At 63.0% G+C, this 57,671-nt stretch carries 40 protein-coding genes and 1 pseudogene (1 of these 41 running past the window's edge); 16 read left to right on the top strand and 25 right to left on the bottom strand.

The features are described from left to right. Both ACJH7A_RS20135 and ACJH7A_RS20130 read right to left on the bottom strand, forming a co-directional pair. Positions 1–402: the 5' end (the start) of an aldo/keto reductase gene (locus ACJH7A_RS20135; RefSeq protein WP_064859158.1), read on the bottom strand. The gene continues 630 nt to the left of window position 1, outside the view; the window shows 402 of its 1,032 coding nt (coding positions 1–402); it begins with the start codon at positions 400–402; its stop codon lies beyond the left edge, outside the window. A gap of 114 nt (positions 403–516) precedes the next feature. Next, on the bottom strand, positions 517–1,653 hold the full coding sequence (locus tag ACJH7A_RS20130) for a YncE family protein (protein WP_064859157.1): 1,137 nt from the start codon (positions 1,651–1,653) through the stop codon (positions 517–519). Between the two features lie 177 nt (positions 1,654–1,830). On the opposite strand from ACJH7A_RS20130, the gene ACJH7A_RS20125 reads away from it, so the two are divergent. Next, on the top strand, positions 1,831–2,460 hold the full coding sequence (locus tag ACJH7A_RS20125) for a dihydrofolate reductase family protein (RefSeq protein WP_064859156.1): 630 nt from the start codon (positions 1,831–1,833) through the stop codon (positions 2,458–2,460). Between the two features lies 1 nt (position 2,461). Next, positions 2,462–2,674 carry a hypothetical protein gene (locus ACJH7A_RS20120; protein WP_064859155.1) on the top strand — a complete coding sequence of 71 codons (213 nt, stop codon included), beginning with the start codon at positions 2,462–2,464 and terminating at the stop codon, positions 2,672–2,674. Positions 2,675–2,907: 233 nt separating this feature from the next. Here ACJH7A_RS20120 and ACJH7A_RS20115 read toward each other — a convergent pair whose 3' ends face one another. The 8 genes from ACJH7A_RS20115 to ACJH7A_RS20080 all read right to left on the bottom strand — a co-directional run bounded on the left by ACJH7A_RS20115 (position 2,908) and on the right by ACJH7A_RS20080 (position 9,043). Next, entirely contained in the window at positions 2,908–3,768 is an 861-nt protein-coding gene (locus ACJH7A_RS20115) for an SDR family NAD(P)-dependent oxidoreductase (protein ID WP_064859154.1), read from the bottom strand. A gap of 31 nt (positions 3,769–3,799) precedes the next feature. Further along, positions 3,800–4,591, bottom strand: a complete 792-nt coding sequence (locus ACJH7A_RS20110) for an SDR family NAD(P)-dependent oxidoreductase (RefSeq protein WP_061010194.1) — start codon at positions 4,589–4,591, stop codon at positions 3,800–3,802. 80 nt (positions 4,592–4,671) lie between these two features. Beyond that, positions 4,672–5,250 (bottom strand): TetR/AcrR family transcriptional regulator, encoded by a 579-nt coding sequence (locus tag ACJH7A_RS20105; protein WP_064859153.1) that lies wholly within the window; start codon positions 5,248–5,250, stop codon positions 4,672–4,674. A 35-nt stretch (positions 5,251–5,285) separates the two neighbouring features. Continuing rightward, positions 5,286–5,597, bottom strand: coding sequence for an NIPSNAP family protein (locus tag ACJH7A_RS20100; RefSeq protein WP_064859152.1), 312 nt, complete (start codon positions 5,595–5,597; stop codon positions 5,286–5,288). 743 nt (positions 5,598–6,340) lie between these two features. Further along, positions 6,341–6,892, bottom strand: coding sequence for a DapH/DapD/GlmU-related protein (locus tag ACJH7A_RS20095; RefSeq protein WP_064859151.1), 552 nt, complete (start codon positions 6,890–6,892; stop codon positions 6,341–6,343). Between the two features lie 113 nt (positions 6,893–7,005). After that, complete coding sequence (locus ACJH7A_RS20090; RefSeq protein ID WP_064859150.1) at positions 7,006–7,557, bottom strand: YaeQ family protein; 552 nt, start codon at positions 7,555–7,557, stop codon at positions 7,006–7,008. A gap of 512 nt (positions 7,558–8,069) precedes the next feature. Further along, positions 8,070–8,645 (bottom strand): zeta toxin family protein, encoded by a 576-nt coding sequence (locus ACJH7A_RS20085; RefSeq protein WP_064859149.1) that lies wholly within the window; start codon positions 8,643–8,645, stop codon positions 8,070–8,072. Next, positions 8,642–9,043 (bottom strand): TA system antitoxin ParD family protein, encoded by a 402-nt coding sequence (locus tag ACJH7A_RS20080; RefSeq protein ID WP_064859148.1) that lies wholly within the window; start codon positions 9,041–9,043, stop codon positions 8,642–8,644. Before ACJH7A_RS20080 ends, ACJH7A_RS20085 begins: the two co-directional genes overlap by 4 nt. Positions 9,044–9,152: 109 nt before the next feature. On the opposite strand from ACJH7A_RS20080, the gene ACJH7A_RS20075 reads away from it, so the two are divergent. Further along, complete coding sequence (locus ACJH7A_RS20075; protein WP_212811430.1) at positions 9,153–9,299, top strand: hypothetical protein; 147 nt, start codon at positions 9,153–9,155, stop codon at positions 9,297–9,299. Between the two features lie 166 nt (positions 9,300–9,465). Here the strand turns inward: ACJH7A_RS20075 and ACJH7A_RS20070 are convergent, their stop codons facing one another. The 11 genes from ACJH7A_RS20070 to ACJH7A_RS20020 form a co-directional block, all read right to left on the bottom strand. Beyond that, complete coding sequence (locus tag ACJH7A_RS20070) at positions 9,466–12,075, bottom strand: TrlF family AAA-like ATPase (RefSeq protein WP_074304484.1); 2,610 nt, start codon at positions 12,073–12,075, stop codon at positions 9,466–9,468. Between the two features lie 49 nt (positions 12,076–12,124). Next, the gene (brxL, locus tag ACJH7A_RS20065) at positions 12,125–14,182 is read right to left on the bottom strand and encodes a protease Lon-related BREX system protein BrxL (protein ID WP_079676085.1); all 2,058 of its coding nucleotides are present in this window, start codon (positions 14,180–14,182) and stop codon (positions 12,125–12,127) included. Beyond that, entirely contained in the window at positions 14,179–16,512 is a 2,334-nt protein-coding gene (gene pglZ, locus ACJH7A_RS20060; protein WP_406774604.1) for a BREX-1 system phosphatase PglZ type B, read from the bottom strand. The genes brxL and pglZ overlap by 4 nt, the downstream gene beginning before the upstream one ends. Next, a complete protein-coding gene (locus ACJH7A_RS20055) occupies positions 16,509–19,694 on the bottom strand; it encodes a hypothetical protein (RefSeq protein ID WP_406774603.1) in 3,186 nt (1,061 codons plus the stop codon). The genes pglZ and ACJH7A_RS20055 overlap by 4 nt, the downstream gene beginning before the upstream one ends. A gap of 2 nt (positions 19,695–19,696) precedes the next feature. Next, the gene (brxC, locus tag ACJH7A_RS20050) at positions 19,697–23,155 is read right to left on the bottom strand and encodes a BREX system P-loop protein BrxC (protein ID WP_406774602.1); all 3,459 of its coding nucleotides are present in this window, start codon (positions 23,153–23,155) and stop codon (positions 19,697–19,699) included. Further along, positions 23,152–23,709 (bottom strand): BREX protein BrxB domain-containing protein, encoded by a 558-nt coding sequence (locus ACJH7A_RS20045; RefSeq protein WP_406774601.1) that lies wholly within the window; start codon positions 23,707–23,709, stop codon positions 23,152–23,154. The genes brxC and ACJH7A_RS20045 overlap by 4 nt, the downstream gene beginning before the upstream one ends. Next, positions 23,706–24,461: a hypothetical protein gene (locus ACJH7A_RS20040; protein ID WP_406774600.1), complete on the bottom strand. Its 756-nt coding sequence runs from the start codon at positions 24,459–24,461 to the stop codon at positions 23,706–23,708. Before ACJH7A_RS20040 ends, ACJH7A_RS20045 begins: the two co-directional genes overlap by 4 nt. Positions 24,462–24,587: 126 nt before the next feature. Then, positions 24,588–24,776: a helix-turn-helix domain-containing protein gene (locus ACJH7A_RS20035; protein WP_070917645.1), complete on the bottom strand. Its 189-nt coding sequence runs from the start codon at positions 24,774–24,776 to the stop codon at positions 24,588–24,590. A gap of 240 nt (positions 24,777–25,016) precedes the next feature. After that, positions 25,017–25,706: a hypothetical protein gene (locus tag ACJH7A_RS20030; protein WP_074304472.1), complete on the bottom strand. Its 690-nt coding sequence runs from the start codon at positions 25,704–25,706 to the stop codon at positions 25,017–25,019. Positions 25,707–25,816: 110 nt separating this feature from the next. Next, positions 25,817–26,821 (bottom strand): ATP-binding protein, encoded by a 1,005-nt coding sequence (locus ACJH7A_RS20025; protein WP_236741111.1) that lies wholly within the window; start codon positions 26,819–26,821, stop codon positions 25,817–25,819. Between the two features lie 13 nt (positions 26,822–26,834). Then, on the bottom strand, positions 26,835–28,850 hold the full coding sequence (locus ACJH7A_RS20020; protein WP_074362046.1) for a Mu transposase C-terminal domain-containing protein: 2,016 nt from the start codon (positions 28,848–28,850) through the stop codon (positions 26,835–26,837). A gap of 97 nt (positions 28,851–28,947) precedes the next feature. Between ACJH7A_RS20020 and ACJH7A_RS20015 the strand changes: the two genes are divergently transcribed. Beyond that, positions 28,948–30,095 (top strand): IS3 family transposase gene (locus ACJH7A_RS20015; protein WP_109557130.1). Its coding sequence is split into 2 segments (ribosomal slippage): positions 28,948–29,215 and positions 29,215–30,095, totalling 1,149 coding nucleotides; the frame shifts between segments, so codons are not numbered across the junction. A gap of 129 nt (positions 30,096–30,224) precedes the next feature. Here the strand turns inward: ACJH7A_RS20015 and ACJH7A_RS20010 are convergent. Further along, positions 30,225–30,905: pseudogene (locus tag ACJH7A_RS20010) on the bottom strand (TnsA-like heteromeric transposase endonuclease subunit); the annotation flags it as partial. 939 nt (positions 30,906–31,844) lie between these two features. Between ACJH7A_RS20010 and ACJH7A_RS20005 the strand changes: the two are divergent. The 6 genes from ACJH7A_RS20005 (at position 31,845) to ACJH7A_RS19980 (ending at position 38,214) form a co-directional block, all read left to right on the top strand. Continuing rightward, the gene (locus ACJH7A_RS20005) at positions 31,845–32,990 is read left to right on the top strand and encodes a hypothetical protein (RefSeq protein ID WP_131831928.1); all 1,146 of its coding nucleotides are present in this window, start codon (positions 31,845–31,847) and stop codon (positions 32,988–32,990) included. Positions 32,991–33,127: 137 nt separating this feature from the next. Further along, entirely contained in the window at positions 33,128–33,880 is a 753-nt protein-coding gene (locus ACJH7A_RS20000; protein WP_406802601.1) for a TnsA-like heteromeric transposase endonuclease subunit, read from the top strand. Beyond that, complete coding sequence (locus ACJH7A_RS19995) at positions 33,877–35,940, top strand: Mu transposase C-terminal domain-containing protein (RefSeq protein WP_236746063.1); 2,064 nt, start codon at positions 33,877–33,879, stop codon at positions 35,938–35,940. Before ACJH7A_RS20000 ends, ACJH7A_RS19995 begins: the two co-directional genes overlap by 4 nt. A gap of 7 nt (positions 35,941–35,947) precedes the next feature. Then, positions 35,948–36,979 carry a TniB family NTP-binding protein gene (locus ACJH7A_RS19990; RefSeq protein WP_406802600.1) on the top strand — a complete coding sequence of 344 codons (1,032 nt, stop codon included), beginning with the start codon at positions 35,948–35,950 and terminating at the stop codon, positions 36,977–36,979. A gap of 9 nt (positions 36,980–36,988) precedes the next feature. Continuing rightward, positions 36,989–37,897 carry a TniQ family protein gene (locus tag ACJH7A_RS19985; protein WP_079635260.1) on the top strand — a complete coding sequence of 303 codons (909 nt, stop codon included), beginning with the start codon at positions 36,989–36,991 and terminating at the stop codon, positions 37,895–37,897. A gap of 2 nt (positions 37,898–37,899) precedes the next feature. Next, positions 37,900–38,214, top strand: a complete 315-nt coding sequence (locus ACJH7A_RS19980; protein WP_074319862.1) for a hypothetical protein — start codon at positions 37,900–37,902, stop codon at positions 38,212–38,214. Positions 38,215–38,227: 13 nt separating this feature from the next. On the opposite strand, the gene ACJH7A_RS19975 is transcribed toward ACJH7A_RS19980, so the two are convergent. Then, positions 38,228–41,707 carry a DEAD/DEAH box helicase gene (locus ACJH7A_RS19975; protein WP_079635262.1) on the bottom strand — a complete coding sequence of 1,160 codons (3,480 nt, stop codon included), beginning with the start codon at positions 41,705–41,707 and terminating at the stop codon, positions 38,228–38,230. 126 nt (positions 41,708–41,833) lie between these two features. On the opposite strand from ACJH7A_RS19975, the gene ACJH7A_RS19970 reads away from it, so the two are divergent. Next, a complete protein-coding gene (locus ACJH7A_RS19970) occupies positions 41,834–45,244 on the top strand; it encodes a helicase-related protein (RefSeq protein ID WP_079635263.1) in 3,411 nt (1,136 codons plus the stop codon). Here ACJH7A_RS19970 and ACJH7A_RS19965 read toward each other — a convergent pair. Further along, complete coding sequence (locus tag ACJH7A_RS19965) at positions 45,232–46,188, bottom strand: DUF6615 family protein (RefSeq protein ID WP_406802599.1); 957 nt, start codon at positions 46,186–46,188, stop codon at positions 45,232–45,234. The genes ACJH7A_RS19970 and ACJH7A_RS19965 overlap by 13 nt on opposite strands. A 137-nt stretch (positions 46,189–46,325) precedes the next feature. Here ACJH7A_RS19965 and ACJH7A_RS19960 point away from each other — a divergent pair, with 137 nt between their 5' ends. The 5 genes from ACJH7A_RS19960 to ACJH7A_RS19940 are packed head-to-tail and all read left to right on the top strand — an operon-like array spanning position 46,326 to position 55,766. After that, the gene (locus ACJH7A_RS19960) at positions 46,326–49,121 is read left to right on the top strand and encodes a DUF1156 domain-containing protein (protein ID WP_207554209.1); all 2,796 of its coding nucleotides are present in this window, start codon (positions 46,326–46,328) and stop codon (positions 49,119–49,121) included. 1 nt (position 49,122) lies between these two features. Further along, a complete protein-coding gene (locus ACJH7A_RS19955) occupies positions 49,123–50,964 on the top strand; it encodes a DUF262 domain-containing protein (protein ID WP_079635264.1) in 1,842 nt (613 codons plus the stop codon). Position 50,965: 1 nt separating this feature from the next. After that, the gene (locus tag ACJH7A_RS19950; protein WP_207554378.1) at positions 50,966–54,307 is read left to right on the top strand and encodes a Swt1 family HEPN domain-containing protein; all 3,342 of its coding nucleotides are present in this window, start codon (positions 50,966–50,968) and stop codon (positions 54,305–54,307) included. A gap of 36 nt (positions 54,308–54,343) precedes the next feature. Continuing rightward, a complete protein-coding gene (locus ACJH7A_RS19945; protein ID WP_165693371.1) occupies positions 54,344–54,859 on the top strand; it encodes a YbjN domain-containing protein in 516 nt (171 codons plus the stop codon). Further along, entirely contained in the window at positions 54,852–55,766 is a 915-nt protein-coding gene (locus tag ACJH7A_RS19940; protein WP_079635266.1) for a S1C family serine protease, read from the top strand. Before ACJH7A_RS19945 ends, ACJH7A_RS19940 begins: the two co-directional genes overlap by 8 nt. Positions 55,767–55,787: 21 nt before the next feature. Here ACJH7A_RS19940 and ACJH7A_RS19935 read toward each other — a convergent pair whose 3' ends face one another. Further along, positions 55,788–57,506 (bottom strand): macro domain-containing protein, encoded by a 1,719-nt coding sequence (locus tag ACJH7A_RS19935; protein WP_330359707.1) that lies wholly within the window; start codon positions 57,504–57,506, stop codon positions 55,788–55,790. Between the last annotated feature and the right edge of the window lie 165 nt (positions 57,507–57,671).

The raw sequence follows: 57,671 nt of genomic DNA, 5'->3' as shown, positions 1-57,671 counted from the left end.
CACGGCTGGGTCGCGCCGGTGCAGGTTGTACAGGTCGATCACGTCGGTCTGCAGGCGCTGCAGGCTCTCGTCGATGCACTGGCGTACGTAGGCCGCGTCGCCCCGCGGACTGATGCGACCCTGCGCGCGGCCGGCCGGATTGCCCTGGATGCCGAACTTGGTCGCCAGCGTGACCTCGTCGCGGCGGCCGGCGAGCACACGAGCGATCAGCCGCTCGTTGTCCCCGTCTCCGTAGATGTTGGCGGTGTCGATGAAGGTCACCCCGGCGTCGATGGCGTGGTTCAGCGTCGCCAGTGATTCATCCTCATCGATGGCTCCGCCGTACACCGGTGTCAGCGCCATTCCTCCGAAACCCATTGCACTGGTGGCCAATTGGTCGCCGAGCAAGACCGATTCGGGCATGTGTCATCCTCCTCCAGGTTCGATGGGCGTCCTAGAGTCCAACCTGAGGCATCGCGAATCTGTTCCGCGGATCGGCCGGCAATGGTGGGTGACAGCGAGCGAGAACCCCCGTCGCTATCGGCGTCGATTGAGAGTGTTGCGCAGTTGTTTGGCCAGATCCCGGTTCTCGATCGGCTTGCCGAGGTAGGGCGCTATCGCGCGCGCGATTCGCACCACCGCGAGAGGGCGCGGCGGGATCTTGTAGAAGTGGTTGCCGATGATCAGCCATCCGCCACCATCGCCGGCGACGCCGCCGAGGATGTCGCCGACGAGGTCGGGCACGTCGGGGAAGTGGCGAACGTGGTCGCCGATCACGGACACCGAGTCGTCGCCGAGATTGGTGACATAGATTCGCTCTTCGTCGGAACTGACCGCGAGAGCCCACGCATCTTCGCCGACCTCGAGCGTTTCGGTGACATCGTTGGTGGCGGCGTTGATCACCTGCAATGAGCCGGGGCCGGGGTAGCCACGGTTGGTGATGTAAACCCGGGCGCCGTTGGGGCTGACCGCAACGCCGATCGGTGAGTTCCCCACAGGGATGGTCTCGGTGACGGTATTGGTCGTCGAATTGATCACCGAAACCGTTCCGATGGGAGCCGCGTTGGTGACGTAGACGCGGGAACTGTTGGGGCTGACGGCAACACCGCTGGGCAAATCACCCACCTCGACGGTCTTGATCACCGTATTGGTGGCGGTGTTGATCACCCACACGGAACCGTCCAGGTCCCAGTTCGTGACGTACGCGCGCGCACCGTTCGGGCTGACCGCGACGCTGTGGGGATGTCCGTCGACGGGGATCGTCGCCGTGACCGTGTTGGTAGCCGTGTCGATCACCACGACGTCTCCGGACGTCGCCGGACTATGGGCCGCGGCGACATAGGCACGAGCGCCGTTGGGAGTGAGCGCGATTCCGCCCGCGAAGTCACCGACGGGAATGTTCGCTGTGATGGTGTTGGTGGCGGTACTGATCACCGAGACCGTGCCGGCGTTCTCGATCGTGACGTAGGCACGTGTGCCGTCGGGGGAGATCGCCACCGAGTCGGGGAGGTCCCCGACGGGAATGGTGGTGGTGACCGTATTGGTCACGGTGCTGATGACCGAGACGGAGTCGCCGCCGCCGTTGAGGACGTAAGCGCGGCCACCATCGGGAGTGAGTGCTACCCGACTCGGGGAGCCGCCGACAGGGATGGTCTTGATGACTTCGAGCGTCATGGCTTGCCTTCCGGTCGAATCGAATTGACCTGACCCAGCGCCAGCCAAGCTACAACAGGGAGATGCGCTCGACACCCGAATGGCAATACTGCCGACGACGATGAGTTGTCGGCGCCGCAGCGGTCTCAATGTAGACAAGGGCAATCGCATGAACCGACCGACGGAACGGAACTTGACGTGGCACGAACGAATCTCTCGATGTCGATCTCGGCCGACTGGTATGTCGCCGGGCCCCATCAGAGCGAAGAGAATCCGATAGGGGTGGGCGGGCTCGACCTCCATGATTGGCATATCGGTGCCACCAGAGATCACCCCCTCAACCGGCAGGTGATGTCCGAGATGCTGGACGGCATGGGCGCAACCATCATGGGGCGCAACATGTTCGGACCGATTCGTGGGGAATGGGACGGCTCGGACTGGCAGGGCTGGTGGGGTGACACTCCGCCGTATCACTGCCCGGTCTTCGTGCTCACGCACCACGCCCACGACCCGATCGAGATGAAGGGCGGTAAGACATTCCATTTCGTCACCGACGGCATCGAATCCGCGTACGCACAGGCGCAGGCGGCTGCCGGCGGGAAGGACATCTCGATCGCCGGCGGCGCATCGTGCGCACGCCAGGCGATCAAGGCGGGCTTGGTGGACGAGATCGACCTGCAAGTGTCGGCGGTCATCCTCGGTTCGGGGGAGCGCTTGTTCGACGGATTCCGGCCCGGCCTACCGAAGATGGAGCTCGTGCGGGTGCTGCAGGCCCCCGGCGTGGCTCATCTGCGCTACCACGTCACCCGATCACCTGAAGGAAGCTGAGATGTCGACATCGGAGTGGGAAGGCACCGTCGTCAAGAAATCCCGGGCGCTTCTCGACGGGGCGAATCTCTACCGGCGCCTGCGCATTCGGCGCGACGACGGGCAGACGATCACGGTGCGCGTCGACCGTGCGACGTGGAAGGAGCTATCCGTCGGGGACAGGGTGAGCAACACCGCGGGAGGGCGGTTCGTAAAAGACGTAGGTCGGGAGTGAGCGCCGCAGACGCGGTGAGTGTTTACCTGTGGCGGGCCGGGGGTAGCCGGTCGGAGTTCAAGCGTGTTTGCAATCACCACCGCGACGACGGGCGGACCAAGGTCGTCCTCAAACCGCCATGGCCGGCCGACCTCGCCAGACACCATCGAAGGAGGAGCCGGCGAGCACTCCCACCGATCACCCAGCACCTGTACGCAGCGGCTTCTGACTCATTCTGGCACCGACCTGATGCGTTACGCACCAAGCGGATTGAGCTGATCGGCGGTGGCGTCGTCGGCCGCGGTCGAGTTGCTCAGATCCGCGTACCGTTCGTCAGAAACGAGCAGGTCGCGCCCGGCCGCGGTGGCGTACCGGTAGGCATCTGGGCCGACCAGCAAGCGAGCCGGCGGAGTGTCCATCTCGACGATGTCGAGCAACAGCGCCGCGACCTTTACCGGATCGCTGGCGCCGAGGTTGGCGGATTGGCTCAGCTGCGCCGCGGCTCCCACTGTGTCCCTGTACTCGTCGCGTACCGGGGCGATGCGCATCGACGAGCCCGACCAATCGGTACGCATGCCACCGGGCTCCAGCACCGTCACCTTGATGCCGAGCGGAGCGACCTCCTGTGCGAGGACCCCGGAGTAGCCGGTGACGGCCCACTTGGAGGACTGATAGGCAGCCAGGCCCGGCCGCGCCAAACGTCCACCGACGGAGGATATTTGGACGATATGGCCCGCACGCTGCCTCCGCATGATCGGAAGCACGGCCTGGGTGAGCCGTACGACGCCGAAGAAGTTCGTCTCGACCTGGGCGCGGAAGTCGTCGACGTCAACGTCTTCGACGGCAGCCATGTTGGCGTACCCGGCGTTGTTGACCAAAACGTCGAGGCGACCCCAGCGTTGGATTGCGGTGTCGATGGCACTGCGGACCTGCTCGTCGTCGGTGACGTCGAGCGGGACAACGGCCAGACGCTCAGGTTCACGGGCAGCGAGATCGTCGAGCGCTGATACCGAGCGAACACCCGCGACGACGTGATGCCCGGCTGCCAGCGCCGCTTCGGCGATGGCGCGCCCGAGACCGCGGGAAGCTCCGGAGATGAGGAAGACATGCGACATGACAGTGACCTTTCTTTGTTGACTGGTGGTTTCAGTTGACGTTGCGGATGGTGCCGCCGTCGACGCGGAGATCGGCACCGCTGATGTACGCGGCATGGGAGCTGGCGAGGAAGCAGACCGCGGCGGCGATCTCCTCAGGACGGCCGAGTCGGCCGATGTCGTTGGGGAACCATGTTGTGGCCGCGGCTTTTTCAATGTCTTCCCAGGAGGTTCCCCAGCCGTGCACGGCGCCGGCCTGCAGCACCATGGCCCGTGTGCTGTCGGTGAGGATGGCTCCGGGCGCGACGATGTTGGCGGTGACGCCGGTTCCGGACAACTCGCGGGCGAGCGAGACGGTCAAGTTGTGTCGCGCAGCCAACGTGGCGCTGTAGTGCGGCTGCTGGGCGACCGGTTGAACGGCGAGACCACCGCCGATCTGGATGACCCGGCCCCAGCCCCGTCGGCGCATGCCCGGGACAAGATGGTCGATCATCCGCACGACGGACACGACGTTGGTCTGGTGGATTCTCGCCCACTCGTGGGTGGTGAGTTCCGCCCAGGACGAACCGTCGTAGTCGCCGGCATTGTTGACCAGGATGTCGATCTCGCCCGCGGCATGCGCGACGGCTGCGGCGCCTTCGTCGGTCGAGAGGTCGCCGAGTACGGCGACCGCTTCACCGCCGTTGGCGCCGATCGCGGAAACGACCGCTTGCGTCCGGTCGGCGTCACGTCCGTGTACCACCACGGACGCGCCCTCTGCAGCCAGCATCTCAGCGATCGCGCGACCGAGACCCGCACTCGAACCGGTGACCAATGCGCGCTTGTGCCTCAATCCGAGCTCCACCCGGGTCCTCCTTGTCTACATCTGTATACCTTCGATGTATACGAACGTAGACTTAGGCGGGTTCATTCCTGCTTCGAAGCTCAGACTCGCGAACCGCCGATGAGCGCGGCGATGGCCGGCTCAAGCACCCTTTCGATGTCCGCGGGCTTGCTTTTGCGAAGCGCGCTCGTCCCGACCACGCCGCGCATCATGAGCATTCCGCTGATCAACGCGAGCAGGATCTCGCCGCGCAGATTCTGATCGGGCGAGTCGAGTTGCCGAGCCAGCCGGGCGCCAACGTGGCGTTCGATGGCGTCGCGCACGATCGTCGTGGCGACCGGGCTCGAGGCGGACCTCAGCATGATCATGAACGGCGGTGGCGCATCGTCGCCGGATCCGGTCCTCGCCACCAGGGCCCGGACAGTGTCAGCGACCAGATCGTCAGATCGCTCTCCGATGAAAGTGGGTGTGGCAAAGGACGTTTCGACCGCCTCGGCGAACAGCCCTTCCTTCGAGCCGAAGTACCTGTTGACCAGCATGGCGGTCACGCCGGCGTCGTGCGCGATCTGGCGGACGCCCACGCCGTCGTATCCGGCGCGGGCGAAATTCTGGATCGCCGACCGCAGGATCGCCTCACGGGTAGCGGCCGCATTGCGCGTAGGCGAAGTGGATGTGGCCATGTGGGTATCTCCTCCCGGCGATGCACCAAGCATCGTTATTGAAGCGGGGAACTCGCGATCGGCTGCAGCGTTTGCGTGTGCGTCGCGACGATGAGCGACGTATCGAAATGCCGGTGGTCCTCGACGAAGTCATCGCTTGCGCGGTAACTCTCGGCGAGGCGGCGGGGATCGCCGCCCGCATAATCGACGAGTGCGATGACGCGAGGCTCGCTCGACTCGGGGTCCGTCCAGACGCCGCGCACAGTGATGCCGTACTTGCGCAGCGTGCGAATGTGGCGAGGCCAGAAGTCCGAGACGTAACTCTCCAGCGCGGCGGCGTCAGTCAATGTGTAGGTTCGCAACTCCACGCGGCAAGTCTACAGTCGTCGATTCGGCTGGATGTCGTTCTCGCCGACGGGGTGCGCCGGACGCGGGGGCTCCGCGATCCAAACGACGCGATGCGCTTCTTTCGGCGTCGAGGATTGGAAGTCTCGATCTCGGGGAATAACGCAACGACAGCCGAGAGGGAGGCAAACATCACCATGAGATTGACAGCTGACACGAGCATCCGCCCGCAATCGCGAGCATCGTGGCGTAGGCACTCAGCCTGGATCGGCCTGATCGCCGGCGTCGCGGTACTTCCTCTCGCCACGGGATGCGACACCGACGAAGGCAGCAAAACGACAACGACCAACTCGACGACTACCACCACGGTGACGACGACGCCGACGACCATGTCACCTACGACTTCACCCGGCACCGGCACCGCCCCAGGCGGAGCCACGGGTGGTGGTGGCCCTGAAGGTGGCGGCGGTTCGATCCCGGGCGGCCCGACCGGCAGCGGGGGACCCGGTGGCGGGGGCGGCAGCGTGCCCGGTGGACCCACGGGTGGCGGCGGCCCGGGCGGCGGCGGTGGCTCAATTCCGGGCGGCCCGACGGGTGCTGGCGGTCCTGGTGGCGGAGGCGGCAGCATTCCTGGGGGGCCGTCCGGCGGCGGCGGTCCCGGCGGCGGTGGAGGCTGTGTGCCCGGCGTGGGGTGCGTCTCGGTTCCTTGATCCGAGGCGGATGTCAGCGCAGTCCCAGTACGCGAGCAGCGCTCCCGTACCGGGACTTACGCGAGAGCGCGTCGCTGTATGTGACCAGCGCTGCTGACGAGTGAGTTCGGCGGGACATCCGATGCCACCACCGCGCCCGCGGCAACGACCGACCCTGAGCCGATCGTGACCCCAGGAGCAATGGTCGCGTTGGCCCCGATCCACACATTTGTGCCAACGTGGATCGGGGAGACCGTGATGCCGTCGAATCGGGCCGCCGGTTCGACGGGATGGCCGGCAGTGCAGAGGGTGACGCCCGGCCCGATCAATGTGCGGTCTCCGATTGTGATGCCGCCGAGGTCAAAAAACGAGCAGTTCTGGTTGACGAAAACCCGGCCACCAAGACGCAAGTTGAGGCCGTAGTCGCAATAAAACGGCGGGTAGATCGTCGTGGTTTCCGGCAGCGACCGCCCCAGGATTTCCTTCAGCAATGCGTTGCGGCCATCCACATCCGAGTGCCGCAGCACATTCAGTTGCGACGTCAGGTCCATGACAAGCTGGACCCGTTCCACCACACGGCGCGATTCGTCGGTACCTCTGGGGATCAGCCGCGCGGTGTTCTTCTTCATATCTCGATCCTGGCACCGACCGCAGGCATCTCGGCGAGCGACGCGCCTTGTTGCCGAACTTGGCAACTGACTTCGCCGGCGGGCGGAAAGCGTTGCACGGCAACCGAAATCCTTCACTCCAATGGCTCGGGGGTGAAGGTCACGTCGACTCCGCCAACGGTCATCGTCACCTGACCTTCGATCACCATCACCTGTGCCGAGACCCGTCGATCGACGCTTTGGGCCAGTTGCTGCACCGACTCGTGCGGTATCTGCAGCACCGACAGGTTCGCCAGCCCCGCCACTTTGGGACCGACGGTTCGCCACCAGGTGGCCACGCCGGCGGCGAACGGGTAGAGCAGCACCTGGTCGGCCTGGCTGGCCGCCTTACCCAAGACGCGTTCGTCGGGCTGGCCGACGTTGATCCATTCCAGGATCCGGCCGGTGTAGTCGGCGAGCCGCACGTCCGGTACGCCAGGGGTGGACAGGCCCGGCCCGAACGCCAACTCGCCGTCGACGTCGCTGAGTCGGTGTGCACGAAGCCCAAAAGCCAACAACCGCACGACCATCCGCTCATCGGTCTCACTGGGATGGCGGGCCACGGTCAACGCGTGGTCGGCGTAGTAACCGTGATCGACATCGGAGACGCCGAGTTCAACTTTGAATACTGTTGCAGAAAGGGCCACGTCATAGTGTCCACCCGGCCGGCACCTGCCCTGCAATCGGGCCGCCGGTCAATTCGAATCGCCACAGGGGAGAAGTGGCGACTCCGCCCTAGCCGACTGGCGGTTGTGAGCCATTCGGCCCGTACGGGCCGTTCTGGCCATTTCCGCCGCCGCCCCCGGCAGCGCCGCTACTGCTCTGCTCGGGTGGGGTCGCGATGACATTGGCGTTTCCCGGCGCCTGGCAGACGGTGGCACTGCCTTCATCCGCACACGGGGCGGAGCCGCCGTCTGCGTAAGCGGCCGGCGCGAGTACTACCGCGGCTGCCGCGCCAGCGGCGACGAGCGTCGACGTGATCGAGATGTTCGACAACATGAGTTCTCCTGTGGTGGCTGCACATTCGTTGCCGCAAAGAGCCGAACCAAGATATTCATGCCGCTTCTGGAGCGGTCAGGGCTCTGCGGCTTTCTCCTGTAGTGGCTACCCGTGCCCGCCCGACAACAAACGTGGTGGCGACGGCCCGAGCTGCGCCGAGCTACGGCCAGCGACTACGCAGCTGTTCCGGCGTCCACGACGGCCATCGGGGCGTGTCGACGCTCAGTCCGCCACTCATCTGCGCCACGATCTGCGGTCCACTGGCCGCGGAATTGTCGTAAACCGCTGTGCTGTCGACGCGAACGATCGCTGCAGCCACCAATGTCCACAGCCGGCGATACCGTTCCCGGATCTTCTCCTCGGGCACATCGTGGCCACCGGCGGCGACCCGGTAGCGGACGCGGTGAACGGCCAAGTTCTCCGGAATCAGCACAATGTGCAACACCACGACATACCCCGCATGACGGGCCGCATCGATCAGCTCCAGCTTGGAGGGGTGCGAGAACACAGTCTCGGCGATGAATGAACGCCCCTGCTCGATCAACGCTTCCCGCGTCGCCGCGGCGATCCGCGCGGCCTCGTAGGCGTGGCCCAAAGCGTCGGTAGGCCAGCGCTGTTTGGCGATCTCATCCGCGTTGACGAGCACGCTGCTCGGTAGCAGCGGAGCCAGCGTGAGTTCGACGAACGTCGATTTTCCGGCACCGTTCGAGCCGACGACGAGGTCCAGGCGTTTCACCGACGCAGCGAGTGCACCGCACCAACCACGGACTCGGTGCCGTCCGGGCGATGCTCGACGATCTGGCCGTCCTCATCCAATGCCACCGTGGTGATCCCACGCGAGGCGAGCACGGCACCGTAATCGGTGCGGGCCAGACTCTCCTCGATCGCCGCGGAAACCTCGGCATTGAACACCACGCCTTCTTCGGTGTTAAGAACGGCGATGTCGATCTGACCGGCGAGGGCAGCCTCCACCCTGCGTCGTGAAGCGGTGTGCTGGGTCGATACAGCACGGCCCACCCGCGCCCAATGGTCGAGTTGCTGCTTGGCGGAGCGACTCTGCCGGGCACCCTCGGCGGCCGCGGCCTCGAACAGGTCAGCGGACACCCGGGTGACCCGATCGGCGACGTCGGACATGACCTACCTCCCGTGTAGCATGTTGCTACCACCGTAGCAGATTGCTACTATACGGCGTCATTTTTCCAGGGCACCGCCGGCAGAAGGGCCAGAGGCGGACAATTGCTCCATGTCCGCTGCGTTCTGGATCGTCGTTGCAGTGCTTGCCGTCGGGACTATCGCCGGCGGGTTGTTGCGGATTCGAACCTGGTTACAGCAGCCAGCCCCGCCCGAAGCGATCGAGGCCGCACACCGTCACGACGACGAAAACGACTAGCAGCGTGAACCGAACACATACGTAGGGCCGTGTTGGGTGACAACGAATCTGAGACTATTGACAACATCTTGAGACTCGCCACCTCGAAGATCAAATACTCACGGATCGTGAACAGGGACAGATGATTTGAGACTTTGTTCATCGGGTCTGCCTTTTGGGCTGCCTGTCAGAACCCGTACAGGTGCTGCCTGGCGTTGAATGCCGCCGGTCCACCCTCGAGGATCGATTCCGCGAGCGCACGGATGGTGGCGTCGTCGAGCGATCCAATGCCGCCTTCCACTGGCTTGCCGTTCTGACCGCTGCCCTCCAAAGCGACGATGAGTTCCGCATCGCCGAGGACCGGAACATTCGCGTTGTGTGTGCTCGCGATGATCTGGCGCTTGCCCTTAAGTTCGCGGAGGTTCTTGACGATCCCGTCGTACACGAACCTGTTATCGAGATCGTCCTCGGGTTGATCAATGACGAGTGGTGCACGTGATGCTCCGAGCAGGAGCAGCAGGAGGGCGGTGGCCCGCTGCCCCTTGGATAGGTCGTCCATCTTCTTGAATTCCCGTGTGCCCGTTCCCGCCCCGATGTCGAGCTGCACTTCCACCGCATTCCCGACCGACAGCTCCTCGATCTGGCGGAAGAGAGCTTCCCCGGCATCGACCACTCCGCGGGCCTGCGCACCACGGATCGAGAACTTGGCTGTGAGTTCAGCCTCACCCTTGCGGGCAGCCTCAACGAACGCACGGGTCGAAAAGCCTTCAGCGTCAACGGCTGCCATGATCTGCGTCCGTTGCCCGCTGACCGCGTCTTCGATCAGCGACTTGATGTGGCGACGGTCCTGGGCCGCGATTGGCTTCACGATGACGACGCCACCTGTTGCTGCGTTCGCAGTTCGGATCGCATCGTGCAGGGCTTCCACCCGCTTGTTCTCGTGCTCAGCGAGTTCCTGGAGAAGTGTCTTGCGGGAAGCGACCAGTTCCTTGATGTTGGCGTCGATGCTGGCCCGCCGAGGCTCCTTGGCCTTGAGGTCTTCAAGCGCCTTCGTCGTCGTCAGGTACTTGTCGGGCTCAAGCCCGTCTTGAACGAGCTTCCGCAGCACCTCTGCGTGATCGTCGCGCTGCTCGCGGACAGCATTCGTCCAAGCGATTTCGGCCGAGGCGATCGCAACGTCGGCAGCTGCGATGGCTGCTTCGGCCTGAGTCGCGAGGGCCTTTAGTATCTCCGCCAACGTGTTCGTCGCAGATCGAACGAGTCGGAGAGTTTCCGCTTGTGGCGATTCTTCAAGCCCGTCGTAGGACGCGCCGAGCTTCGCCATCAGCTGTGTGTCCGTCAGCCCCGTGAGGGTCGACTTTGCGTCGGCAACGCGCGAGTGTCCTTCGGAGAACACCGCCTCGTCTTGGTTCATCCGCGTGACCTCACTCAACCGAGTAGGCACGTCGGTCTCCTGAAACTGGCGCACTTGCTCTTCCAAGCGCGGGATGTCGGCGAGTTCTTCCTCGAGTTCGGCCTTGTCCTTCTCCGCGCGCGCGAGCTTCTCGCGGCTTTCCTTCAACGTTGCCAGCGTCGCGTTGTGCTCGGCAGTCAGGTCTCCGTTGCCTTGAAAACGGTGGAGCATACTGGCGACTTTCGCGCTGTCGCTTGTCAATTCCGCCAGCTCATGTTGTCCGAAGATCTCGACGTCGCCGATCACGTCAGCCGGTTGAAGGCTGGTGACCGTACCACTGGAGTCCTTGACGACCGGAGTGTTGTGGACAGACCGCTCGATCGTGAATGCCTGGATCATCGGCGAGGTCGCCTCCACAGCGAGTTTCACGACGGTCCCTGCCCGAAGCACACCGCTGACGATCGCGTCGTGGTCTGCCTTGGCTGAGGCGCCAATCGGCGTCAGCCCGAGAACGTAGCGAAGGCTCTCGATGGCGGTGGACTTCCCCGTTCCTCGCCCACCGATCAACGCGGTCAGATCCGGCGAGAGCGGGATCGTGACGCCGTCCAGGAAGCCGCCGACCCACGATATTTCCTTCAAGAGAGGGCGAGTCTCTCCTTTGGGGTCAGCGAGAGCGATCCGGGTTTCGGGGGTACGGACCGCGATCTTGAGGCTCTCGACGGTCAGGGTGCTCACTTTGAACCAGGTGGAGCCACCCTCTGTCTCCAGAGCATCTGGGTGGGAGATGTCGTCGGCGTGAATGACTGCGAGTGGGTGCCGGCGGTCGAACGGCTTGCGGCGTTCGATGATGGCTTCCTGCTCCTGCGCAGCAGCCACGCTGGGTGTGATCCCCAAGGCATGGAGCTGTGGATGGTTGATCAGCTTTGCGAGTGGATTGCCCTGCCGGCCCGTAAGCATTCCGCTGTTCGCCACGTTGGCGTGCGCAGGAATGACCAGCGCACCGCGATCCGACATCTTCTCCAAGATGTCCTCGAAAGGCTGCCCGACGGTGCCGTTGTTGCACCCTGGGGTGACACCGCACGCACCGATGGCCGCGTTCACATCGGCAGCAGCGGTTCCGGACTCGAAGATGACGAGCAGATGGAAGCCTTCAGCCGTATTTGCCTCGAACCCAGGCAAGGCAACGACTCCGCGAGCCGTCGCGTCTTGAATGAGTCCACGGGCCGTGTCGACCGCCCAGTGATCGGTAATCGCGATGAGTTCGATGCCAAGCTCGTCACATTTATCGAGAAGCGCCTTGTTGTAGTCAGCCTCCGAGGCGAACCTGGTTGAGGGCGAGTTTCGCCCCTGGTACGCGTAGGGGTTGACCTGCAGAGCGGCGCGAACCCAATGAGCTCCGGGCATCAGATCGCCCGCTCAGTCGGACGCAGGAATGCCCAGACCACCTGCTGGCTCATTCGTCGAGCGCCTTCACGAGGGCATCTTGCGCGTCGCTGTAGAAGATGAATGAAACCCTCGTCGCGACCTCGTCACTGACGTCGAGGAGTTGGCGGCGGGCAGACACCGGGAGCAAGAGGGCTGTGGCCCCCTTCTCCATCGCGTGCTCGGCAAGTTGCGCGGCATTGTGAACGGTCTCGACGCCGCCGCCCAGCGACAGGTTTCCGACGGCGATCAGCCCGCCGCGGACCGACCGCTGGAGCATTGCGGAGGTGAGAGCCAGCAGAATCGGGAGCCCGAGGCCGGCACCGGTCTTGGCAGCGTCGAGGGCTCGGATCTGAGCAGTGAGATTGTGCTCGCGTGGGTCGCGGTCACCCACGAGTTGTCTCGCCTGGGCGATGAGGTTCTGCTCGGCGACCTTGAAGCTCTCGCGGAGAGTCGCGGGCGCGGCTTGGTTGAGCAGACCACGCGCGCCCGAGCCGGGCGTGTCCGCCGCCTCGATCCGGTAAAGCCCTGGGCCGACGTCGCCGTCGCTCTCGGAAATCGCCCACACTTGGCCGGGCGGTAGCGGATCGAGACCAATCGAGTCTGGGCTCGCCAGCTCGGGCGTCGAGACGAACTGCTCGACTCCCTCACCAAGGCGGTAGCCGAACTGTGTGTTCCGGAACTCGGCGGCACCGATACGCCGCTGCTGCTCCTTGACTCGACGGCGGCATTCCAAGGCAATGCGAACGGCCCATTCGAGGTCCTCGTCGCATATGGCGGCCTCGGCATCGGGGTAGAGCAGTTTGAGCAACCCGTCGACGGTCTTGTTGACGGCCGAGAGGTCACGACCTGACAGCGCGTCCGAGTAGTTCACGCGGCCCTGAATGGCCGAGAGCCGTGACTGGTCGCGCAGGCGCGACCAGCACTCGGAGAGAAAGTCGCTCACAAGCCCGAAGTGATGGGTGAAGTACGTCGGGTTGAGCTTCGGGACATCCCATCCGGGCAGGTAAGCGTGGATGCGGTCCATGAACGCGGTGTCGTCGCGCATCTCCGGCGGCAGGGGTGAGAGCAAGTGGCCGATGCGCTGCTGATGAGCAACATCGACGTCGAAGTTGCCGACCAACACGATCGAGCCGTCAGCACGGATGGACTCACGACCACGGGAGAACTCGCCGGACTCCATGTAGCCCTTCATGATATTGACGCCGTCCTTCTGATCGAAGGAGACGCCGGATACTTCGTCAAAGCAGACCACGTCGTACTGCGCGACGAGGCCGCGCTGCCCAGTTGCGTTGTTCACGAACATCCGGGCGACGGTCGCTTTACCGCCCGAGATCAGGTGCGCGTACGGCGACACCTGCTGGAATAGGTGCGACTTACCCGTACCTCGCGGCCCCAGTTCGACCATGTTGAAGTTTCGCTGCACAAACGGGACCATTCGTAGCAAAAGCACGTTCTGCTCGCGTTCGCTCAACTGCGCAGGCTCGAAGCCCACCGACCGGAGCAGAAGGTGCTTCCACCGCTCGGTCGTGAACCGCGACCGTCCTTCAGCCAGTCGTGATAGCGAGTCGCGAGTTGAGAGCTGGATGGGGCGCAGCGACCCGATGGCGAAGGGCTTTCCGTTGTTCTCCTCAGCGATCGCGGCGTCGTAGGAGAGGTCGACTTCGGCGTAGAAGCCGCCAGTGAGCATGCGTTCGTTGTCCCTGACGACGGCGTCGTCGATCCTGACATCGCGCAGCGCGAGGCTCGGCAGCTCGGCGAGGTAAGCATTCGACTTCGCGTCGAGTCGGGCCTTGACTAGATCGATGAGCTTGACAGTCATGCGCTCGCGAGCGCGTGACTTGAACAGTTCCTCCTCGCCGGCCCGCACGGTGCGGTCGGCGAGCAGACGGCGTACAACCTGGAGGCCCTCTTCGATTTCCTCAGGATCGGTCGTGGCACAGTATCGCCCAATGAGGAACTCGCCCACGTACGTCGGGACGGGATACGCCCCCTTGAACTGTTGCGCTAGATCCTTGCGAACGACGTAGCCCTCGAACACCGAGGCCGCTGTCTCGTCGATCTCATCGAGCGTGATCGCCACAGTCATTCCGCGCCTCCCACCGTAGTTTGTGCTTGGGCTAGAACCCCACCGCTCTGGTCAAGAAGCACGACCCACGCGGCCGCCCCACCGGGAGCCTGTTCTTCATCGACGAGAATTTTGATCTCGCCCGGTTCTGTGGCCGATTTCGGACCACCGACGGTGCTCGACGCATCGGCTGGGCGGAGTCGGATTTCGGCGACGATATCGGCCTCGGCGGGGACGTAGTCGACGCGGCAGCGGTGGCCAGTCCACCGGATGGCATCAACTTGGACGGGCGCAACGGCCGTGTCGCCGCGCGTCACCGTGACGACGGGAATCACACACTCCTGCAGGCTCAAGCCACCGTGCTCGTAGAGGCAACCCGCCTCGAACGCCGCAGTTCCCGGTGCACTCACCATGTCGACGGACGAATCCCATGTCCAGGGCAGCGTCGGGAAATCCGGACGCGCCGCCGCCGCCTTCAACCGGGCCACACGCGGTTTGCGCGCCGCATCACCTTCCGTGACTTGTAGGGGGAGAGCGACCTTCTGTGCTGGCTTGCCAGGCAAGAGGAACCCGTGGTCAGTGACAATGACGACCGTTTGCCACCCCGCGTCGAGCAACCCGCGAACGCGCTCGGCGACGAGGTCCAACTGCTGGTCGACGAGGTCTGCAAGCGCATGTCCGTGGGAATGACCAAGCGAGTCAATCGAATTCGTCTGCGTCCATGCTTTTCCGGTCGGATCTCCGACCTCGGCGGCGTCCCACTCGAGGAACTGAACACCTGCGCTCACCAGTGCCGAACGCAGGACCGCGCCCTTGAGGGATCGACCTTGGTCGTCAGCCGCATCGAAGGCGGTGCCGCCGCCCGTGGCGATCGCGATAGGGGCGACCGCTGGCTGCCCAGTCGGTGTCACGCTGGGGAACGCGGCAAACCGCGTCTCGACAGAGACGACGAGCGGTGACAACCGCCGAGTCACTCGGGAGGCCAGGTCGAAGCGCAGCGCGTCGACGTAGACGACGGCAGTCCCCACGCTGATACCGAGGCCGATCTGCCCGGGATAGCTGGTCATCGCCGCGATCTGGAAGGCCCGCGCGGACTCATCGATCCAAGGGTCGTAGAGCGCACTGAGCGCAATCGAGACTGCGGCCCGGTCCTGCGCCGTCTTGGCCGACGCAATCGCCCGCAAAGCGAGGTCGTCGATCGCGTGGCCTTCATCGCCATACCAGGCGACCTGAGACTTGAGATCTGTCGCTGTTGATGCGGTCAGCACACGACCCGCTAGTTCGGCGAGGTGCCCGACAGCCCGCGCCAACGGCGCCTGCCCGAGGGCGGCCCAGACGTTGTCCTCCCTCGCCGAGTGTGCGGCAACGAGTTCGACGATCCGGCGCTTCGGGTCCGGGTCAGCCGCCAGCCCACCTAATGCGATCCGCAACGCCTCCTCCTGGTCGCGATTCCATGACGGCCACGAATCGGCATGGGGGTCCGTGTCTCCGAAGAGCGGCACGACCGAGGGGCGCGCTTGATCGAGTAGTTCGGGGATGTTCGGATAGCGGGCGGGGTTCTCGGCGAACCGCTGCCAGACGGCACTCCACTCGCCGGTCCTGCTTCCAAGCTTGCTGGCTGCGGTGAGCGGACCGTCCTTCTCGGGGCTGAACCCGTAGACGGATTTGCAGGAAGCGTTGAGTGCCTGCCATCGCGCGCCTTCGAGCGAGGCCCGAACCACGTCCGGGTCATTCATCCATTCGAGCAGGGTGCGTACCGCGTCATCGAGCACGAGGTGGTGGAGGCGCGACGAGTCGAGGCGCCCCATGCGCTTGAGGTCATCGATGTCCTCGAAAAGAAACTTGTCCAGCACTTGCGCAAATGCAGTTCTCGTCGCGGCGTCGCCAGCGAGGTCTAGCCCTGCACCCTGTCTTGATGCGAGGAACGAGTGCGGTGTCCACGGCGCCTGACCGAGCGCAGACGGCCACCAGTTGGAGCGGATTGAGATCTCCGCAAGCGGCGCAAGCGTGTCATCGAGGGCAGATGCTTCGACTACAGAACTGCGGCTGACACCGGGTAGATAGATCACCCACGGGTTGCGCTCACCGTGCTCCGCTAGGTGAGTCGGAAGGTTGGCTGACTCAGGCGATGCGAGAACGGCTCGAAGCCAGAGTGCGGGTCCTTGAGCACGTGCGGGATCGTATTCGCCGAGAACGAGAATAGGCGCTACCTCCTGGAGACCGCGGATCACAGGCTCCCACGCGCGCTCGGGGTCGGCCCACAGCACAGCCGCGGGGGCAGAGATCGCCCCCGCGTTGAAGGCCGCCGCATCACGGAGCGCTTCGGCAACCACGGCACGGACGAGCGTCATTCAGTCGCCTCCGCGGCTCTCCGGGCTGCGCGGCGCTCATCGAGTGTCGGGTGCAGATCGTTGTGGCGCTCGGATCCGTCGGGATTCGTTCCGCGATCTTTCTTCCAATGCACATTGACCTTCGACCGGAGTACCCCGGCGGTCACGAAAGGTCGGATGTTGAGGCGGACACCGTCGTCAAGGTCTGGCTCCCAGCCGATCGGTTGCTCGGCCATGGGCTTCCACCGCACGTACACGTCGTAGGGCGGCGCACCTTCGAGGATGAGCTTGAGCCTGTGCTGGAGTTCCTCGGCTGCTGCGAGTCGAGCGTCAGCGCCAGCCCGTTCCGCCCGAGTCTCATGCTTCTGCCGGTCGATCCATGCGCCGAGCGACGTGAAGGTCAGCTTCTCCAGCGTCCGCCGGTCGAGCTTGTGGTAGTTGACGATCGCCGAGAACCCATCCTCGCGGCCATCCCAGATGTGCCAGAGGAATGGTCGGTTGTCGAAGACCTTCACATGCTGAGCGAAAAAGGTAGCGCGGAGCCAGTCGTCGAGCTTGCCATTCTTGCCGCCCGCCTGGACGACCAACTGTCGTTCGTGGGCGCTAGACCAGCCACCGCCGTGAACGACCGAAAGTACCTCCCGCAACCGCGTGACAAGGTCGGATTCGCCGGGTAGCGAGACCAGCGCCGCGATGCCGTCAGCGTCCACCAATTCATCGAAGGCAGTTGAATCCTGCCCGGGCCAGCGGTATCCAAGTAGTCCAGCGAGCGCAACCTGGAGAGGATAGTTCGAATCGACGGTATCGCCGGAGAACGTCCACTGGGTCGGATCACTTACGTTGCGCACGAGAGTCGTACCGGCCTCTTCAGCGATGCGGCGCCAGTGGTCGCGATCAAATGGAACTTTGATCAAGTAGCCCGGATTGACGACAACCTTGGAGTTCACCCGGCGTACCGCGTCCGCGTACTCCGGTGATTGCAAATAGCACCAGACTGCGCGCAAGTCGTCCGGATTCGACGGTATGACTGGGGCTGAGGCGTCATTGAACATCTCGCCGTCGTACAGCGTTACGCGCAGGCTTGACTGGCCGACGAGCACCCCTCGCTTGCCAAGTACTGATGATGGGTTGTAGTTGTGCGCTCGGGATGACTGAAGCGCACCATCACCGGAATCCCAGCGAAGCAAGTACTGCCGTCCGGTAGTAGGTCCAGTTTCTGAAGGCGCGGTAACGTACTTCTCCCACACTGAGGGGTCGCCGGTGACCTCCCAGAAGTGAAGGACATACCGCGAGGTATCCATCGTGACGAGCCCCTGCCAGCTCGTGGCGTAACTCGACAAGAGGCTCTTGCCCAGAGTGCTTGCGTCAAGTATTGACCCGGGGTTCTTGCGTAGGTCGTCAAATGTCACCAGATCGATGTCGCCGGCCCGCAACACTTCTGATTTCGCCTTGGTCGAGGAGGACTGCCGCGCGTCGACGAACATCATCTCCTTCGGACGCGCAGCGGAGATCAACACCAACGCCGATTGGACGACTTGGCCAGTGATCGTTTGGAACGCGCCAGCGCCGAGCGGCGCAACCGCATTCCAGCCCGAGCGATGCAAGAGATGCACGCGCAGCGGACCGAACGACTTCAGGAAAAGCCAGTTCATCGGCATGACAGCAGCGATCGTTCCGGTCGAGTCCGGTAGGAAACGCTCCAGCATCGCCGTCGCGAGCTCCGTTCCCGAGCGCGGAAACCGGTCTGATATGAACTCGGCGGTCGATTCATCCATACGCTGCGTGCTCAGGTATGGCGGATTGGTGGCGACGAGCGTGTAATTGCGACCAAGGAGACCGGCAGCGTGCATCACGTCGTCGGCCGCATGCCCAAGGACAGTTGCGTCTTGACTCTCGTTGCGGAGCGCCGTCGAGAGGAGTTCACGCACTCGGTCGGCAGATACACCGACACTCAAGTCACGACCGAAGAGGCCGTCGCGATTGGCTGTGGGCCGTGGGTCGATGAGCGAACCCAAGCTGTCTGCGTTTCGGAAAAGCGTGTGTAGCCCGCGCATGGCTTTGCGGAGTTCCCCGTCGTCTGCAGCCAAGCCTTCCCAATCTTGGCGCACCCCGTGGACCGGCACGCCAGAGCAAGCGATCTGCGGAGCGGGAAGTTCACGGAACCCACCCTGCTTCCACGCTTCAAGCGCGACGTTGAAGGTTGCGATCTGGGTGCATCGTGGATCGAGTTCGAGGCCGTGGAGGTTGTCGCGAAGGACCGCATCCTGCGCATCGGCCGACGTGAGACCCTCCTCCTCGGCGCGCATGCGCCAGAGCATTCCGAACATGGCAACGAGGAAGTGGCCAGAACCGCAGCAGGGGTCCATCACCGTCACGTCAGCTGCACATTCGGGCCACTCACTGAACGAGCCGGCGGCAGGTGCACCGTCCTCATCGAGTCGGAGGTACTCCCACGAATCAACGAGCGGTGACTCGGGGTGACGGGCTGCCCACCAAGCGCCGAGAGAGTTCTCCAGCAGGAAGCGCACCATGTAGTTCTCGGTGAACAACTGCGTCACGGGCGAGATGTCGGCACCGCCGATCTTGACGCCGGAGTCGTTGACTCTTTTCTTCTCGGCCGTCTGCCAGAACTGGTAGACCCAGCCGAGAGCATCCTCCGTCGTGAACACCTCCGCCGGAATCTCCAGCAACAGTCGCTCCAGTGTGTTCCGGTGTTCGGCCGCGAACCCCACCTGGACTGCAGGATCGGTGAGGCGGAACACACCGGGCAGGATTTCGGATGCGAAGCGAGCGGCAACAGCCCACGCGTCGGGCTCGCCGAGGTCAGATGCGAGATCGCCGCAATCCTCCAAAGACAATGGGATGGCTCGGTACTCGGGATGCCGCAGGAGTCCGTTTACTTCCAGGAAGCGTGCGAACAGCAACCGGTGCCACTGCTCATAGGCGACGTCGTGAACGAGGTTCGTCAAGGGCACACCCGCGCGCGAGGTGTCATCGCCGAGTTGGCGAGCCTTGTCGCGAAGTGCAAGGCGAAGCTTGTTCTGCTGTTCGCTTAGGTATGCGGGCCGGCTCGGCTCGCTGACCGCGAGTGCGCGCAATGCGTCTTCGGCTGCGCGTTGTGCCGCCTCGCGGGCACGTTGCGTCTGGGTGTCAAGGAAGCGCCGTTGTTCAGAGTTGAGGACAGTGATCGTTTCGGTGGTCATGGTCAGCCCTTCACCACGACAGTGTCGTTGCCGCTGTTCAGAGCGTCGAGAAGCTGACTGCGCAGGTCATCGATGAACCGTTCGATCTCGTCCACGTTGTTCAGGCTCGCCGTCGACACCCGCACCGTGGTTGTCTTGGCTGCAGGCGTCGTGAGTCGGATCGCCGCCTCCAGCGCCCGAGAGGACCGCTGTGGGATTGCGTCTAGTTCAGCGGTCCACCCCTGGAGCGGCCGGGCCTGCGCGGCCACCAGAACGGCCGACGGATCGGCAAGGTTGGGCTCGGGCTCGGCTCCGAGGTGGTGTTCCGCCAGGAGCGCCTCGCGCTGCGCCTCGTCGAGAGCCGTCCACGCGGGCTGCTGTGCGAGGCTCGCCACAGCCGTCGCGCGGGCATCACGCAACGCAACTGCTGCTTCGTGGATGGCATCGCGAAGTGTGTCGGCGAGGTCCTTGACGATCGGGGCGACGGGGTCGGCGTCGGCGAGTAGATCGCGGCTCGCGGCCAGCGCGTCGAGCCGGTCACGGGCCGCCGACGCCGGCACCAGGCCCGCAGCCGACGTCGCAAGCGAACGCGCCAACTCGAGCGAGGGTGTCCGGCTCTTGAGCCTCCGTTCCAGGTCCCCCAGCCGCTCGTTGAAGCTCGTCAGGTCACTCTTCGCAGCGAGAAGGGCGTGCACACGGTCGTTGCCCGAGGTGCTCACGATCACCTGGATGTTGCCTGGGACAGCGATGTCCGGGCGCGGAGCGGGTCCGCTTACGTCCTTCGCGCGGTCGACGAGCGACTTGACGGCCTGCTCGACCGCTGAGACGAGCCCATCGTTGTCGGTCGAAAAGCCGAGGTTGCTCAGCAGCTGGCGCGCCTGAATCTTCTCAGCGGGCTTGAGAACTGTCACTTCACGACGAAGCTGCACATTGCCGAGACGGGTTTGCTTCAGTACGTCGGCAGTAGTCGCGTCGCTTCCGTTGAGCGTCGCTCGAATCACCCCGGTGTCGAGGAGCACCCCGAGGGCGGCCATGAGCGCGTCCCTCGGCCAGCCGAGGGGCTTCGAGGTGACGGCCTTTTCGACGTCACTAGCTGCAGTCCCCGCTGGGCCGATGCGATTGAGTACCTCCTTGACGACGCGGTGCTGCTCAGGGTCGCCGTCGTATTGGACTGCTTTGAGGGCGTCCACCGCCGATCCGGACTTCACCCGGGCGATGACTTGCGGCCACCGGTTGTCGTCAGCCTCGGTGAACCGTGGGAAGAGCCGTGTCGCAGCGGCCTGCGCGCCTGCCTCGATCCCCTCGCGCAGGGTGACTCCGCTTGGTGTCGTCCCGCCGCCAAGTAGAACGTTCGCCTTGGAGATGACATCGCGGACGTATGCGTTCACCTGGTCTGTCGCCCGGTTGAGGCGCGTCTGCATTGCGCTCCGGGCCTGCCTGCCCTCGTCGTCCTGCGGAATTCCTTGCTGGTCGATCACCCGTTGCGCAGCGAGCTTGTTGCGGACCGCTGCGGCGAAGGCGGGAGCCTGGAGACGGGGGAGGTGAACGAGGACGATCGGCGAGTCGACGCCGAGGCTTCGGGCGGCCTCGTCGAACTGCTTCGCGGTGATACCTTCGTCCCACTCGGAGCGCAGCCACACTGGGATCGCCTCGGAGTCCGGCGGGAGCGACGGGTCGGCGTGAAGGGCGAGCTTGCGCGACTCCTTGGCGCGACCCTGCTGGATAGTCGCGGGCAGAGCCCGATTGACCTCCGCGAGCAGCAGGGAGTCGCGCTCGGTGCTCACCTCGCTGTCGGTCACTTGCGCGTGGTGCCTGCGGAAAGCTTCGTCCCACTCGCGGCCCGCCTTGGTCTGAAGACGGAACTCCTCGCCGTCCTGTTGAAGAATGCCCTCTGCGGCGAGCGCTTCGAGCACTGTGGGGACTTTCTGCCGGAGTCGGTCCCCGTCGTGGGCAAGGTCTTCGACTAACAGATCCACGAGGTGGTCTGCCGTGGCGCGCACGCCAATGTCGCCGTGCCCGGACGTCGGCAGCAGACCGATGAGGTGGATGAGGCCGAGGATGCGCCCCCGCAGGTCGTCCTTCTGTCCCTGCTCGTGGATCAGCGTCTGCGTCTCCTTGAGGAGCAGCCCTGCGCCGTTCAAGTCTTCGTTTTTCTGTGTGTAGAGGAAGTCGGCACCGACCGCCGTGCCGACGGATTCAGGAGCGACCATGCGGTTCGCCTCGTGGACGATGCGGAGCTGGGAACGCAATTGCCCGGCGCGGCCGGCGTCGGCCTGGCGGAGCACGCTTTCCCAGAACCGACGACGCACCGGGAGCAGCGGGTAGTCTTCGGCGAGGTCCTTGTCGTCAGCGGCGGTGTGCTGGATCTTGCTGCCGATGAGCTGCCGGGAAATCTGCCCGGCGACCGACGCCAACGTGGTGTCGAGACCGGACTTCTTCGCGGGCTCCTTGCTGAGCAGCACACGGCGGACGACGGCGTCGACGTCCTGGTTCTTGAGGACGACCTTGACGGTGAAGCGGTCCTGGATCTTCTGGAGCGTCGAGTCGGCCGTCAACTCTTGCTGGCCCGTTGCCACGAGTAGTACCCGACCGTCGAGTTCGCGAGACACCGACTCGACGAGGTTTTGAACCTCCATAGCTCGGCCGCCGTCGCCGCTGATGTACTGCTGCACCTCGTCGAGGACGATCAGCGACGGCGGAATGTGTCCGTCGCCGGCGTATTGAAGGATCTTCTTGAGTAGTTCGACCGTCTCATCCGTGGAGAATGAGCGTGCGCTCGTCGGGAACTGGCTGCTCAGCTGGCCGCGCACATCCTTCGCCGAGCTCGCAAACTCCGGATCGACCGCGAGGATGGCGTTCGCCAGCTGCCTGCTGAGGTGATACTCGGCCAGTTCCTCGATGATGTCGCCGCCATCGGCCACGATGTGCTCGCGGACAGCGTCAAGGTGCCCGTTGTCGGCCAGCCACAATGCCACTTGAGCGGGCGCGACACGCGTGGGCAGCCCAGCTGCCCCGAGGACGATGGAGAGAAACACCGAGTTGAGGGTGTCGCCGCTGCGGTCAAGCGCTCCTGCGGCCGCCCACGGGGCGGCGCCATCTCGGCGGCCGAGCGTCGTCAGCTCGGTCAATTGGTCTTGGATGCCTTGCGAGGTGTTGGCCAGCCCTCGCGCAGTCGCGCCGTTCGGGAACTTCGTGTCGGCCCACAGGTGCTGCAGAACGCGGACTAGGTGGGACTTACCGCTGCCGTAGAACCCCGAAACCCAGACAGCAGGCTGTGTCGTTCGGTTCCGGTGACCGGTGTAGGAGTCGAGGATGCGCTGGAGACCGTGCTCATACTCGCCCTCGCAGACAAAGCTTTCCAATTCGTACTTGAGGACATCCCACTGGTTGGAGTCTTCGGGACGGTCGACATTGGTGACACCGTCGTTCGGAATTTCGAAGCTCAGCGGGGGCCGCACGAAAAGATCGTTGTTGATCGTCACGAGATGTCCTTCTGCGGATCGATGACGCGGGCGCGGTAGTTGAACCCGTCGCGCGCGTCGAGCAAGCGGAATGAATGAGTCTCCGAGTCGTGAAGCCCAGGAAAGAGAACGAGGAGGCGGCCAGTCACAGCGGAATCGACGGACTTGATCACGCTCGATGCCCGGAGGAACGGATAGATCGAACCGATCCCCACCAGTGCCACGACGGCATTCGTGGGAGCCGCTTCGAGGGCATCGCGGATGCGCGTGACCAATGTCGTCTCGAACTGGTCGAGGATCGACTGCGTGAGATCGCTCGGCTCCTCGTAGAACGCCTCCGCATGCCGATGCGAAGACAGCCAGCGCCCAAAGTCATCGCTGACGTCAACGACGAGCCAGTCGCGGCCCGCCTGGGTTGTCGTCAACTCCATGCTCGGAAGAGCGTGCCGCATCCGGCGTTCCAGGTCAGGCGGGTAGACCAGCATCCAGACGCGCTCACCGCCTGAGACGTTGTCCTGCCACGTTAGGGACAACTCGGCTTTGTACGCATCGACAAGATCGGCGACTGGGCTCATCCAGCACCACCTACGGCGGGGAACGATACATCGATGACGTTGCCTGCGACGAGGAGGTCGACGAGTCCCTGGGTGTGCGCGTCCCGCAGCGCCTCCAAGGAGTGGCCATGTGCGAGTTCGAGGATCTGCGACCAAGGGTTGTCGAGAACGCCGAGGCCACGCCCGCCGGCGAGGTGCCCCAGGTATGCCGCGTAGGCGATGGCCGCCGGGCGGGCTTCCACTTCGGTCCGCACCTTCTTGGCGCGACCCGCGAGGTGGCCGGTCTGGGTCCAGCAAGCCCCGGTGTTGCGACCAGTCTTCGCCAGCGTCGACGCCGACATTTCGTGGCCGAACTGTCCGGCAACAGCTTCGGTTAGGTCTGCCGACGTCACGCTCGAACCCGCAGGGAGGTCCGAAATCGCGGCGAACGAAGCGCGAAGCACCTCGTCACGGGTGAAGGCCAGAAGCCCCGCAAGGAGCGAGCGCGACGAGGGGTCGATGTTCCAGAAGTGCCGCAGCGCCGCGAACTCCGAGCGGCCAGGGTCTAAGAAGTACAGCTCGCGGAGATGGCGGAACGAACGCTGCCGACCGGCCTGAGTTGGACGGCCGAGGACGTTGCCTTCTACGACCGCCTCGCGGTACCGCTCGGCGGGCGCATCCGACGGCACCTCGCGCAGAAGCTCAACCAGGTGGGGGATGCCGATCGTATGGCTCGCAGTTGTCCGCAGCGTGCCGAGGACTGAATCGCTCTCAGCGATACGGGAACTCGTCATCTCTCGGTATTTCTCCTTCCCCACACGCACACGGCGCCATCAGTCCACAGCTCCGCATCTCGACTGCCCGATGCGATGCACTCCATCCCGGGTGTCATTGCAGCAGGAGCCACTGACATTGAGCAGTCATGAGACGCCTTCCCCCGCCGCACCGCCACGGCGCACCCAGTCGTCGATCTCGCTTGCTTGGAACTTCCAGAGGCGCCCAACCTTGTGGGCCGGCATGGCTTTCTCAGCGATCCAGGTGTACACGGTGTCCTTGGTGATCCCGAGGTGTGCGGCGATGTCGTCTGCGGACAGCCACGGCTCAGCCACGTCGATCCTCCCTCGGACAGCGTGACCCGGGCAGGTCAACGGCCTCAGAGCTTATCGGAGGTCGGGCCGTTTTAACTGGGTTTTTCCGGGCGTGGCCTAATCGAGCCGGGTGTGACTGGGTGGGTTACACCGCAACGGACGAGAAGCCGATGAAGTCCACGGACCAGGAGCCGGTGATCCGCGCCGATTCAGCAGGTCCCCAGGGGACTCGGAAAGTTGCGGCGCCGAGGAGTGCGATAGTCAAGCCACACTGCGGACGTGTGATTGAAGCAGTTCCTGCAGATTCTTGACCAGCAACCATCGGTCGTCTCCAGCCCAATCGAGACTGTCAGTCAGGGCGCTTCTGACCTCGTGCCGCTTGCGGCTGCCTTGATTGGCCAAGGTGATCAGTTGAGGTCGAGTCACGGCGCGAAGCGCCAGCACGGTCTGCGGGAACAGAGCGATCCGGTCATCGGTACCGACGGTGAATTTGGGTTGGTCAAGAGCTCGCCGGAGTCTTTCTGGCTGGGCGTTCTCACCAATCATGTACGCATGGTCGCGTACGGCGTCCCAGGTGCCTTCGTACAGCTCCCGGGTTACGTCCCCTGATCGGACCATGCGGCGCAGGGCCTGCTCGGCCTTCCAGAGGTCGGCGTCGAGGACGGCAGCGCGTTGAAGTTTGCCTAACCATTGGCCGTGCCGACGGCAAAAGGCGAATCGGATGTGGGGGTAGGTCGCTACCGCTGTGCCGGCGGTGCATGACAGGCATGCGGTGCCGCTGGTGGACTGCTTGTCCCAGGGGCCGCGGAGGTTCCGGTGCCCGATGAGCGCCCATGCGTGCGCTGATTCGAATCTTCCAGGTTCGGGTCCACCCAATTCGGAAATCATGACTCCGAGTTCGCGCGCACCGCAGCCTCCGGTGCGCCGTCGTTGTCGGACAATCGTTTCCATCCACGGACGGTCGATTGAATTCGCTGTGCATAGCCGCGTGAAATACGACCCAGGGGTCTCGAGGTGAACCGGGCGGACGGGCACTGACTGGCGTGGCAGCTCGTCGAGATTCATGCAACGCCGATCTGCCCGACCCCGACAAGGTGCTCCTGCGTGATGATCTCGCTGCCAGTGTCATCACGGTCGGTGATCGCGTTCGCCATCGCGAGGGCAAGAATGCTTCGAAGGTCGCCGATTTTTCCTCCAGTCATCGTCAGCAGGATGTCGGCGTAGGGGGCGAGATGAGCGGGTTCGGCATCGAGCAAATGCATTGCGTCGCCGAGTGAGTTGACCAGCGAGGCCCAGTGACCGCGTGAGGTGTCGTCGCTGCTGAGGAATGGACGCATCTGTGTCACTTGGCATCTGGCCATGATTTGCTCTGCTGGCCGGCTGGAGAGTCCTTCGAGCAGGTCGACGCCGGCGAATACGCAGATCGCCCCCGAGTCGTTCATGATCGTCTTCAAGGAGTTGACCGCATCGTCACCGGTCTTGCCGTCGAGTTTGAGCATCTGAAGCTCGTCGATGATCAGCATCTGGGTGTGTCGCCGACGCAGAGCGTCGAGAGCCTGATCGGTGAGCTGGTGTTGCGTGGCGGACTTGAAGTTATGCGGGATCCCGTAGAAGTTGAGGATCGAGCTGGCGATCGACTTCGGGGATGCCTTCGGCTCCATTTCGATGTAGGCCACGGGTGCACGTCCGGTCTCCCGGAAGTCGGGCGCGCGTTTGCCTGCCCACTGCTCGACTTCGGCAGCGAGGCGGATCAATGCAGTGGTTTTCCCGATGTGTGGCGGGCCGGTCAGGACGATGCCACGCTCACCCACGGTGCTGGGGTCATGGACGCGCAGTAGTGATAATCCGGTCATGGTCAGTCGCCGCAGCGCTGGGGTCCTCACGATCAGTCCGTTGCTGAACCATTGCAGCCGCTGGTCGTCATAGAGAACCTGTTCAGCTTCGGTGCACCGGTCGAAGTCGGTGCGGCTAAGGACGTCCGGCCGGATGATGCGGTTATCGATCCGCTGACGCAGCCCTTCCAAGGTTGTCTTGCGGCCAGGTGTCGCAAATGCGTTGTGGATCATCGTCTTTGGCCTTTCATGCAACCGTATAGTCGTCGGGGTGTTCACGCACCGGCACGGCAGTCGGAAGCTGCATTGGTTCGACAGCTGCTGGGCGGGGGAGCGGGTCACGTTTGCGATTAGCACGTTCGGCAGCACTCTTTGTGGCCTTCTTCTGCGCGGCTTTGCCCGACGAGGTCCTTTGTGTGCCCTTGTCGGTGCCAGAGCGTGTCGCTTTCACACGATGAGATTCGGCGTCGAGGAAGTCCTGCGCCCACTGAGTGTGCGGATCGTCCGCCTGGGCCGTCGCGGAGAGGCTCGCGGTGGTGCTCGTACCGAAAGGCAGGGCGGCGAGCCGAATTGATCGCGCGAAGCAAGTGATCCATTCACCGTTGTCGGGGTGGCGAACCCAGATCCGTTCTGTGTCATAGGGATCTTGACGAATCTCGTGCTTGCCTGGCCGTCCCCGGACTTCGTTGAGATCGGGGGAGTCGTAGATCTCGTTGCTCAGGTGGATGCCGTCTGATTGGAAAGTCCGGTCGTGCCGGGGCATCAGTGAGATGTAGTCGGACTGGGAGATCGGGATCGGGATACCGGCGCTGGCGTCGAAGGTCGCCGAGTACATCTGGTTCGGCGTAAACGTCCGTCCCGGATGTTCGCGAAGCACCAGTCCCTTGTGCGGACGATTCTGATAGACGGTGACGATGAACGACCACATGCCGTCGACCAGCTGCGTGAAAGGTATTGGTGCGCGCGGGTTGCGGCCACGATGGTCAGGGGAGTTGCCGACGTAGGCATCCAGGCGCGACAGGAACAGGCTGTTCATGCTCTTGAAGAACCGCTCGACATGAGGCTTCGCCGTCGGAGAATGCGGTGGTGCGTCCACGACGCTCCACCCGAGCATTTCTGCGGCGACCCGGCTGGCCAGAAAGTCTTTGCCGCGGTCCATAGTCAGCGTCTCGATGGAAATGAACGGCATCGCCGGAGCATCCCCGGCGGCCTGTCCCATCGCGATCATTTCACTCGAAGGGAGCGTCTTCGAATTCGACAGCCACAGTGCCGGATTCATGCGATCAATGGCACGACGTGGTGCAGCGATCCGAGCGAAAAGCACGGTGTGGTCGGTAGACGATGGCGCACCGGCGTGAATGTGGAAGCCGGCAACGCTCCCGGAATAGACGTCGACCGCAGCGGTCATGTAGGGGCGGATGATCTTGCCGTCGGGCATCGCGGTTTCGATGTCGAGGGTGTTCGAATCGATCTCGACGTATTGCCCTGGGTAGAAAGCGAGGATCGGCTGGAATGCTCGGTTTGGCCGGTTCGATTCTGATCGGCGGTGACTGGCGGTCTTGGTCAGGCCGGCTGCTTCCAGCATCGGGGTAAGCCAACGTCGTATCGTGCGGTCACTTGGCCAGTTGACGTCTTTCCCCGGATTGTCCTGGCGGACAAGATGTTTGACCTTATCTATGAAATAGAGGACATCGCGGCTGGTTGCACCGAGATGATCAGCGATGACACGCTGAGCGGCTTCCTCGATCTCAGGTGCGATTCGCCGTGGTTCCTGACGGCGCAGGAGCCGCCGGTCGACGAGCCCGGCGATACCTTCCGTTCGGTACTTGGCGACTTTCCGGAACAGGCTTGGCCGCGACGTTTTGATTCCCGCGGCATCGAGTTCAGCAAGCTTGCGCTGCACGCGTTCTTCAAGGGTCGTCTCTGGGCCGTAGCCGTCACGCGGCTGGGCATCCGGGTCGTGTGGATCGATCAGGCCGGACTGCACCTCGTTCACGTGTTGCAGCCAGAACAGGACATCCTGACGAACTTCCGACGCAAGCATTGCGAGCTCAACGCGGTTGCGCGCCGCCCGGGCATGCTCGGTGTCTGCATGATGATGCTCGAAGGACTCTTCCTGGGAGATCGTCGCGAGATCGACCCAGACGGGCGAGCCGCTTGCCACGGGGTTCAGACGCGTACCACGCTCACCGTGGGCGTCGACTATCCAGTCGCAGCCATCCCAGGTGACGATATCTCCGAGATTCACGCTCCGCAGTTGCATGGTTCTCCCTTGTGGATGGCGTGTTCCCTGTGAATGAGTCCAGCGTGTTTTAGAGTCCCGTGGCCCGGTTTCGGGCCGAGAAGGGACGATGAGATACATGGCTGGACGCAAGCGGCATTCCGCGGAGGACATCGTGCGCAAGTTGCGCCGCGCGGACGAGTTGGCTGCCGAGGGCAAGACTGGCGAGGAGATCGCCGCCGAGCTGGGCGTATCGCCGGCGACGTTGTACAACTGGCGCCGCGCCTACGGCGGGATGGACACCGACGCCGCCCGCGAGCTCAAGGAGCTGCGCGAGCAGAACGCCCGCCTCAAGCGGCTGTTGGCCGAGGCTGAGCTGGAGAAGGACGCGTTGCGGGAGGTTGCGAAGGGAAAATTCTGAGCCCAGCTGCCAAGCGCCGCGCCGTGGACATGCTCAAGGACACCTTGAGCATGTCGGAACGGTTGGCGTGCAAGGCCGTTGGGCTGGCCCGCTCCACTTACAGAAACCTGCCGATGGCGCTGACCCCGTCCGATCCGGACGCCGATATGCGGGTTTGGTTGCGCTCGTACGCCACCAAACACCCGTGTCATGGGTTCCGGCGTGCCTGGGCGGCGTTGCGGTACGACGAGCGCCGTGAGGTGAACAAGAAGAAGATCCACCGGCTTTGGCGCGAGGAAGGTCTGCAGGTGAAGGTCACCTCGCCGCGCAAGCGGTCGGGGGTGTCATCGTGCCCACCGGAGGTCATCGCGGATGCGCCGAAGGTGGTGTGGGCCATCGATTTTCAGTTCGACTCCACCGTCGACGGCAAGGCCATCAAGATCGCGTCGATGCTTGACGAGCACACCCGTGAGTCGCTGCTGAACATCGTCGAGCGGTCGATCACCGCGCAGCGACTGGTGGCCGAGTTGGAGAAGGTGTTCGCCGCGGCCGGCGGGCCGCCGATGGTGTTGCGGATGGACAACGGCCCTGAGTTCATTTCGGCTGCGCTGCAACAGTTTTGCGACGGCAAGGTCGGGTTGTCCTACATCCCGCCGGGCACGCCGTGGAACAACGGCTACATCGAATCGTTCAACAACCGACTACGCAAGGAGTGCCTCAACCGCAATCACTGGAACACCCTGATGGAGGCCCGAGTGGTGATCGGGGACTTCAAGGCTGACCACAACCTGCGGCACCGGCACTCGGCGCTGGGCTACCGAACACCCGCCGAGTACGCTGCCGTCTGTACGTGCAGTCACACCCCGATGGCCTGCGAAATCAACTGAATCTGGATCAACAAACCCGACTCTAATTCCGGGTGGACTCAGAATCGGGGACTCGCCATGGACGCTTTCAAGTAGGCTCGACTCGGTAATAACCTGGTCAAAATCAGTGCGTAAATGCCTGTGCCACAGCAGATGTCGAATATGTGCGGCTGCAATATACGGTCGCTTGAGATCGGCTTTGAGCGCTCCGTCGCGGAATGTGCATCCGTCGGCGAACACCGCGACCAACCGGTCAAGCTCGGGCTGCGTTGGGTGATAACGCGTATGCCGTGCTGCACGAAGCCATTCGAGATTGCGCAGCTTGGTCGGGTGCAATTCGTGCAGCACCTGATGCTTCCAGCCGACCGTGCGACACACGTCCGCCGTCTTCGCGAACTGCTCGACCGTCGCATCGGTCATGCGACCCGATGGTTTGACGTCATAGAGGACCTGGTCACCGCTGCGGAGCGTGGCGAAGAAGTCAGGGAAGTGGGTCGAGCCGTCGGCGAAGCTGATTTTCATGGGCTGCGAGGCGATCTGGCGAACCAGGCCGTCGAAGTCCAGCGACAGCAATGATTCGGCTTCCAAGCCTGATTCGCACCACACATGCGTGCGCTGCGAGGCGAAATACTGCCGCGAATGCCGATTCAGCCGGTTCTGAAACTGGACGCCGGAACGCCAGGGCAGAGCTCGGTGGAAATGCTCATGAAGCAAGGCGGGCGACACTGCAGCCGATCGTTCGTTCCCGTCGGCGGTGATCCACGAGACCGTGTCGATCCCGATCTGCGCCGACGAATCTGCCGATGACTCCACGGACGTGCAACTGGACATGAGCCAGACCATATTGCGGGGGTACGACAAGCTGACGGGCCCGACAGTCTCAACTGTCTGTCACTGAGTCTCAACTAGGGTGTCAAAGTCTCAAATAGGTTGTCATCCGACAAGGGCCGGGGCGGGTGCAGCATCGGACCACGGCAGACCACTATTCGAGTAACTGACATAATGTCGATTATCGGCGTTTGGCTTTCGCCTGGTACGCGAGGGTGGACCAAGACCGTCGATCTCTTTGTCGTTTTGCAGTTGATCTCTGACTTTTTCACTCGTTCGAGGACCAGCGCATAATCCTTTCCACTCCTTCGCCTACTGGATGTCGCATCTCGTGACGCTTCCGCGCCGATGGCGTGATCAGCTTTCGCCCGCGGTCCGCCCCGCACCGTCCTCGATCGCTGCGGCCGCGTGGCCCGACTAATTCGTCACTGTGACGTATTAGTCGGGCCGGGCTTCTCCATTAGCCCCCTCGTATGGCGGTTACGCTCCGCACTCATTGCTGTCTTGGATCCTTTGCGCAGGGCGGTCCCGGGCGGCACGCCTATCCGCGTCAGCAGAGAGATCATCAAAGTCCGAGGCCAGTTGGGCATAGCCAACATCAAGGGCTTGTTCATGCAGTGCGTCTGCCCCGGCCCTGAGCAGCGCACGAAGCACGTCGGCTTCCGTTGGAATTTCGGCTGGGACCCACCCTTGCCGCTCGGTCCATCGTCGCAGAGCTTCCGCCGCGGGCGAATCCTGACTGAGGTATGGGGATATCACCGCTTCGTCGGCTTCCCTCAGGATCAGGCTGACGCGTCTAACCACGTTGTCAATGATGACATCAACCGCCACCCTCGCGTTTAGTCACTGTGACGGTTTGGGTCGTATTAGCCGGTGGCCTTGTCGGAGCCGAGACCTATTGTGAGGGCTTGTTGTGCGGCGGAATAGGTGAAGGACGGGCAGATGGCCAAGCGTGGTGACCGTATGGCGGCGAAGCGGCGCCGGCAAGAGCGCGAAAAGCAACGTCGTCATACGGTTCCCGAGACCGATCCCGGTCCGGAGGCCTTCGGCATCAAAATGCCATCGCCGGCCGCTCCAGGCGGCCCCGCCTCGCGGCCTGACTTCTCGGAGGTGGATTGGGACAAGCTCAAGGCTGCGTACCCGGACGGCGCGCACGGGCTCATGCGAGCGATGTTTCTTGGGCTCATCGGTGAACGCGCCAAGCGAGCGAAAGATCTTCTGTCGTGGGGTCTGCGGCCCAATCCGATCCATCGCGAGAGCCGCCTCGCATTCGACGATGTGGCAGTCACACTCGAGGATGAAACGAATCTGGTTAGCTCGACGGCGCTCTATCCGACCATGAACGCGTGCGAAAATCTCGCGGCGGCGGCCGAGGTCATTGCGCTGGCACTCACACAGGGGCAAATCCGAACGTCGGCAACGGCGGCGCTGTGCCGTATTGCGATGGAATCGTCGGCCAAGACCATCTGGCTGATTTCCGAGACGGACACGGAAGAACGAATTCGCCGCTGCTACGGATTCCTCAAGGCTGAGCGTGGCCGGCAAGAAGAGTTCGAGAGGCTTGAGGCTGAGGCTCTGGCAGCACGAACAGACCCACTGGCGGAAGTCGATCTGACCAACTTTGAGAAGCGGCGCGAACGGGTGGCTGCTCGGCAGGCCAAGATCGCGGCGTTATCCGCCGAGCATATAACTGGGCCAAGTGGCGGACCGCTCAAATTGGTTGAAGGCGCGGAGATTTGGATGGACGAGCAACTGCCACGCAAGGCTGACGCCGAGTTGGACGCCGTGATGCACCCACGTAGCGCCAAGAGCTTCTACTCACTGGGCTCGGGGTTCGTTCACGGATTCAAGTGGCTGATGGGATACGTGCTCAACGACGAAGAACTCGACGACACGCCACTGCTGGCGATCACTCTCGACTCCTTTGGAAACGCAATTCGCATGACTGAGGCTGCAGTGTCGCTATACGAGGCACAGTCGGTTGGCCCCCGTCCAGACCCCAAGCGAGCTCGCAACTATCCCGACGGTGTGGCAGACGCCGTAGAGGTACTGGCTCCGCAATATCGGTTCGCGGAGAACGCCGACTGAGCCCGGTGAGGGCCACCGCGGCAGCGGAGCATGACAGTGGATGGGCATCGCCGGTCATTTGGATGCGGCTCTCCATATCGGGCGATTCAGGCGTGTCGGACGAGTAGTTCGCCGATCTCGGCCATACGATCAGAGACGTGCCCACCCATGGGCGCGCGGCGGCGCAGATTCGAAACAGCGAGCTGATTGACTATCGGCCCGCTGAGGGTGAACCTGTCGCTCAAATTCCGGTCGACGAGCTGTGGTCGGTACAGTTCGAGAAATGTGCGCCGGTCCGCAAAGCCTCGACGTACAAGGGCCAGAAGAACTTCACCGGCGAGTGGTGGTGCTCGACCACAGAGTCGCACATCTCATTCGAGTCGTGGGTCGAACGTGACTTCCTGATCGCGGCAGACTTCGATCAAAATATCGTTGGAATATCAGTGCAGCCCTTCGCTTTCCGCTTCCTCTCCGCCGCAGGCAAGCAGCGTCAGCACACTCCTGATGTGTTCCTCCGAGCCAGATCCGGCGACGGCGTAGTCGTGGATGTTCGACCAGACCGACTCGTGGACGATGACGCTCGCGAGGCGTTCGAATCGACCATTGCGCTGTGCGGGCGCGCTGGGTGGACCTACCGCCGTGTTGGAGATCAGCCTCCGATCCGAGCCGCGAACTTGCGTTGGCTCGCCGGCTACCGGAACCCGCGAAATCGACGGCAGGACGTCGTTAGCGACCTGACCTCGCTACTGGCCCACAACCCGAAGACAATCGGCGCAGCCGCCCTCGCGGCGGGTGAACCGATATTGGTACTACCCACTCTCTATCACCTGCTCTGGACACACGAGATCGACGTCGATGTCGACTCGGCGCCGATCGGTGAACATACGCTGATCCGGTTGGCCACACGATGACTGCTGAGCCCGCCAAAATCGCCATCGGCGACTTTTGTCGCTACGACGGCAAGTTCTGCGAGCTGGTGGCGATCGACGGAATGATAGCGAAGCTACGTCGCGAGGACGGTCAGCTCGCAGCAGTCAAGATTGCGGACTTGTTCGCGGACAGTTCATTCGACGTCCTATCCCCCAGCGTTCGTCGCCGCCCAATCCCACCTGACTACTTCTCCGCACTGCCGACGCGGGTCCAGCAGCGCGTCCTCTGGCTTGAGCACCACATCTCCGAAATGGTCGACGGGATACCAGTCGGCTCACCGCCGCTGACCACTCCGCGCAACGGATACGACATTCGATCGACATCACTCGGACAGCGAGAACGCAACAAATGCTCCGAACTCGAAGCCGCTGGAACCCCATTGGGCCTGAAGCATCTTCAGGAACTCCGTCGCCGTTACGAACGATCCGGCGTAGCCGGGCTCGTTGACGGCCGTCTTCATCGCCGGCGCTCGCCAAACCGGCGGGTCGATAGTCGCTACGTGGGCGTGCTGTTGGAGGTGCTGAACGAAAACGAACTGCAGTCGACGCGCACAGAGATCGCCATGAAATGGCACGTGGACCGGCGAGTGGTCGACAAGTTCGGCGACGGGGTGAAACTGCCTTCTCACACCACGTTTCATCGGCTGATGAAACAGCTCCCCCAGGCGCGCCACGCCACTGGATCCGCTCGAACCCGGCAGACGAAGAACCATCAGCCGGAGGGCGTGTTCGGTAAGGTCGTCGCGAGCCGTCCCGGTGAGTGGATGCAGATCGACACCACGCCGTTCGATGTCGGCATCCGGCTCGATGAGTCGGTGAGGGGCCGGGTGGAGCTGACGGGCCTCGTCGACGCTGCGACGCGCACAATCGTCGCGGCGGTTCTCCGACCTACAACGAAGGCAGTAGACGCATCCCTTCTTGTTGCGAAATCGATGACGCCGGAACCGATGCGGCCAGGGTGGATCGATGCCGTCCGAATGTCGAACTCGGTCCTGCCCTACCACGCAATGCGGTCTGTCGATGACAGACTTGAGCACGCTGCTGCCCGCCCCGTCATCGTTCCCGAGAACATCGTGTACGACAACGGCGCCGTCTATCTGTCGAGCACTTTCCGCTCTGCATGCCGATCGCTCGGGATCAGCATGCAGCCTGCACACAAGGACGAGCCCACCGATAAGCCGATCGTCGAACGCACCTTGGGATCGGTCAAAACCCTTTTCGCACAATACGTCACGGGCTACCTCGGATCATCAGTCGAAAACCGAGGCAAGAACGCCGAGCAGAATGCTGTTTTCTCGCTGCAAGAGCTTCAGGATCTGCTGGACGAATGGATCGTCGTCGCCTGGCAGAACAGACCCCACGATGGACTGCGGGACCCCTTGAACCCGCACCGAAAGCTGACCCCGAACGAGAAGTACGCGTCCATGCTCGCCGTCAGCGGGTACATCCCCGTGCCGTTGACCTCCGACCAATACATCGCACTCCTACCCAGTCTGTACCGGACGGTGACAGCCGCAGGCATCACCATCGACTACCGGACCTACGACAGCGATGGCTTGGACGCTGTGCGGGGTGAGATCTCCGGGGTACCCGGCAAGGGCACGCAGTGGCAGGTCCACTACGACCCCTACGACGTCAGTCGCATTTGGGTTCGCAACCACCACGGCGAGGGCTACCTGATGGCCTGCTGGACGCAGCTCCATACCGCACCGCAGCCGTTCGGGTCGTCACTGTGGGAGCATGCACGTCAACTCGAGACAAGTCGAGGAGAGCGACGAACCTCGCAAGAGGCGATCACGGCCGCAGTCGAGGACCTCTTGGGACGTGCGTCCGTGGCACCTGAGCCGCCGACTCGGCGTCGCCGCACCGCAAAGGACCGCCGAGCCATCGCCCGGACGCGGGCGGCGGCGGAACTACCACCCACAGTGCCGCCAGCAGCGAACCAGCCTACGGCTCGGCTGTCCCCGGAGGAAGACGACGATGTCGCCGACGTGATCCCATTACCCGTATTCGACGCCGAGAAGGATTCCGACACATGGTGATTCGAAGATGACTGTTGATGAGCCGGCGGCCGAGCCCGACCTCGACCCCCGTCAGCTGCCGTCAGTAACGCTTGATGGTTGGCGCAGATTCGTCGACGCCAGACCCGCAATATTTGACCTACCCGATCACGATTACTACAGCACGCTCACCGGTGCGGAGAAGCTCGCCTTCGATGACCGACGCATGGCCTACCACTCGGAGTTGGTCATCATCGAGACTTCAACGGTCCGCCACATCACCCGCCAGGGCCGGCTGCTGACTCTGCTCAATCAACGTGAATGCGGCGCCCGCCGATCCATGATCGTGTCAGGGCCGTGGGCGAGCGGGAAGACCACCACCATCAAGTTGCTCGGAAAGATCCACGAGCAGAACGTACGCCGCCGGTATCCCGGCCAGGACCGGATACCTGTCGTCTACATCACGACACCGCCGAAAGGCTCGCCCCGCAAGCTCGCTTCAGAGTTCGCCAACTTCCTCGGACTTCCTACGCGGCAACGTCACAACACCACAGACATCGCCGATGCCGTGTGCCACGTGCTCACCGAGGCCCGGACCGAACTCGTCATTGTCGACGAGATCCACAACCTCAACCTTGCCAGTGCCGCCGGCGAGGACATGTCCGATCATCTGAAGTACTTCAGCGAGCACATGCCCGCCACATTCGTCTACGCGGGCATCAATGTGGAGCGCTCCGGGCTGTTCACCGGAGTCCGCGGCCGGCAGATCTCAGGACGGTCCGTTCTGATCAAGACGGGCAACTTTCCATTCAACGACGAATGGAAATCGCTTGTCGCATCAATGGAGTCAGCATTGCGCCTGTACAAGCACCGAGACGGCACGCTGACACGCAACTCGAAATACCTACACCAACGAACGTGTGGGTCGATCGGCAGTCTGAGTCATCTCATCCGAGTCGCGGCGATCACGGCCATCCTCAGCGGAGACGACGCGATCACGCGTGAGGCACTCGACGCAGCCATCATCGACCACGCAGCGGAGGCCGCAACCAGCCACCCAATCGCCCCCAAGGCCGGGTAGGTCACGATCATGACAACGCTCACGTCCGGCATCGGCAACCCAACACTTCCCCGTCCGGTGAGGCCCCTGCCGAACGAAGTGCTTGCCGAATACCTCGCCCGTCTGGCGAAGGCGAACGGCATCAGCCGTGCTCGCCTGGAAGCACTGCTGACCCGCCGGGGGCCAACGATGCGAGCCGCTCTGGCCACTTGCGTGTCGATGAGCGATCGTGCCCTCGCCTTCGCGCTGCCCGAACTGCGAATTGCGGGCGATAACGACGCCTATCCTGAGTTGTTGCAGCGCGAAGTGGAATCGGTCGGGCCCGGATGCCCGCTGTGCGCGTCCAGGCACGGGCAACGAGTTTCCTTCCCGCAGGTGTGGTCCACCCACGACAGCGTGGTGTGCGTCCAACACAGCATGTGGCTCAACGGCACGGCCTTTCGTGCCGACCCAACCCGCCCGATCGTCAAAATCGTTGGCGCCTCACGTGCCGATATTCTGCTTGCTCACCGGCGGCATCAACGTCTCATCCGCCAATATGGCCGGCCTACGATTCTGCAATCTGTCACCGACGCCTACGACATCGTGGAGCAGTGGAACTACTGGCGACCGCTGGAAGCGGTCGGATTCCGACTCGTCGAACTTCAACCCGATGAAGCTCAACGAGGCGCGGGCAGTGCGAGCCGCAACGCGGCCATGTATCCCGAGATCATTCGGCTGGCCACCGTGCTCAGCGACTCGGCGTGGCGCAGGCGGCTGCTCGCGAAAGACAGAGCAAGACGCGGCAAGGCCATGCTCAACCTTTTTGAACTCGTCCTGGATGGCGACGCACCCTACCGTGCCGCGGATCCGATCTACGAATGGAGGCTGCGTCAACTGGCGGCAGCGGATGTCAAGAAGCTCGAGCGCAAGGGCAATCAAGAGAACACGAGGGGATGATGATGACGACAGTCGATCAAGTTGGACCTGCGCTGCCCCACGGCGCAGCAGGATGCACCGACTGGCAGCCGGATGGCGACGAGGTATACAGGATCGTCTATACCGACGAGGAAAGCGTCGAGGGTTACGACGTCGGCGTACACCTGTCCGCCATTCAACACCCCAACGGAGAACTCAGCTCTCATGACTTCGTCGAGATCTACCTTGACATCGCTGGCAATGGTCCGCTGTCCGCGGAACAATCACGAGCGCTGGCACGGATTCTGCTCGACGCCGCTACCCGCGCCGAGCACTGGGAGGTGCTGCAGGCGCGCTGAGATTTCAAGGTAGTCAAGCACACTCGCCGGCATGGATCGTAAAGCACGACGGGCACACGGCGTCTCCTGAGCGTGTGCCAGCGGACTTCTGATCTATGCGCTGGGCCGCAAGCACCGCTTTCTGAAGCTCGTTCATGACTTGCTTGTTGCGGAGCAGTCTGCCCACACGTTCCACAAGTTCGCCAGCCGATAGCGATTGGCCGGCGGACACGGTGAGGCAGTACTGCTGCACCTCCCTCGGAGGCACAATATCGATGGTCCGCGGGCCGAGTTCACGCGCGACGGTTGATGACTGGTTCCGCAGTCTGAAAGTCCGTGGTTTGTTGCCGGACTGATTCATTGGGTTTTCCGAGACGATGCGCTGCTGCCGCTCGGCAGCTGAAATAGCCCGATTGAGCAGCCGGGAGAACTCATCGTGAGACTCTCGGCCCGTCGCGCACTTTCGGTAGACCTGGTGCAGACGCCACCCAGTCAGAGGGCCTTCCACACCCACGATGCGGACGATGTTGTCGATGATGCGGTCGGCTGGTGTCTGCGAGATCGGTGATAAGGGCTCAGAGAAAACGGGATACGCCTGCAGCGCGGGAGGTGCAGAGCTGGAGGGCTGCGGCCGCGCATCGCTGGTTGGAACCGGTGATTGATGGCGTTCTGGAACCGCGGGACACGGTCGGTCCTGGAGGCTCTCCGACCGAGTCGAGTTCTGCACTGGCGGTCCAGGTCTCACAACGCGGTGACGAGTCGCTGGTGCAGTCGGCCTGACTGGTTCTGTCGTGGTCGGTGCCGGTCGAGATACGGTCGGCTTCTCATTCGCGAGCGACGTCTTCGGTGGCTCACTTGGAGCTGTCGAGGACGCGGTCTTCACCGATTGACCGAAGAGCCGCTCGCGCTCGGCAGCGATGATGTCGCGTGCGAGTTCCGCCTCAGTGACGTCGTAGGCTTCCGGAGCGCTTGCAGCAGTTTCGCTTTCGCGGGCAAAGCTTTCGAAGAGTTCCTTCTTGGTGGCCAGAATCTCGCGGAGCCTCTGGTCGACTCCTTCGTCGGACAGAAGTCGGTGGACTTGAACGGATTCGAGCTGGCCCATGCGGTGCGCCCGTGCGATGGCTTGCCACTCGGTGGTTGGTTTGAGCTGCGGTTCGCAGATCACAACCACCGAGGCCGCCTGGATGTTGAGACCCACTCCGCCAGCGACGATTTGGGCGACCAGCACGGCGCCCTTGTTGGCAGCGGAGAAGTCGTCGACCATTTCCTGGCGTTGACTGGCGGCGACGGAGCCGGTCAGTGGTCCAAAGACCCGGCCGGGCATAAACCGTGCAACATCGCTCAGAACACCGAGGAAGTGCGAGAAGACAACGACGCGGCGGCCGTTGGCCTCTGCCTCCTCAACGATCTCGACCAGGCGTTGCATCTTGGTCGACTTGAGTCCGTGCTTCATCGTGGCCTGGCGCATCGCCATGAAGTTGCGCTGCTCCACGGCGAAGCGGTACGCCGCGGCGTCGTCGCCCGACATCGGCATCCACTCGTCGACCTCAACGAGTTCGGGAAGCTCGGTGAGGACATCTTCTTGGTTGCGGCGCAAGTATGCCGGCGCTACCTGGCGGCGAAACTTCTTGGGCGCGAATTCGTTCGCATCCAACACGAGGTCCGGGCGGAGGTAACCGACGAGGTTGCGGAACTCGTCAAGTCGATTCTCCAGAGGCGTGCCGGTGAGCAGAATCGCCCGTTCACACGACTCGATGATCTGCGCGGTTCGTTGCGTGCGAAGGGCGTCGGGATTCTTGATGTAGTGCGCTTCGTCGACGACCACGCAACTGAGCGCCGGGACCGATACCTCATCGTTGAGCCAACGCAGCGTTTCGAAGGTCGTGACGCCGACGCCGCCGTTACGTTGCCAGTTCTTCGCCGCCCATTGTCGGTCGGGACCGTGCAGACGGTGTGCGGCCAGTTTCGACTTTGCGCTGACCTCGCGAACCCAGTTGGTCACCACGGCGGCGGGGCATACGACCAGGAAGTTGTTGTCGCCCTTTGCTCGCAGGTGAGCCAGCGCGGCGATGGCCTCGACGGTCTTGCCCAGGCCCATCTCGTCACCGATGATGACCTTGCGCTGGACCAGTGCGAAACGTGCCGCAAAGCTCTGGTAGCCGCGTAGCGATGCAGTGAGGTAGTCGCCCTTCAACTCGAAATCACGTACTGCTTCGATGATTTCGGTAGGCAGGTCACCGTGAGTCTTCTCGTCGTCCTCGGTGATGAACCCCAGTTCAGCCAGTAGTGCGAAGTAGTCGGCTGGCCGAGTGAGGAAGTCTTCCCAGGGATCGCCGGTTGTCGCGGCGTCTTGGGCGTCGGCGATCGCTCGGGCTGCTCGGGCGACTATCTGAACGGCGTCCCGGAAGTCCGCGACGGTCGACAAGGCGGTGGGGATGACGATGGCGTGGGTGACCGTGTTGTCGATGACTGCTGCGACGGGTGCCAATTCTTCGACGATTGCCATGTCCGCCGACGAAGCGGTGGCCCTACGCGCCGCGTCCCACCCGCGCAGGTGGCGAAGGAAGTCGGTGTGCTCCGGGGTGCGGTTCTTGATGTCGATGCGCATCGGCATCTCGTCGTAGGTGTTCTGCCGCAGCGTCCGGGCGGCTGCGCGAATGCGAGTTGCGGAAGTTTCCCCGATGCCGTCGAAGCGCTCGAGAATGCCTTCATTGGTCAAGACAGCGAGGACAGTGGTAATGCCGTTGTCGGTTAAAGCGCCGATGCGGATCTTGTCGCGGGTGGCTTCGCGTAGCCGTTCCACGGACATGTCGGCCAGCATGCGATCGGTCTCTTTGGCGCGGACGGCGTTTCCCGCGTCGACCGCGGCTTTGCGCAGCCTGGACTCTTCAGTGGCCGCACGGTGGATGACGGCGGTGGCGTTCGGGAGGATCGCGAAGGTCGTCGAGTCGACCAGCTCGGCAGTTTGGCCGTGGTCGGGTAGCTGCTGTTTGAAGCCCACCCAGTCGGTGAGGATGTCGCGGACAGTGAGGGCGCGGATCCGGGGATCATCGACCGGCTTGGCCTGGTCGATCGCCTGTCCAACACCACTAGTCAGGAACCACCGTCTGTAGTCGGTGAGGAACTGCGCGGCTTGATTGGCTTTGTCTCGGGTTCCGCCGAACAGCAGCAGGCGGCCGAACCCCGTGACCTTCCTCAGGTCCTCCGTGGCCGCCGCGACTTCGGTGGTGAGCCGGTCAAGTTCTCGCTGGAAGTCCGGATGAATTGACGGGAGGCAGGATGCCCTGGCCATGGCGTGGACAAGCGGCAGATCGTCGGCGCGTAGCGGGATGACGTGCCAGAGGTAGCGGTTGGTGCGCAGCGCCTTCGCGGTGCGTGCTCGTAGCGCGGCGGATTGGGTGCCGGCCGTGCCAGCAATCTCATGGCGTGCAGCTGCCACCGCCTTGGCCGCGTCTACCCAGCCTCGTACTTCATCACCAATCGCCGCTGTTGACGGCTGTGCGTCGCTGCTCATGGTCCCCGTTGATCGACTTGCTTCCTGCGGGAGATTAGCGGACCTAGCGACGATTCGCGGACTACCCCGGATATTGTCGGAGGGGTGGACTAGCGTCGTTCAGCTGTCTACAGGGGAGGACAAGAAGTGCTGCTGGAAGAGTTGAAGCCTGGCCTGCGGATCGACGGGTTGATCCCAGCGCAGGTGATCACGGTGATCTTTGCCCAGTGGCACGGCACCGACGCTCTGGAGCTGACCTATAAGACCAACGACGGTGCACTCGGCCAGCAGGTGGTGTTCCGCAAGGACCAGGACAACCTCACCGTCGCTCAGACCGGCAGCCGGGCGTTCGATGCCAACGCCACCGACTTCAAGATGGTCGCCGAGGCCCAACGGATCACCCTGGCCGGATTGTTCGACCCGATGTTGGCCGTGGCCACCAGCGACGTCAGGCCGCTCCCCCATCAGATCAGGGCCGTCTACGGCGAGCTTCTCCCCCGAACTCCACTGAGATTTCTGCTCGCCGACGACCCCGGCGCCGGTAAGACCATCATGGCCGGCCTGTACATCAAAGAGCTGCTGTTGCGCGACGACGTGCGCCAATGCCTGATCGTCGCACCCGGCGGGTTGGTCGAGCAGTGGCAGGACGAACTATTCTTCAAGTTCGGGCTGCGGTTCGACCTGTTGACCAACCAGCTCATCGACGCCAACGTCAACCTCAACGTCTTCGAGAGCAACCCACTTCTGATCGCGCGGATGGATCAGCTGTCGCGCAATGAGGAGCTGCAGGCCCAGCTCAAGGAGACCGAGTGGGACCTGATCATCGTCGACGAAGCCCACCGTATGGGCGCCCACTACTTCGGGGGCAAGCTGGAGAAGACAAAGCGCTTCCTGCTCGGTGAGATGCTCGGCCGCATCACCCGGCACCTGTTGCTGATGACCGCTACTCCTCACTCCGGCAAGGAAGAGGACTTCCAGCTCTTCCTCACCCTGCTGGACCGCGACCGGTTCGAAGGTAAGAACACCAAGACCGCGAACACCGACGGCATCATGCGCCGGATGGTCAAAGAGGATCTGCTGACGTTCGAGGGCAGGAAGCTCTTTCCCGAGCGCCGCGCCGAGACCGTGCCCTACGAACTCACCGAACTGGAGTACTCGCTCTACGAGCAGGTCACCGCCTACGTCCGCGAGGGCATGAATCGTGCCGACCGGGTTGGGGGCAAACGCAAGAACACCGTCGGCTTCGCACTGACCGTGCTGCAGCGCCGCCTGGCATCGAGCCCCGAGGCCATCTACAAGAGCCTCGTGCGGCGCACTGAACGGCTCGAGCGCAAGAAGCTCGAAATCCTCAACGGCACCTACACCGAGAGGGAGCCGACCGTCGACGTCGAAGGACTCGACGCCGATGACTACAGCTCCGAGCAGATCGAGGAACTCGAAGAGGAGCTGCTCGACGCCGCCACCGCCGCGCAGACAGTCGAGGAACTTGACGCCGAACTGCTCGAACTAGCCGAGCTGACGACGATCGCCAAGCAGGTTCGCGATTCCGGCACCGACCGCAAGTGGACCGAGTTGAGTCACATCCTCCAGGACGAGGCGCTGACCGTCGACGCGAACGGCTGGCCGCGCAAGCTGATCATCTTCACTGAGCACCGCGACACCCTCGACTACCTGGCCGGTCGCATCCGAACCCTGATCGGCAAGCCCAACGCCGTGCAGGCGATCCACGGCGGAGTGCGCCGCAGAGAGCGCCGCATGATCACCGAGGAGTTCACCAAAAACAGGGACTGCCAGATCCTGCTGGCCACCGATGCCGCCGGCGAAGGCCTGAATCTGCAAGCTGCCCACCTGATGGTCAACTACGACCTGCCGTGGAACCCCAACCGGATCGAGCAGCGCTTCGGCCGTATCCACCGCATCGGCCAGGAGGAGGTCTGCCGCCTCTGGAACATCGTCGCCAGCAACACCCGCGAAGGTGACGTCTTCGTACGATTGCTCGCCAAAATCGAAGAACAGCGAAAAGCCTATGGCGGCAAAGTCTTCGACGTCCTCGGCGAAGCATTCTCGGAAACTCCGCTGCGGGAACTGCTTTTGGACGCGATCCGGTATGGCGAACTTCCCGAAGTTCGCGCCAAGATGCACGAAGTCATCGACCACAAAGTGTCCGACGGGCTCAAGGAACTGCTCGACGAACGAGCACTCGCCTCTGACCATCTCGCCGACGCCGACCTCGCCAAGCTCCGCGCCGCTATGGACGAGGCCCGCGCACGCCGACTCCAGCCGCACTACATCGAGCTGGCATTCAAGGCAGCGTTCACCCGACTCGGTGGCCGCATCGCCAAACGCGAGCGAGGCCGCTACGAAATCGCCAACGTGCCAGCACACATCAGAGCCAGCAAGTTCCAGCCGATCGCGACAAAGTATGACCGCGTCACCTTCGACCTCGAACACGTGCACTCCGAAGACCTGGCGCGCGCCGACCTACTCGCACCGGGACACCCGCTGCACGACGCAGTGATGGACGAAGCGATACGACACTTTGGCGGCACCCTAAACAGCGGCACCGTGCTGGTGTCAGCGACGCTGGAGGAGCCTCACCTGCTCGTCGGTGTTGTCGAAGAGGTCGCCGACGCCACCGGTGCTGCGGTGTCCCGACGTTTCGGCTACGCCCATGTCGACAGCCTCGGCACCGTTACGCCTGCGGGTCCGGCACCCTATCTCGATTGCGTCGCCGCACCCGACACACCAGCCGTCGCCACCGCGCGCCAACTCCCCTGGCTGGCCGACGCCGAAGATCGCGCCAACAGCTGGATCATCACGACCCAACTCCCTGAATACCTATCCGAGGTGCAACCGCGTCGTGCCGCAGAGCTCGCGAAGTGTCGCGATCTGGTGGTGAAACGCCTTGAAGCTGAACGGGATCGGATGCTTCTCGACGCTGCTGTGGCCGCCGAAAAGGAGCAGGCCGGCGAAAAGCCGAGGGAGTCCGCTGAGAGCCTTAACCGCAAGGCAGTCGAGCTCGACGCGCGCCTACGCAACCGGCTTGAACTGCTCGACAAGCAGGCACTGATGTCGACCAAGCCACCGCGCATCGTCACCGCTGCGCTGGTCTTGCCCATCGCCATGGTTGACGGTGAACTGCCAGCGTCGGCGCCAATCCATGCCAAGGAAACCAAAGAGGTCGAACGCCGTGGTGTTGATCTAGTGATGTCGACGGAACGAGCACTTGGCCGCACGCCGGTCGAACAGCCTTTCAACAACAAGGGATTCGACATCCTCTCCTCGGACTCAGGCGGCGACACCTACCGCATCGAGGTGAAAGCCAGGCTGGACGGAGCCAAGGACTTCTTCGTCACGCACAACGAGGTGATGGTCGGCAAGAACGCGGTCCCGCGATACCGGCTGGCATTGGTCAGGGTTGATCCGCGAGGGCCGGACCATGATGAAGTGCGCTACCTCGACAACCCCTTCGCATCAACGGATCTGGGTGATTTTCACTCGACCGGTATCCGCGGTGACTGGGCGAAGATGTGGGCGAAGGGGGCTCAGCCGTTTTGAGGCAATCGGATAACCACGACACCCGCCACGTCGGGCAGGTTCGACGCCACCTCGTCGGCGTCGAACATGCCGGACTCAATGTCGTCCACATAGTCCGGTGGTGCATTACGCAACGGATTGAGCGCTTCCCTGAAGGCGGAAATTCCCGAATCACCTCTGTCGGAGGGCAACTCCGAGAATACAGGTCCATTTCGGCCGCGACCGCCGTCTCGCATGACATTCGGGCCAGAGGCCGAAACGGCGTCGAACTGCTCTCCGCGGGCGATCAGCACCCGATCGATCATCGACCTTGTCACCGCCCGAGTTCCGGTCTGCGGGGTTCGGAGGAAGTTGGCGAGATCTGGATCGAACTGCTGGCTCAGCCCGGGGATGAGCAACGGTCTGGTCGAGTCGGGCGTCCAGACATCTTCGAGCGCGACGGAGCGTTCATACGTGGACGTGGAGTCATTGACGATCGCCGTGTTGGCCGACGACGCCGGCATCAGGGAAACCGAGCGCTTCACACACGAGGGACAGCGCCTGCCTCGGTGGTCGAAAGGGCATGGCTCCCAGTTGCGATAGTTGCCCGTACCCAGGTACAGCGCGTACACCGGGATCAGGTCCAGATGTGCGGCGGTCGACCTCAGCGCCGACTGCTGATTTCCCACGGTGTTTCGGTACCCAAAGTCGAAGCACCAGCGGCCCCGGCTTACTGTCAGACGCTTCGCCTGCACCAGCATCCCGTAGGCCGACCTGCCATCAACCCACCACCAGACCCAGTCAGCGCCACTGATCGTCTCAGCGGGCTGGGTGAACGGCACGACGCTCACGGCTGCGGCAGCACGGGACATCACGATCTCGGTGATGGACGTCTCACCCCAGCGAAGCAGCGTCTTTTCGCATGCCGCCATGTGCTGCACAGAATGCTCTCGCGCCCGCCTGAACGCCGTCTCCACCGTTGCCACGGCCGAATACTCGCATATGCGATAGGTCGGGCCTGCGGGATGAGCCAGGTGTCGTCGCGCAATGTCGATGGGTTTCAGCAGGCAGTGGCGCCGCGGCGCCTCGTGGTCATGCCCGAGAGCTGGGCAGAAGGGTCGATGTGGTTCAGAAGCGCAAGTTGATCGAGGTGGCACTTCCTCTCGAGGTGATCAACCGAGAGTCGGCCCGTGAGAAGTCGATTCGGCACGGTCATCCCTCCACGCTGCACCTGTGGTGGGCCCGACGCCCCCTCGCTGCTGCCCGTGCGGTGCTGTTCGCGCAGCTCGTCGACGACCCGTCGTCGAATCTCGAGGAGTTCCCGACTGAGGAGTTGCAACGCAAGGAGCGCGAACGGCTACACAAACTTATCGAGCGGCTCGTCGTCTGGGAGAATATTCGCGACGAGAAGCTGTTCGCTGAAGCCCACTCCGAGATCCTCAAATCCACCGGCGGCAATCCACCGCCGATCCTCGACCCCTTCGCCGGCGGTGGAACCATCCCGCTGGAGGCACAGCGCCTCGGGTTGGAGGCGCACGCATCCGACCTGAATCCTGTTGCGGTACTAATCAACAAGGCGTTGATTGAGATTCCGCCGAAGTTCGCCGGGAGGGCGCCGGTGTCCCCCGACGTCGCCAAGGACCAACTCTCCCATCCGTGGCCGGCTGCGACCGGAATGGCCGAGGACGTCCGCCGCTACGGCCAATGGATGCGACACGAAGCCGAAAAACGCATCGGACACCTCTACCCCAAGGCCACCTTGTCAGACGGCTCGCAGGCGACCGTAATCGCCTGGATCTGGGCGCGCACAGTCACCTGCCCCAACCCCGCCTGCGGCATCGCGATGCCGCTCGTGCGCTCCTGGTCGCTCGGCAAGAAGAAGGGGAAGGAAGCCTACGTGGTGCCGTCCGTAGTCGACAGCACCGTTCGCTTTACGATCGGACATGACCCCAAGCGCGCTCCTACCGCAGCCAACGACGGCACTGTGGGCCGCACCGGCGCTACGTGCATCGGATGTGGATCGGCCGTGGAATTGAAGTACATCCGCACCGAGGGACGGGCCGGACGTTTGGATGCTCAGCTCATGGCAACTGTCGCCGAAGGCAATCGCGCGCGCATCTACCTGGATCCCACAGTCGAGCATGAATCGGCCGCTTCGGTCAAGCGCCCTGACAGTGTGCCAAGTGGTGACCTCGCGGACAATCCACGAGACTTCAAGACACCGAATTACGGCATGACGACGTTCGCTGACCTATTTACGGCGCGGCAACTCACCGCGCTCACCACATTCAGCGACCTCGTCGCGGAGGTCCGTGAACGAGTGCTGTCCGACGCCCTCGCCGCCGGCACGCCCGAAGGCGTTCGTCTCGAAGCCGGCGGCACAGGTGCTGCGGCATACGCCGATGCCGTTGCGACATATCTCGGCTTCGCGATCAGCCGTATGACCAATAAGGCGAGCACCATATGCTCGTGGGACTCCAGCACGAAGATGGAGGCGGTGCGAAGCGTATTCGCGCGCCAAGCACTTCCCATGAGTTGGGATTATGCCGAGTCGAACCCCTGGGGCGGCTCAGGCGGAGATTTCGAGGAAGATCTTCTATGGATTAGCCGTGTGCTAGATAAGTCGTCCGGTGGTGTTCCTGGAGTCGTCGGCCAGGCCTCAGCAGCGGAGCGCGGATACAGCGGTTATCTCGTATCAACCGATCCGCCGTACTACGACAACATCGGTTATTCAGATCTATCCGACTTCTTCTATATCTGGCTGCGCCGATCGCTGCGTTCCATTCACCCCCAACTGCTCAGCACAATGTTGGTTCCCAAAACCGAGGAACTCGTGGCCAATCCATATCGTCACGGCGGCAGGAGCGGCGCACATCAGTTCTTCGAGGATGGCTTTCGCAAGGTCTTTTTTAAAGCGCGCGAGTCTGCCTTTACCGACCTGCCGATCACCGTCTACTACGCCTTTAAGCAATCAGAAGCCACCGCTGTCGGGGAATCATCTACGGGCTGGGAAACACTCCTCGAAGGAATGATCCGGTCGGGGTGGGCGGTCACTGCCACGTGGCCCGTGCGTAGTGAACTAGGCAACCGGATGATCGGTTCCGGGACCAACGCCCTTGCTTCATCGATTGTTTTAGCGTTGCGGCCGCGTCCACTCTCAGCCCCGAGCACCGACCGACGCGAGTTCGTAGAGGCCCTCAAAGCTGAACTCCCGCAAGCGCTCAAGGAGCTTCAGCACGGCGCGATCGCACCGGTTGACCTACCGCAAGCCGCCATTGGGCCGGGCATGGCTGTGTTCTCCCGCTATTCGACGGTGCTGGAGCCTGACGGGTCGAAGATGTCGGTGCGTTCTGCCTTAGCTCGGATCAACCAGATCCTCGATCAAGTGCTCAACGAGCAGGAAGGCGACTTCGACTCGACGACGCGGTTCGCGATTGCCTGGTATCGCCAACACGGTTACAACACAGGAACGTTCGGTGACGCCAACAATCTCGCCAACGCCCGCAACACCACCGTGGACGCGATGGACCGCGGCGGCATTCTGACCAGTCGGGCCGGAAAGGTCCAACTAACCAAACCGTCAGATCTGAGCGCGGACTACAACATTCTGACCGACCAACAGACCAGCAACTGGGAGGCCATGCACCACCTGATCGGGATCCTGGAGGGCGAAGGCATTACGCCCGCTGGTGAGTTCCTGCGATCAGCAATGCGTCGTCCCGACGGTGCCGTCGACGCTGATCTGGTCAAGGAGCTTGCGCACCTGCTGTTCCGGGTCGCGGAGGCAAGCGGCTGGACCAAAGACGCGCTGAGCTTCAACAGTCTCGTCACCAGCTGGCCGGAGATTGTCGATGTTGCACGGTCTGACGCGTCGGCGGCGAGCTCGCAGAGTGCGTTCGACTTCACCGAGGAGGACTGACGTGGGATTCCTGACGCCGATGCATGAGTTGGGTGAGTACCTGGCGTGGACTCGGTCTGGCGAGATCCAATTGCCGGACTTCCAGCGCGGCTACAAGTGGGAAGATGAACGCATCCGTCAACTCCTGGTCACGGTGCTGCGCGGACACCCCTTAGGCGCAGTGATGCTCCTGAAAACCGGCAATTCTCAAGTGCGATTCAAGCCTCGCGCAATCGAAGGCGTCGATCTGGCAGCGGGTGTCCAAGCGAAGTTTCTACTACTGGACGGACAGCAGCGTCTCACCTCGCTCACCCAGGCGCTCAGCGGTAACGGCGTCGTTGCGACGAAGGACAGCCGAGGAAAGCTGCTCGACCGACGCTACCTCGTCCACATGCAGACGGCACTGAGTGACCCCAATCGTGTCGACGAAGCCATCATCTCGATTCCCGCCGATGGTGTCATCCGCACCAACTTCGGCAAGGACGTCGTCCTCGACCTGAGCGACCACGACAAGCAGCGCGAACATGGCTACTTTCCGCTGCACCTGCTCTACGGGGACTACATGAGCTGGATCCTCGAACTACAGGGCCGCGAACTTGGCAAGAAGTTCCACGAAGAATTCATCAAACCCGCTGCTACCTATGACATCCCGGCGATCATCCTCGATGAGAACACCGACAAGGCGGCCGTGGCGACTGTCTTCGAGAAAGTCAATATCGGCGGTCTGCCGCTCAATGTATTCGAGTTGCTAACCGCCGTCTTCGCCGGCGATGCGCACTACTTTGAGTCGGCCGGGGAAGACTTCCGCTTGAACGACGACTGGAAGGAGACCCAGCTTAAGTGGGCGTCCTACCCAGTGTTGGCCGCCGTCGAAAACACCGACTTCCTGCAGGCCGTCACAATGCTCACCACCCGGCAGCGACATCTCGCCGACACCTCCGACCGGCCACCGGCGATCTCGGCCAAGCGTGAGGACGTGCTGAGGCTGACGTTGACCGACTACCTAAAGTGGCGTGACCCGCTGCGGGAGGCATTCGTTTGGGCCGCGACGTTCCTGGCGGACCGCCACATCTTCGCTCCGCGCGACGTACCGTACCCCAAGCAACTCGTTCCACTGGCGGCCATCAAGGTGGCGCTGGGCAAGGACGCGGATCTGATCAGCGTCAGCGAGCGTCTGGTCCGCTGGTTCTGGTGCGGAGTCCTCGGCGAACTCTACGGGTCGGCAAGTGAAACACGCTTCGCCCGCGACGTCGAAGCTGTCCCCGCTTGGGCGATCGACGAGTCCGCACCGACACCGCGCACCATCCAGGACGCCAGCTTCACCGAATCCCGTCTGCACTCGCTGCGTAGACGAAACGCGGCGGCCTATAAGGGTATTGCGGCGCTCATCCTCGCCAGAGGTGCTCGGGATTGGATGGAGGACAAGACCTTCGACAAGGTGCAATACGTCGACCTCGCCGTCGACATCCATCACGTGTTCCCACAGAAGTGGTGTGACGACAACGGCATTGACCACGAGCACCGCGAAAGCATCGTCAACAAGACGACGATCAGCGCGCGTACGAACCGCATCATCGGCGGCGCGGCGCCATCCTCCTATCTGTCAGTCATCGAAACCCGGGCGCAGATCGCGGCGCAACGACTCGACGAGCTGGTCGCGACCCACCTCATTCCGGCCGAATTCCTGCGCGCCGATGACTTCGACGCCTACTTCAGCTTCCGGCGCGAATCGCTTTGTCAGTTGGTCGAGTCGGCGATCGGCAAGGCCGTCCAACGCGATATCGACCAAGGCTTCGCCAATGAAGACTCCGCACAGTTCGAGCCCGACGATCTGAACGACGATATGAGCTTGGGGGACGATTGATATGGCACTGAGTAACCGCGACCGCATTAACCGAATGTTTGAGGTGATGGCCCCGGCGCTAGATGACTTCATCGCATCGGTGATCGGTCAAGGCGACCCTGCGCTCGGCGCCGCGTGGACCAAGCTTGTCCAAATCAAAGATGGCAAGAAGGGCGCCCCAGCAGATAAGACGTACAATCCCCACGATCCCCAAGTACAGTTCCGCATCCTGACTGAGAGCAGCATCACCAGCAGTTTCAAGGCCGGCTGGTATCCGTTTAACAAGTCTTTCGGCAAGGCCGGCGAGTCCTTCGCGATCGAACTGCGCGAGGTCCGAAACAATTGGGCGCACAACGGAACCTTCTCCGACGACGACGCCTACCGCGCACTGGACACGGGCGAGCGTCTGCTCAAGCTGGTTGGTGCCACCAAGGAAGCCGACGAGGTGCATGGGATCCGGCTCAACCTGCGTCGCGTCACCGCCGACAAAGAGGACAAAAAGACTCTCAAGGCTGCGGTCGACAACCCGGAGGCGTCCGGTCTCAAGCCTTGGCGAGATGTGCTTCCGCCCCACGACGACGTCGCCACCGGGAACTTCGCCGCCTCCGAGTTCGCCGCCGACTTGTACAAAGTCGCATTCGGCGGCGAGCAGGATTCTGGCTACGCGGATGCGGTCGAGTTCTTCCGACGCACCTACCTCACCGAGGGGTTGACCGATCTAGTCGGCCGCGCTGTGCGTCGCATCTCCGGCGACGACAACGCGCCACCGGTGATCAACCTGCAGACCAATTTTGGTGGCGGCAAAACCCACTCCATGCTGGCGCTGTGGCACGTCGCCGCCGGACTGCCCATCGGCGAGTTTCCTCAAGACACCCAGGAACTACTGTCCGCCAACGGATACTCCGGCGCGAAGATCAATCGAGTCGCAATCGTCGGCAACCACTTCAGCCCCGCCGGTGAAACCAAGGACGACGGCACGCACATCAACACCCTGTGGGGCGAGCTGGCCTGGCAACTTGGCGGGCCCGAAGCCTACGAACTGGTTGCCAAGGCCGACGCCGAACGAACCACCCCCGGCGAGGCGTTGCACGACCTGCTGCAGAAGCACTCCCCTGCCGTCATCCTGATCGACGAATGGGTGGCCTACGCACGCTCGCTCGTTGGCCGTGACGACCTTGCTGGCGGCACCTTTGACGACCAATTCACCTTCGCGCAGTCGCTGACCGAGGCTGCCAAGGGCACTTCAGGTGTGCTGCTGGTGATCTCGATTCCCGCCTCCGAGACCGGAGACCTCCCCGACAAGATCGCCGCCGGTAACGCTGAGGAAGTTGGTGGTGCCCACGGCCTGGAGGCGCTCAAGCGGTTGCAGAACGTCGTGCGTCGCGTCGCCGACCAATGGCGACCGGCTTCATCGGTCGAGGCTTACCAGATCGTGCGGCAGCGGCTATTCAAACAACCCGATGCGGCGGCCCTCGCGTCGATCAGTGCAACCGCGCGCGGCTACGTCGAGATGTATCGCAAGTACAGCGACGACTTTCCCCGCGAAGCCCGCGACGGCGCCTACGAAGACCGGATCAAGCGGACCTACCCCATTCACCCCGAACTGTTCGACCGACTGTACGAAGAATGGTCGTCCCTGGAACGGTTCCAACGCACCCGCGGCGTGCTGCGCCTGATGAGTACGGTGATCCACGCCCTATGGACCGGTGAAGACGCCTCACCGCTGATCATGCCAGGCTCGGTCCCACTGGCGACCGCCAACGTCAATTCTGAACTCACGCAATACCTTCAGGATTCGTGGAAGGCGATCATCGACGCCGACGTCGACGGCCCAACCTCCGAACCCGCACGCATCGATAAGGACAAGCCGCTGTTTGGTCAGCGCTCGCTGACCAAGCGCCTAGCCCGCACCGTATTCTTCGGCGCCGCGCCGACCATCGGCTCGGCCCACAAGGGCCTCGAAACCCAGCGGGTGTTCTTGGGCACCGCCGTGCCCGGCGATGTGCCCGGCAACTTCCACTCCGCGCTCACCCAACTCGGCGATCGGGCCACCTACTTCTACTCCGGTTCCGGCAAGTACTGGTACGACCTACAGGCCAACATCACCCGCACCGCCAAGGACCAGGCCGAGCGCCTGCATAAAGAGGATGTGTGGGCCGAGATCGTCCGCCGCCTACAGGCCCAGGCCCGCACACGAGGCGACTTCGCCGGAGTCCACATCTGCCCCGAAACGAACGCGGACATCCCCGACACAGACGAAGCACGCCTGGTGATCCTGCACCCGAAAGTCGCTCACAAGCGCGGAACCGAGTCCTTAGCCAAGGAATTCGCGCGACAGTCCACCGAGCAGCGCGGCACCGCCAACCGCGCCAACCGCAACATGCTGGTGTACCTCGCCGCAGACGAAGCCCGACTCGAAGAACTCGACAACGCCACCCGCGACTATCTGGGTTGGACGCACGTCTTGGCAAACGAGGCCGACCTGGACCTCACTCAGAATCAAAAGAACCAGGCCACCCAACGGCAGTCGCAAGCAGACCAAACCGTCATCTCCCGGCTGCTGCAGACCTTCACCTGGGCCCTGGTTCCGGCGCAACCTGATGCAGGCGCTCCGTTCATCGTCCGCGAGACCAAGGTGGAAGGACAGTCCGAATCGTTGGCGGAGCGGGTTTCGCGCCGCCTCGGCAACGACGGTGACCTGTCCATCCGTCAGGCTGCCGTCAATGTCCGACTCGCCATCAATAAGGTGCCGCAAATCTGGAACGGCGGGCACGTCACGCTCGGTGCGTTGTGGTCGCTGTACTGCCAGTACCCGTACATGCCGCGCTTGCGTGACCGAAAGGTGCTGCAGGACGGGGTACTCGATCTGCCGATGATCTGGCAGACCGATGCCTTCGCACTTGCCACAGGCATCGACGAGGCCACCGGCCGGTACATCGGGCTGTGGATTCCGACCGACACAAACGCCGCGCCGTCGCCCACCGACGGACTTCTACTGGTACGCCCCGACGTAGCCGTAAAACAACGTGACGAGGAGACGCCGTCCGCCGAGCCGTCCGATGCTCCGCAGCAGGAGACCAAGCCTGGTATCCCCGCTGATTCCTCCAAGGTAGATGTCGCATTCCCCCCATCGAAGACGCGCTTCTACGGGGTGAAGACCCTCAGTTCGGACAAGATCGCGCTCGACTTCAAAAACGTCGCCGATGAGATCATCGCTAACCTGCGGGAGCAGGGCATCGACCTCGTCGTCAAGATCGAGATCGAGGCCGTTGACGCAAATGGATTCGACGAGAACAAGATTCGGACGCTGTCCGAGAACGCAAAGACCTTGAAGTTCGACCAGTCGGGTTTTGAGTCGGAATGATCGATTACAGCCTTACCGCACACAGGAGACCGTGAAGTGTCGAGATTCGCTCCGCGACCGCAGTCGACCTCGTTCTTTGACAGGGTGTTTGGTTCTTCTGGTGACAACACCGCGAACCAGCTCGACGATTGGTTGGAAAGCACGCTAAAGCGTGAGCTCAAGCTCGACACGATCGAACGTGACGACGATGGCGACATCGTGCTCGTATCAGGCAGCGCCGTCGTGTACGTCAGGACGACCGACGACGGAACGCCATGGATCGGAGTTTTCTCTCCGCTGCTTGAGGACTTCGCGATGCGGCCCGAGGTGTATGAGGCGGTTAACGCAATCAATCGGAACACGCCGTTTGCGAAGGCGACCGTCGACCCAGATGGTCCACAAATTGTGCTATCGGCGGAGCTCCACATTTTCGACGGGCTTTCGTCTGAGCAGCTCATGGCCACCATCGACCTGATTGCGGACCGCGCGGACCACTATGACACTCGGCTGCAGAAGCGATTTGGCGGACAGACCATGCTCGACGACGATGATGGTGACGAGTTCGATGTCTAATACATCGGGACGGTTGCTTCGGCAATTCAGCGACGAGATTATCGAACTGGCCGAACGCGTTGTGCTTTCTACTGCCATTGTCAAAGGGCAGACGCGTGATTTCGACGAAGGCAGCGGATCAGCGTTCCTCTACGACGTCGAGCACCTCGTCACGAACAATCATGTGGTCGAAGGAATGGTCGACCCGATCCACGTCCAGCTACCCGGCGCTCGACAGACCGAGGCACGCGTCGTGGGACGAGATCCCTTGACCGACCTCGCTGTCCTGCGATTTGACCCGCAACCCGCTGAGCCGCTTTTGATTTCGGCCCGCGGGGCACGGCTCGGAGAACTCTGCTTTGCATTCGGTAGCCCCCTGGGTGAGTTCCCGGAGAGCATCAGCATTGGCATCGTGAGCGGTTTGAAGCGAAGCCTGCCCACCGGGGATAAGCAAGCGATCTTTGACGTGATCCAGACGGATGCTGCAATCAACCCCGGAAACTCCGGCGGGCCATTGGTGAACGTCGACGGCCTTGTCATAGGAGTGAATACGGCAGCTATCCCTGAGGCCGATGGCATTGGCTTCGCGGTCCCGGCCGACACCGTCGCGGAGGTAGTCCAGGAACTCATCACCTACGGAGCTGTTGAACGCGCGTCACTGGGCGTCAGCGTCGCACGCCGACCCGTCGATAGAGCACCGGGAGGGCATGCTCTTGTGGTGACGGCTGTTCGCGATAACTCAGCAGGCCCCTTTGAGCCCGGCGATGCGATCGTTGCTGTCGGGGATCGCGACATCCACTCCCAGAACGACCTATTGCGCGCGTTGCGACGCGACGTCGCCAATCGGAGAGTACCAGTCGTGGTCTTGCGTGGTGACCACGAAGTCTCGATTGAATGCCGGCCGCGGAGCGTGCGAACTCTCAGCTGAAACACCTACGGCAACCGCCGTTTAACGTGCGGAGCCGAGGTTCGTCCGGCCGAGTGCGGTCAGTACCTGATCCACTGCTGTACGCACCTGCGAGGCGAACTCGTGTTCGTTCTCAACCGCGAATGCTTCTGCGTACGACCAGGTTCTGCGGATCTGGACGCCGGGGCGTATGTGAATCTGTATGCCAGCCTTCTTGCCGTCTAACCAATGGTGAAGGCTTTCCTGCTCCGCGGCAAGAGCGTAGCGGCGCTCCGCAAGCCAGCCGAAGAAGCCCGGGTCGGCGATCTCATCGTGGGTTCGACCGCCAGCTCGTCCCGCGTGAAAGTCCTCGATCCACTGGCCTAGGTAATCTTCCGCCGACAGCAGTCTGGTCGGAAACCAGCGTTGAAGAGGTTGGGCGAATCTATGGGCCAGCTGGAAGTTGGACTCGACGGTGAAACCGGTGAGAGCGTCGAGTTCAAGCAGCGCATCGACTCTTGCCCGATCAGAGTACAAGTAGGTGTACTGAGATTGGAGTTCAGCCGGCCAGACGCCCAAATGAACGAACTGACCATCGGCAAACAGCGCAGCGCGGTCGGCACCACGAACATCCTTGGCAGCGAATTTGATTGTGACGCCGGGTGACAGCGTGTCCCCGCGTGGAACCAGAGTTCCTTCCGCCGCGCTGGCTTTCGGGGAAAGCCCTGTCGCCCACTGCAGGACCTTACCGAGTCGGTCGAGGACGATTGGAGTGTCACCGGTATCTGACGTCGATGGCATCGAACTGGATCCCTTCTGGGTAGAAGCCGGCGGCCTCGGTGGTCTCGGATGCTTGACGCCACTACCCCAGCCGACCTCCCACCCCTCGCTGGCGTCGAAGTAGTCGGCGTACGCGACAGGTAGTGCATTGCTTCGCTCGACAGTACGAATGAGTTCGTCGAACCATGCGATGTATGCGGGGTCGTCGTTGGTCGGAGTGACGTCGCGCAAGGCGCTCAAAATTAGATCAGCGACCCTCTCCGGCGGGGTCGTCACCGTAACCTCCCCACCGGCGAACTCGGTGAGACCGCCAGTCGAGTATCGCAGTGCGGCTTCCCAGTCGATGACGTCCGGGTGGTCCACGTCATCAATCAGATTGTCGCTGAGTGTGATTGCGACACGCCAATACATCCCCGACGGGCTCACTCCCGGCAGGATGCGCACCCGATGGTAGCCGCGTTGATGCAGCACGCGGACGCCTTGCAAGACCCGGATTGGTGTCGACGAAGCCAACTCGGCGCTCACTTGCTCGTGCATCTCGGAGTCGAAAGCCACCAGGCGCACCTCGTCGACACGAGAATTGGCCGCGGCAATGCTTTCGATCGCGGCGGCGATTGCATCTTGGCGCGGCCAGCCGAAGGCGCCGGTGCTGATGAGCGGAAAGGCAACGACTCGGGCCCCGAGTTCGTCAGCAACTTCCATCGCCCGGCGGTAGCAGGACTCCAAGAGCGAACGGTCTCGCTGCCCGGCGTTGTAGTTCGGTCCCACAGTGTGGATGACCCACTCAGCCGGTAGGTCGCCAGCTGTCGTCCATCCGGCGTCACCTGTGGCCAGACCGTTCGGGAACCTCTCGATGCAGTCGCGGAGGATTGCAGGACCTCCTGCATGATGAATTGCGCCATCCGCACCGCCACCCCCGCGCATGCCGGTGTTCGCGGGGTTAACGACGGCGTCGACCTCCTGTTTGGTGATGTCGCCACACACCGCGGTGATTTTCAGCACGCAGCCAGTATGCATCTGGGCACCGACGACAATGACCTAGACGGGCCCCGGCGGGTAAGTGCCCCAGACCGGTCCGTGACCCGCCCGGGGGCCTTGCCCCCATGTAGTGGACACGGGATTTGTGGTTACGCGGCTACTGGCAGCGTAGCCGGTGTTAGGGTCCTT

Source organism: Mycobacterium sp. SMC-17 (assembly GCF_045310915.1).
Taxonomy (GTDB): Bacteria; Actinomycetota; Actinomycetes; order Mycobacteriales; family Mycobacteriaceae; genus Mycobacterium.
The sequence above is the reverse complement of the archived record's forward strand: the minus strand, read 5'-3'. Positions and strand labels throughout refer to the sequence as shown.

What these genes read in the sequence shown, in the direction of transcription:
- ACJH7A_RS20130 (WP_064859157.1), bottom strand. Translation starts at nt 1,653, where the DNA reads ATGACGCTCGAAGTCATCAAGACCATCCCTGTCGGCGGCTCCCCGAGT.
- ACJH7A_RS20120 (WP_064859155.1), top strand. Translation starts at nt 2,462, where the DNA reads ATGTCGACATCGGAGTGGGAAGGCACCGTCGTCAAGAAATCCCGGGCG.
- ACJH7A_RS20115 (WP_064859154.1), bottom strand. Translation starts at nt 3,768, where the DNA reads ATGTCGCATGTCTTCCTCATCTCCGGAGCTTCCCGCGGTCTCGGGCGC.
- ACJH7A_RS20105 (WP_064859153.1), bottom strand. Translation starts at nt 5,250, where the DNA reads ATGGCCACATCCACTTCGCCTACGCGCAATGCGGCCGCTACCCGTGAG.
- ACJH7A_RS20095 (WP_064859151.1), bottom strand. Translation starts at nt 6,892, where the DNA reads ATGAAGAAGAACACCGCGCGGCTGATCCCCAGAGGTACCGACGAATCG.
- ACJH7A_RS20080 (WP_064859148.1), bottom strand. Translation starts at nt 9,043, where the DNA reads ATGTCCGACGTCGCCGATCGGGTCACCCGGGTGTCCGCTGACCTGTTC.
- ACJH7A_RS20075 (WP_212811430.1), top strand. Translation starts at nt 9,153, where the DNA reads ATGTCCGCTGCGTTCTGGATCGTCGTTGCAGTGCTTGCCGTCGGGACT.
- ACJH7A_RS20070 (WP_074304484.1), bottom strand. Translation starts at nt 12,075, where the DNA reads ATGCCCGGAGCTCATTGGGTTCGCGCCGCTCTGCAGGTCAACCCCTAC.
- brxL (WP_079676085.1), bottom strand. Translation starts at nt 14,182, where the DNA reads ATGACTGTGGCGATCACGCTCGATGAGATCGACGAGACAGCGGCCTCG.
- pglZ (WP_406774604.1), bottom strand. Translation starts at nt 16,512, where the DNA reads ATGACGCTCGTCCGTGCCGTGGTTGCCGAAGCGCTCCGTGATGCGGCG.
- ACJH7A_RS20055 (WP_406774603.1), bottom strand. Translation starts at nt 19,694, where the DNA reads ATGACCACCGAAACGATCACTGTCCTCAACTCTGAACAACGGCGCTTC.
- ACJH7A_RS20045 (WP_406774601.1), bottom strand. Translation starts at nt 23,709, where the DNA reads ATGAGCCCAGTCGCCGATCTTGTCGATGCGTACAAAGCCGAGTTGTCC.
- ACJH7A_RS20040 (WP_406774600.1), bottom strand. Translation starts at nt 24,461, where the DNA reads ATGACGAGTTCCCGTATCGCTGAGAGCGATTCAGTCCTCGGCACGCTG.
- ACJH7A_RS20030 (WP_074304472.1), bottom strand. Translation starts at nt 25,706, where the DNA reads ATGGAAACGATTGTCCGACAACGACGGCGCACCGGAGGCTGCGGTGCG.
- ACJH7A_RS20025 (WP_236741111.1), bottom strand. Translation starts at nt 26,821, where the DNA reads ATGATCCACAACGCATTTGCGACACCTGGCCGCAAGACAACCTTGGAA.
- ACJH7A_RS20020 (WP_074362046.1), bottom strand. Translation starts at nt 28,850, where the DNA reads ATGCAACTGCGGAGCGTGAATCTCGGAGATATCGTCACCTGGGATGGC.
- ACJH7A_RS20005 (WP_131831928.1), top strand. Translation starts at nt 31,845, where the DNA reads ATGGCCAAGCGTGGTGACCGTATGGCGGCGAAGCGGCGCCGGCAAGAG.
- ACJH7A_RS19995 (WP_236746063.1), top strand. Translation starts at nt 33,877, where the DNA reads ATGACTGCTGAGCCCGCCAAAATCGCCATCGGCGACTTTTGTCGCTAC.
- ACJH7A_RS19990 (WP_406802600.1), top strand. Translation starts at nt 35,948, where the DNA reads ATGACTGTTGATGAGCCGGCGGCCGAGCCCGACCTCGACCCCCGTCAG.
- ACJH7A_RS19985 (WP_079635260.1), top strand. Translation starts at nt 36,989, where the DNA reads ATGACAACGCTCACGTCCGGCATCGGCAACCCAACACTTCCCCGTCCG.
- ACJH7A_RS19980 (WP_074319862.1), top strand. Translation starts at nt 37,900, where the DNA reads ATGACGACAGTCGATCAAGTTGGACCTGCGCTGCCCCACGGCGCAGCA.
- ACJH7A_RS19975 (WP_079635262.1), bottom strand. Translation starts at nt 41,707, where the DNA reads ATGAGCAGCGACGCACAGCCGTCAACAGCGGCGATTGGTGATGAAGTA.
- ACJH7A_RS19950 (WP_207554378.1), top strand. Translation starts at nt 50,966, where the DNA reads ATGGCACTGAGTAACCGCGACCGCATTAACCGAATGTTTGAGGTGATG.
- ACJH7A_RS19940 (WP_079635266.1), top strand. Translation starts at nt 54,852, where the DNA reads ATGTCTAATACATCGGGACGGTTGCTTCGGCAATTCAGCGACGAGATT.